This is a genomic window from Massilia sp. Root335 (assembly GCF_001425685.1).
In the GTDB taxonomy this organism is placed as follows: domain Bacteria; phylum Pseudomonadota; class Gammaproteobacteria; order Burkholderiales; family Burkholderiaceae_D; genus Telluria; species Telluria luteola.
The window spans coordinates 338-58,008 of record NZ_LMCY01000012.1; the positions used below are offsets into that span (position 1 = coordinate 338).

General features: G+C 66.3%; 46 protein-coding genes and 1 tRNA gene (1 of these 47 cut by a window edge). 17 read left to right on the forward strand and 30 right to left on the reverse strand.

Annotation, left to right across the window (positions count from 1 at the left end):
• Positions 1-237: 237 nt before the first annotated feature.
• Positions 238-1,035, reverse strand: coding sequence for a GntR family transcriptional regulator (locus ASC93_RS09005; RefSeq protein WP_056440271.1), 798 nt, complete (start codon positions 1,033-1,035; stop codon positions 238-240).
• A gap of 262 nt (positions 1,036-1,297) precedes the next feature.
• Between ASC93_RS09005 and ASC93_RS09010 the strand changes: the two genes are divergently transcribed.
• The 4 genes from ASC93_RS09010 to acnA all read left to right on the forward strand — a co-directional run bounded on the left by ASC93_RS09010 (position 1,298) and on the right by acnA (position 6,697).
• The gene (locus ASC93_RS09010; protein ID WP_056440273.1) at positions 1,298-2,233 is read left to right on the forward strand and encodes a malate dehydrogenase; all 936 of its coding nucleotides are present in this window, start codon (positions 1,298-1,300) and stop codon (positions 2,231-2,233) included.
• A gap of 139 nt (positions 2,234-2,372) precedes the next feature.
• The gene (locus ASC93_RS09015; protein ID WP_056440275.1) at positions 2,373-3,362 is read left to right on the forward strand and encodes a CoA ester lyase; all 990 of its coding nucleotides are present in this window, start codon (positions 2,373-2,375) and stop codon (positions 3,360-3,362) included.
• Positions 3,362-3,877 (forward strand): hypothetical protein, encoded by a 516-nt coding sequence (locus tag ASC93_RS09020; RefSeq protein WP_056440277.1) that lies wholly within the window; start codon positions 3,362-3,364, stop codon positions 3,875-3,877. Before ASC93_RS09015 ends, ASC93_RS09020 begins: the two co-directional genes overlap by 1 nt.
• Before the next feature lie 111 nt (positions 3,878-3,988).
• Positions 3,989-6,697 (forward strand): aconitate hydratase AcnA, encoded by a 2,709-nt coding sequence (gene acnA / locus ASC93_RS09025; RefSeq protein WP_056440279.1) that lies wholly within the window; start codon positions 3,989-3,991, stop codon positions 6,695-6,697.
• A gap of 150 nt (positions 6,698-6,847) precedes the next feature.
• Here the strand turns inward: acnA and ASC93_RS09030 are convergent, their stop codons facing one another.
• Positions 6,848-7,525 carry a Fe2+-dependent dioxygenase gene (locus ASC93_RS09030; RefSeq protein WP_056440282.1) on the reverse strand — a complete coding sequence of 226 codons (678 nt, stop codon included), beginning with the start codon at positions 7,523-7,525 and terminating at the stop codon, positions 6,848-6,850.
• 81 nt (positions 7,526-7,606) lie between these two features.
• Positions 7,607-9,907: a TonB-dependent siderophore receptor gene (locus ASC93_RS09035; protein ID WP_056440286.1), complete on the reverse strand. Its 2,301-nt coding sequence runs from the start codon at positions 9,905-9,907 to the stop codon at positions 7,607-7,609.
• A gap of 278 nt (positions 9,908-10,185) precedes the next feature.
• Between ASC93_RS09035 and ASC93_RS09040 the strand changes: the two genes are divergently transcribed.
• The 3 genes from ASC93_RS09040 (at position 10,186) to ASC93_RS09050 (ending at position 12,963) form a co-directional block, all read left to right on the forward strand.
• On the forward strand, positions 10,186-11,439 hold the full coding sequence (locus ASC93_RS09040) for a DUF2863 family protein (RefSeq protein WP_056440288.1): 1,254 nt from the start codon (positions 10,186-10,188) through the stop codon (positions 11,437-11,439).
• A gap of 205 nt (positions 11,440-11,644) precedes the next feature.
• Positions 11,645-12,517, forward strand: coding sequence for an alpha/beta fold hydrolase (locus ASC93_RS09045; protein ID WP_056440289.1), 873 nt, complete (start codon positions 11,645-11,647; stop codon positions 12,515-12,517).
• Complete coding sequence (locus ASC93_RS09050) at positions 12,514-12,963, forward strand: MarR family winged helix-turn-helix transcriptional regulator (RefSeq protein ID WP_056440291.1); 450 nt, start codon at positions 12,514-12,516, stop codon at positions 12,961-12,963. The genes ASC93_RS09045 and ASC93_RS09050 overlap by 4 nt, the downstream gene beginning before the upstream one ends.
• Positions 12,964-12,977: 14 nt before the next feature.
• Here ASC93_RS09050 and ASC93_RS09055 read toward each other — a convergent pair whose 3' ends face one another.
• The 6 genes from ASC93_RS09055 to ASC93_RS09080 form a co-directional block, all read right to left on the reverse strand.
• Positions 12,978-15,029, reverse strand: a complete 2,052-nt coding sequence (locus ASC93_RS09055; RefSeq protein WP_056440293.1) for a diguanylate cyclase — start codon at positions 15,027-15,029, stop codon at positions 12,978-12,980.
• A 109-nt stretch (positions 15,030-15,138) separates the two neighbouring features.
• Entirely contained in the window at positions 15,139-16,848 is a 1,710-nt protein-coding gene (locus tag ASC93_RS09060) for an FAD-dependent oxidoreductase (protein ID WP_056440295.1), read from the reverse strand.
• 95 nt (positions 16,849-16,943) lie between these two features.
• Positions 16,944-17,420, reverse strand: coding sequence for a CYTH domain-containing protein (locus ASC93_RS09065; protein WP_056440297.1), 477 nt, complete (start codon positions 17,418-17,420; stop codon positions 16,944-16,946).
• 11 nt (positions 17,421-17,431) lie between these two features.
• Positions 17,432-18,556: a M14-type cytosolic carboxypeptidase gene (locus ASC93_RS09070; protein ID WP_056440299.1), complete on the reverse strand. Its 1,125-nt coding sequence runs from the start codon at positions 18,554-18,556 to the stop codon at positions 17,432-17,434.
• An 89-nt stretch (positions 18,557-18,645) separates the two neighbouring features.
• Complete coding sequence (locus ASC93_RS09075; protein ID WP_229412657.1) at positions 18,646-19,047, reverse strand: hypothetical protein; 402 nt, start codon at positions 19,045-19,047, stop codon at positions 18,646-18,648.
• A 170-nt stretch (positions 19,048-19,217) separates the two neighbouring features.
• Positions 19,218-19,457: a KGG domain-containing protein gene (locus ASC93_RS09080; RefSeq protein ID WP_056440301.1), complete on the reverse strand. Its 240-nt coding sequence runs from the start codon at positions 19,455-19,457 to the stop codon at positions 19,218-19,220.
• Between the two features lie 293 nt (positions 19,458-19,750).
• Here ASC93_RS09080 and ASC93_RS09085 point away from each other — a divergent pair, with 293 nt between their 5' ends.
• The 3 genes from ASC93_RS09085 (at position 19,751) to ASC93_RS09095 (ending at position 22,500) form a co-directional block, all read left to right on the forward strand.
• Positions 19,751-20,596, forward strand: a complete 846-nt coding sequence (locus tag ASC93_RS09085) for a hypothetical protein (RefSeq protein ID WP_056440304.1) — start codon at positions 19,751-19,753, stop codon at positions 20,594-20,596.
• Between the two features lie 210 nt (positions 20,597-20,806).
• Entirely contained in the window at positions 20,807-21,370 is a 564-nt protein-coding gene (locus tag ASC93_RS09090) for an HAD-IIIA family hydrolase (protein WP_056440306.1), read from the forward strand.
• On the forward strand, positions 21,367-22,500 hold the full coding sequence (locus ASC93_RS09095; RefSeq protein ID WP_056440309.1) for a glycosyltransferase family 9 protein: 1,134 nt from the start codon (positions 21,367-21,369) through the stop codon (positions 22,498-22,500). Before ASC93_RS09090 ends, ASC93_RS09095 begins: the two co-directional genes overlap by 4 nt.
• A gap of 40 nt (positions 22,501-22,540) precedes the next feature.
• On the opposite strand, the gene ftsH is transcribed toward ASC93_RS09095, so the two are convergent.
• The 15 genes from ftsH to ASC93_RS09170 all read right to left on the reverse strand — a co-directional run bounded on the left by ftsH (position 22,541) and on the right by ASC93_RS09170 (position 41,665).
• A complete protein-coding gene (gene ftsH, locus ASC93_RS09100) occupies positions 22,541-24,451 on the reverse strand; it encodes an ATP-dependent zinc metalloprotease FtsH (protein WP_056440562.1) in 1,911 nt (636 codons plus the stop codon).
• 108 nt (positions 24,452-24,559) lie between these two features.
• Positions 24,560-25,114 (reverse strand): lysis system i-spanin subunit Rz, encoded by a 555-nt coding sequence (locus tag ASC93_RS09105; protein WP_056440311.1) that lies wholly within the window; start codon positions 25,112-25,114, stop codon positions 24,560-24,562.
• Positions 25,111-25,590, reverse strand: coding sequence for a lysozyme (locus ASC93_RS09110; protein WP_056440313.1), 480 nt, complete (start codon positions 25,588-25,590; stop codon positions 25,111-25,113). Before ASC93_RS09110 ends, ASC93_RS09105 begins: the two co-directional genes overlap by 4 nt.
• Entirely contained in the window at positions 25,587-25,814 is a 228-nt protein-coding gene (locus tag ASC93_RS09115) for a hypothetical protein (protein WP_056440314.1), read from the reverse strand. The genes ASC93_RS09110 and ASC93_RS09115 overlap by 4 nt, the downstream gene beginning before the upstream one ends.
• Positions 25,815-25,881: 67 nt before the next feature.
• Entirely contained in the window at positions 25,882-28,716 is a 2,835-nt protein-coding gene (locus tag ASC93_RS09120; protein WP_056440316.1) for a LamG-like jellyroll fold domain-containing protein, read from the reverse strand.
• Positions 28,716-29,549 carry a hypothetical protein gene (locus ASC93_RS09125; RefSeq protein ID WP_056440318.1) on the reverse strand — a complete coding sequence of 278 codons (834 nt, stop codon included), beginning with the start codon at positions 29,547-29,549 and terminating at the stop codon, positions 28,716-28,718. Before ASC93_RS09125 ends, ASC93_RS09120 begins: the two co-directional genes overlap by 1 nt.
• Entirely contained in the window at positions 29,549-32,026 is a 2,478-nt protein-coding gene (locus tag ASC93_RS09130) for a tail fiber domain-containing protein (protein ID WP_082547889.1), read from the reverse strand. The genes ASC93_RS09125 and ASC93_RS09130 overlap by 1 nt, the downstream gene beginning before the upstream one ends.
• A complete protein-coding gene (locus ASC93_RS09135; protein WP_056440323.1) occupies positions 32,023-33,492 on the reverse strand; it encodes a hypothetical protein in 1,470 nt (489 codons plus the stop codon). The genes ASC93_RS09130 and ASC93_RS09135 overlap by 4 nt, the downstream gene beginning before the upstream one ends.
• Complete coding sequence (locus tag ASC93_RS09140; RefSeq protein WP_162251831.1) at positions 33,489-37,796, reverse strand: DUF4214 domain-containing protein; 4,308 nt, start codon at positions 37,794-37,796, stop codon at positions 33,489-33,491. Before ASC93_RS09140 ends, ASC93_RS09135 begins: the two co-directional genes overlap by 4 nt.
• A 100-nt stretch (positions 37,797-37,896) precedes the next feature.
• Complete coding sequence (locus tag ASC93_RS30555; RefSeq protein ID WP_157201817.1) at positions 37,897-38,292, reverse strand: hypothetical protein; 396 nt, start codon at positions 38,290-38,292, stop codon at positions 37,897-37,899.
• Positions 38,220-38,663, reverse strand: a complete 444-nt coding sequence (locus ASC93_RS09150) for a hypothetical protein (protein WP_157201818.1) — start codon at positions 38,661-38,663, stop codon at positions 38,220-38,222. The genes ASC93_RS30555 and ASC93_RS09150 overlap by 73 nt, the downstream gene beginning before the upstream one ends.
• 94 nt (positions 38,664-38,757) lie before the next feature.
• A complete protein-coding gene (locus ASC93_RS09155; RefSeq protein WP_056440330.1) occupies positions 38,758-39,969 on the reverse strand; it encodes a phage tail tube protein in 1,212 nt (403 codons plus the stop codon).
• A 70-nt stretch (positions 39,970-40,039) separates the two neighbouring features.
• Complete coding sequence (locus tag ASC93_RS09160) at positions 40,040-40,438, reverse strand: hypothetical protein (protein ID WP_056440332.1); 399 nt, start codon at positions 40,436-40,438, stop codon at positions 40,040-40,042.
• A 230-nt stretch (positions 40,439-40,668) separates the two neighbouring features.
• Positions 40,669-41,211 carry a hypothetical protein gene (locus ASC93_RS09165; protein WP_056440334.1) on the reverse strand — a complete coding sequence of 181 codons (543 nt, stop codon included), beginning with the start codon at positions 41,209-41,211 and terminating at the stop codon, positions 40,669-40,671.
• A 70-nt stretch (positions 41,212-41,281) separates the two neighbouring features.
• Complete coding sequence (locus ASC93_RS09170; protein ID WP_056440335.1) at positions 41,282-41,665, reverse strand: hypothetical protein; 384 nt, start codon at positions 41,663-41,665, stop codon at positions 41,282-41,284.
• Positions 41,666-41,763: 98 nt separating this feature from the next.
• Here ASC93_RS09170 and ASC93_RS09175 point away from each other — a divergent pair, with 98 nt between their 5' ends.
• From ASC93_RS09175 to ASC93_RS09190, 4 genes are all read left to right on the forward strand, one after another.
• Positions 41,764-42,474: a S24 family peptidase gene (locus ASC93_RS09175; RefSeq protein WP_056440337.1), complete on the forward strand. Its 711-nt coding sequence runs from the start codon at positions 41,764-41,766 to the stop codon at positions 42,472-42,474.
• Entirely contained in the window at positions 42,471-42,761 is a 291-nt protein-coding gene (locus ASC93_RS09180) for a hypothetical protein (RefSeq protein WP_056440339.1), read from the forward strand. The genes ASC93_RS09175 and ASC93_RS09180 overlap by 4 nt, the downstream gene beginning before the upstream one ends.
• 205 nt (positions 42,762-42,966) lie before the next feature.
• Positions 42,967-44,226, forward strand: coding sequence for a glycoside hydrolase family 88 protein (locus tag ASC93_RS09185; protein ID WP_082547902.1), 1,260 nt, complete (start codon positions 42,967-42,969; stop codon positions 44,224-44,226).
• 17 nt (positions 44,227-44,243) lie between these two features.
• Positions 44,244-46,760, forward strand: coding sequence for a TonB-dependent receptor (locus tag ASC93_RS09190; protein ID WP_056440343.1), 2,517 nt, complete (start codon positions 44,244-44,246; stop codon positions 46,758-46,760).
• A gap of 70 nt (positions 46,761-46,830) precedes the next feature.
• Here ASC93_RS09190 and ASC93_RS09195 read toward each other — a convergent pair whose 3' ends face one another.
• Entirely contained in the window at positions 46,831-47,655 is an 825-nt protein-coding gene (locus ASC93_RS09195) for an NAD(P)-dependent oxidoreductase (protein ID WP_056440344.1), read from the reverse strand.
• 199 nt (positions 47,656-47,854) lie between these two features.
• Here ASC93_RS09195 and ASC93_RS09200 point away from each other — a divergent pair, with 199 nt between their 5' ends.
• Positions 47,855-48,850, forward strand: coding sequence for a LacI family DNA-binding transcriptional regulator (locus ASC93_RS09200; protein WP_056440345.1), 996 nt, complete (start codon positions 47,855-47,857; stop codon positions 48,848-48,850).
• A 73-nt stretch (positions 48,851-48,923) separates the two neighbouring features.
• Positions 48,924-50,771, forward strand: coding sequence for a hypothetical protein (locus ASC93_RS09205; RefSeq protein ID WP_056440346.1), 1,848 nt, complete (start codon positions 48,924-48,926; stop codon positions 50,769-50,771).
• Between the two features lie 9 nt (positions 50,772-50,780).
• On the opposite strand, the gene ppc is transcribed toward ASC93_RS09205, so the two are convergent.
• Together ppc and ASC93_RS09215 are read right to left on the reverse strand one after the other, a co-directional pair.
• On the reverse strand, positions 50,781-53,528 hold the full coding sequence (ppc, locus tag ASC93_RS09210; RefSeq protein ID WP_056440347.1) for a phosphoenolpyruvate carboxylase: 2,748 nt from the start codon (positions 53,526-53,528) through the stop codon (positions 50,781-50,783).
• A gap of 229 nt (positions 53,529-53,757) precedes the next feature.
• Positions 53,758-54,609, reverse strand: a complete 852-nt coding sequence (locus ASC93_RS09215) for a LysR family transcriptional regulator (protein ID WP_056440349.1) — start codon at positions 54,607-54,609, stop codon at positions 53,758-53,760.
• 94 nt (positions 54,610-54,703) lie between these two features.
• Here ASC93_RS09215 and ASC93_RS09220 point away from each other — a divergent pair, with 94 nt between their 5' ends.
• Entirely contained in the window at positions 54,704-55,177 is a 474-nt protein-coding gene (locus ASC93_RS09220) for a lipocalin-like domain-containing protein (RefSeq protein WP_056440351.1), read from the forward strand.
• An 8-nt stretch (positions 55,178-55,185) separates the two neighbouring features.
• On the opposite strand, the gene ASC93_RS09225 is transcribed toward ASC93_RS09220, so the two are convergent.
• The 3 genes from ASC93_RS09225 to ASC93_RS09235 all read right to left on the reverse strand — a co-directional run.
• Entirely contained in the window at positions 55,186-56,466 is a 1,281-nt protein-coding gene (locus ASC93_RS09225; RefSeq protein ID WP_162251833.1) for a GGDEF domain-containing protein, read from the reverse strand.
• Positions 56,467-56,611: 145 nt separating this feature from the next.
• Positions 56,612-56,688, reverse strand: a tRNA-Pro gene (locus tag ASC93_RS09230).
• Between the two features lie 72 nt (positions 56,689-56,760).
• Positions 56,761-57,671, reverse strand: partial view of an MFS transporter gene (locus ASC93_RS09235; RefSeq protein WP_056440357.1) — the final stretch only. Its footprint extends 985 nt past the window's final position; the window shows 911 of its 1,896 coding nt (coding positions 986-1,896); the start codon falls outside the window, past its right edge — the gene reads right to left on this strand; its stop codon occupies positions 56,761-56,763.

Consider the following 57,671-nt stretch of genomic DNA (forward strand, 5'->3'; position numbering starts at 1 on the left):
CTCTTTTTTGCGCGTTTTTCACGGCTTCGGACATTGGAACACCTCCCTTAAAACTGACTTATTTATATTGGAACCCGGACTACGCCGATTTTGCGACCTGCACGGATTCCGGCTTTTTCGCTGCCAGATCCAGGCTGAAACGCGCCGATCGGGCCTCTTCGACGCTTTCCCAAAATCAAAACATTGTAATCGCTGCCAGCGATTACTGCACCAGCATAGAGCCAGCGCAAAAACTATTCAGGACAATTCGTTTTGGTAATGATGCTTGGCGGTCAGATACAAACCGCGCCGCAGTTCCACCGCCTTGTCCCCATACGTGAACGACACCCGGTCCGCGCACAGCAACGGCGTTCCTTCCGCCACTTTCAGCGCCAGCGCCGTCGGTGCATCGGCCGCGACGGCCCGGATCTTTTCCGTCGCGCGGATCATGCGCGTGCCGAATTCGGATTCGAACAGGCCGTACATCGGCCCCTTGTATTCCGCCAGGCGCTCGCCCGTCAGTCCCTTGAACAAAACCCCGGGCAGCCACAATTCCTCGAGGATCGTGGGCGCGCCGCTGTCGCTCATCAGGCGCTTGATGTAGACCACGGCATCGCCCGATTTCAGGTCGAGCAGGCGCGCCACCTCGGCCGGCGCACGGATGCGCTTGACCTCGAGGTATTCGTGCTCGAAATGCTGGGGGACGCCTTCGTCGGGCATCAGCTTGAGGAAACGGAAGTGGGCGCGCGCCTCGTTGTGGGTCGCGACGAACGTGCCCTTGCCCTGGCGGCGCACGACGAGGTGCTCGGCGGCAAGCTCGTCGATGGCCTTGCGCACCGTGCCCTGGCTGACCTTGTAGCGGCCGGCCAGCTCGACTTCACTGGGGATCAGTTCGCCCGGTTTCCATTCGCCGGACTGCAGGCTCTGGGTGATGAGCGCCTTGATCTGCTGGTACAGTGGAGAAAATGTGGGGGACGGCGCCGCGCCGCCGACAGCGCTGCCGGCGCCCGTAGTCGTGGCGCCATTGCTGTTCGGATTGGACGAGGCTTGGTTCATAGACTGCGATTTTTTCATAAATCCCCTGGTCCGTCCAGTGAAGAAACCCTCGGATTATGTGTCTTATATAAGACATATGATATGAATTGACAGATGGAATGGCGCAGGACTACACTCGCGGTCGATCGAGCGTGGGCGCCCGCCTGCCAGCAATGCGCCGCACGCCCGCTTCTGGATGGCGCTTTTGGTATCATTGCGGTTTTCCCAAACAGGCGTATCCTTCTGCGTCGCCCCGTTTTCTTTCCCACTTTGGAGATTCATCATGGCTAAAACCCCTAAGCGCGTTGCCGTAACCGGCGCGGCCGGCCAGATCGGCTATTCCCTGCTGTTCCGCATCGCCAACGGCGACATGCTGGGCAAGGACCAGCCTGTCATTCTGCAGCTGCTCGAAATCGACAACGAAAAAGCACAGAAGGCGCTCAAGGGCGTCATGATGGAACTGGAAGACTGCGCATTCCCGCTGCTGGCCGGCATGACCGCCCACAGCGATCCGATGACCGCGTTCAAGGACGCGGACGTCGCCCTGCTGGTCGGCGCCCGTCCGCGCGGCCCGGGCATGGAGCGTAAAGACCTGCTGGAAGCCAACGCCCAGATCTTCACGGTGCAGGGCAAGGCGCTGGACGCCGTCGCGTCGCGTGACGTGAAAGTCCTGGTGGTCGGCAACCCGGCCAACACCAACGCCCACATCGCGATGAAATCGGCCCCGAACCTGCCGGCCAAGAACTTCACCGCCATGCTGCGCCTGGACCACAACCGCGCCCTGTCGCAAGTCGCTGCCAAGACCGGCACGGCCGTCGGCGACATCGAGAAGATGATCGTCTGGGGCAACCACTCGCCGACCATGTACGCCGACTACCGTTTCGCCACGGTCAACGGCAAATCGGTCAAGGACCTGATCAACGACCAGGAATGGAACGCCAACACGTTCCTGCCGACCGTCGGCAAGCGCGGCGCCGCCATCGACCACGTGCGTGACTGGGTGCTGGGCACCAATGGCAAGTGGACCACGATGGGCGTCCCGTCGGACGGTTCGTACGGCATCCCGGAAGGCATCGTCTTCGGCTTCCCGGTGACCACCGAAAACGGCGAATACAAGATCGTGCAAGGCCTGGAAATCGATCCGTTCTCGCAAGAGCGCATCAACCTGACGCTGAAAGAACTGAACGAAGAGCGCGCAGGCGTCGCTCACCTGCTGTAAATCATAGGGCGGGCACTTTTGCCCGCCCTATGCCGGCGTAACACACACGCTTGGTGGGCACGGGGTGCCCACCCTACGACGCTGGACGGTTCGTAGGGTGGGCTCCCCGAGCCCACGTAATGCATACCCAGGACTCGACATGCATCCTTCCGAGGTTTTATTCCAGGGCCAACGCCAGCCGCCGCTGCTCCCCGCCTGCGACCACTACGCCGGCAGCGAGAAGCTGATGCGCAAGTCGATGGCGCTGCAACAAGAGCTTGGGCCGATTTTCGACATCACCTTCGACTGCGAGGACGGCGCCAGCGCCGGCGCCGAGCGCGCCCACGCCGAACTGGTGGCTGCGCTCGTGAGCGGCGACGACAACCGGTTCAACCGCATCGGCGCGCGCCTGCACGACGTCACGAGCAGCCACTTCGAGCAGGACGTCGAGATCATCGTGGGCGCCGCCGCGCAAAAGCTCGCGTACGTCATGCTGCCCAAGCCGAACGGCCTCGACGACGTCCTGCGCGCGCAGGAATCCGTCAACCGCGCGGCCGCGAAAGCCGGGCGCGCCGCCCTGCCGCTGCACGTGCTGATCGAGACGCACGGCGCCCTGCACGACGCGTACGCCATCGCCGCCCTCCCCCAGGTCGAATCGCTGTCGTTCGGCATCATGGACTTCGTCTCGGCGCACTACGGCGCGGTGCCGGCCGCCGCGATGCGTACACCAGGTCAATTTACCCACCCACTCGTCGTGCGGGCGAAGCTGGAGATGGTTGCTGCATGTCATGCGCATGACAAAGTCCCTTCGCATAATGTGACGACCGAGATCAAGGACAGCGCGGTGGTCGCCAACGATGCCCAGCGCGCCGCCGCCGAGTTCGGATTCACCCGCATGTGGAGCATCCACCCCGACCAGATCAAGCCGATCGTCAAGGCGTTCACGCCGCGCCTGGCGGAAGTGAACGAAGCGACCACGATCCTGGCCGCGGCGATGGCGAAGGACTGGGGCCCGATTGCCCACGCCGGCCGCTTGCACGACCGCGCCAGCTACCGATATTATTGGACGGTGTTGCAGCGCGCGAAGCTGGCCGGCCTTGCGCTGCCGGATGCCGCCGCGGCACTCGTCAATCAACCGGAATCCATCTGATGTCCATCACTCTGAAACAAATCGCCGCCGCCTGTGCCTTTGCGCTCGCGGCCGCCGGTGTTTGCGCGCCGGCATCCGCCACCACCCACGACACGCATCCGAAGGCCACCAAGGTCCTGAAGGAAAAAGCCAGGTCTTCCAAGCACAAGAAGGCGAAAAAAGAAGCCCCGAAGCCGGCGGTCGCCGACAACGAGCCGGAACCGGACGTCACGGACACGACGATGGCCGAGTACTCGTGCGAACTGAACAACAAGGTCGCCATCTACCGCAACCCGATGGACGACAGCCACATCGCCCTGCGCTGGCAAAACCACCTGCGCCGCATGGACAAGGTGGGCACGACCACGGGCGCGCAGCGCTACGAAAACACGAACGTCGGGCTGGTCTGGATCGGCATCCCGTCGAAAGGCATCCTGCTCGACTCGAAGCAGAACCGCCAGCTGGCCAACGAATGCAAGGATGCCGAGCAGGCCAAGCCGGTGGTGGCCGCGGCGCCGGCCGAAAAGAAAAGCTGATGCCTGGGCGCGGAATGCAATCGGACGTCGTCCCCGCCTCCGCGGGGGCGACGGCGTAGCGAACCGGGTTTGTCGCAGCAACAACAAAATCCTCTACTGAAGGGAGCTTTTATGTCTCACAACACGCTGAACACGCTGAAGGAATTCCCCATCGCGGCGGGCCAGACCGGCCAGTTCCATTCCCTCCCGGCCCTCGCCGAATCCCTGGGCGTGAACCTGTCGCGCCTGCCGGTGTCGATCCGCATCGTCCTCGAATCCGTGCTGCGCAACTGCGACGGCAAGAAGGTCACCGAAGAGCACGTCCGCCAGCTGGCGAACTGGAGCCCGACCGCTGCCCGCACCGAAGAGATCCCGTTCGTCGTCGCCCGCGTCGTCCTGCAGGACTTCACCGGCGTGCCGCTGCTGGCCGACCTGGCCGCGATGCGCAACGTCGCCGCCAAGACCGGCGCCGATCCGAAGAAGATCGAGCCGCTGGTGCCGGTGGACCTGGTCGTCGACCACTCGGTCACCATCGACCACTTCCGCACCCCGGACGCGCTCGACCTGAACATGAAGATCGAGTTCCAGCGCAATAACGAGCGCTACCAGTTCATGAAGTGGGGCATGCAGGCATTCGACACGTTCGGCGTCGTGCCGCCGGGCTTCGGCATCGTGCACCAGGTGAACCTCGAGTACCTGGCCCGCGGCGTGATGAAGAACGACGGCGTGTACTACCCGGACACCCTGGTCGGCACCGACTCGCACACCACCATGATCAACGGTGTCGGCGTCGTCGGCTGGGGCGTGGGCGGCATCGAGGCGGAAGCCGGCATGCTGGGCCAGCCGGTCTACTTCCTGACCCCGGACGTCATCGGCGTCAACCTGACCGGCACGCTGCGCGAAGGCTGCACCGCGACCGACCTGGTGCTGACCATCACCGAGATGCTGCGCAAGGAGAAGGTCGTCGGCAAGTTCGTGGAATTCTTCGGCGAAGGCACCGCCTCGCTGTCGACCACCGACCGCGCCACCATCGGCAACATGGCACCGGAATACGGCGCGACGATGGGCTTCTTCCCGGTCGACGACAAGACCGTCGACTACTTCCGCGGCACCGGCCGCACCGAAGAAGAACTGGCCGCCTTCGAAAACTACTTCAAGGCCCAGCAACTGTTCGGCATCCCGCACGCCGGCGAGATCGACTACACCCGCGTCGTGTCGCTCGACCTGGCGACCGTCACCCCGTCGCTGGCCGGTCCGAAGCGTCCGCAGGACCGCATCGAACTGGGCAACGTGAAGGCCAACTTCGCCGACCTGTTCTCCAAGCCGACCAGCGAAAACGGCTTCAACAAATCGCCGGAAGACCTGTCGAAGGTCTACGAAACGACCAACGGCGTGCGCGTGAAGAACGGCGACGTGCTGATCGCCGCGATCACGTCGTGCACCAACACGTCGAACCCGAGCGTGATGCTGGCCGCGGGCCTGCTGGCCAAGAAGGCCGTCGAGAAGGGCTTGAGCGTCGCACCGCACATCAAGTCGTCGCTGGCGCCGGGATCGCGCGTCGTCACCAACTACCTGGAAGCGGCCGGCCTGCTGCCGTACCTGACGCAACTGGGCTTCGGCGTGACCGCCTACGGCTGCACGACCTGCATCGGCAACGCCGGCGACCTGACCCCGGAACTGAACGCCGCGATCACGTCGAACGACATCATCGCCGCCGCCGTCCTGTCGGGCAACCGCAACTTCGAGGCGCGCATCCACCCGAACATCCGCTCCAACTTCCTGGCCTCGCCGCCGCTGGTCGTCGCCTACGCGATCGCCGGCAACGTCACGCGCGACCTGATGACGGAACCGGTCGGCAAGGGTTCGGACGGCGTCGACGTCTACCTTGGCGACATCTGGCCGACCTCGCAGGAAATCCACGACCTGATGAAGCTCGCGATGAACTCGGACGTCTTCAAGGCCAACTACGCGGACGTCAAGGGCAACCCGGGCGCGCTGTGGGAAGCCGTGTCGTCGGTGTCGGGCCAGGTCTACGACTGGCCGGAGTCGACCTACATCGCCGAGCCGCCGTTCTTCGGCGACTTCGAGATGACCCCGAAGGCCGCCGCCGCCGGCGTCCAGGGCGCGCGCGCGCTGGGCGTGTTCGGCGACTCGATCACCACCGACCACATCTCGCCGGCCGGTTCGATCAAGGAAGACGGTCCGGCCGGTAAATGGCTGAAGGACCACGGCGTCATCAAGGCCGACTTCAACTCGTACGGCTCGCGCCGCGGCAACCACGAGATCATGATGCGCGGTACGTTCGCGAACGTCCGCATCAAGAACAGGATGATCCCGCCGAAGGCCGACGGTTCCGCGGTCGAAGGCGGCATCACGCTGCACCAGCCGAGCGGCGAACAGCTGTCGATCTACGACGCGGCCATGAAGTACATCGCGGAAGGCACCCCGACGATGATCTTCGCGGGCGAAGAATACGGCACCGGCTCCTCGCGCGACTGGGCCGCGAAAGGCACCCAGCTGCTGGGCGTGAAGGCCGTGATCGCCCGTTCGTTCGAGCGCATCCACCGTTCGAACCTGGTCGGCATGGGCGTGCTGCCGCTGCAGTTCCTGGGCGACGACAGCGTCGATTCGCTGGGCATCACCGGCACCGAGACGTATGACCTGAAGGGCCTGGAAGGCGAGATCCGTCCGCAGATGCAGGCGACCCTCGTCATCCACCGCGCCGACGGTTCGACGAAGGAAACGTCGGTCCTGCTGCGCATCGATACGCCGATCGAAGTGGATTACTACAAGCATGGCGGCATCCTGCCGTTCGTGCTGCGCCAGCTGCTGGCGGCGTAATCTGCGGAAGGCAAGGCAAAAGGGCCGGAACCTGTACGGGTTCCGGCCCTTTTTTTCGTTGACCGGTCGTTCATGGCGGGCACGGGGTGCCCACCCTACGGCCACGGGTTTTCGTAGGGTGGGCTCCCCGAGCCCACGAATGCATACCGACTACGTCTCCGCCCACATCCGCAACAGGTTGTGGTAATGCCCCGTGAGCGCCACCAGCTCCGGCCCGTCCCCATGCTGCGCGCGCAAGGCCTGGATATTGGTGTCGAGGTCGAACAGCATCGCCCGTTTGCCGTCGTCGCGCACCATGCTCTGCACCCACAGGAACGACGCCACGCGCTCGCCGCGCGTGACCGGCTGCACCTCGTGCACGCTCGACGACGGGTAGACGATCGCGTCGCCCACCGGCAGCTTCACGTCATGCGTGCCGTACGTATCGATCACGGTCAGCTCGCCGCCGTCGTATTCATCGGGATCGCTCAGGAACACGGTGCACGACACGTCCGCGCGCACCGCCGCCCCGCTGCGCTGCGCGCGGATGGCGCCGTCGACGTGCGGGCCGTAATGCTCGCCGCCCGCATAGCTGTTGAAGAACGGCGGCAGGATGCGCAGCGGCAGCACGCTCGAAAAGAACAGCGGGTGCGCCGTCAGCGCGCCGCTCACGATCTGCCCCAGTTCCACGGCCAGCGGCGACCCTTCCGCCAGCTGGCGGTTGCGCTTGACCTGCGCGCCCTGGCTGCCGACGCTGGCGCGGCCGTCGATCCAGTCGGTGGCGGCCAGGCGCGCGCGCATGGACTTCACCTGGTCCGGGCTCAGCACGCCGGGGATATGCAGCATCATCGTTCACTCCTCATGAAACAAGCCCTCGACGCCGGGTAGCGCGGAGGGCTTGCGGTTCGCTGGCGGTTCGCGGCGCCCGGATCAGAACCTGACGTTGGCCGACAGCGTCGCCGACCGCCCCGGCGCCACGCCGGCATAGTGCGGCGACGAGACCTTGTCGAAGTACAGCTTGTCCGTCAGGTTCTGCACGTTCAGCTGCAGGCTGACGTCCTGGTTCAGCGCATAGCTGGCCATCGCGTCGAAGCGGGTATAGCCGGGCGCCCACTTGTTGTTGTTCACGTTCGCGTAAATCATCGACATCGAGTTCAGGCCCAGGCCGAACGTGAGGTCCTTCGCGACGGCGTACGTCGTCCACAGCGAGGCCGAGTGCTTCGGCGTCGCCGGGAAGCGGTTGCCGTTGTAGGGCGACGCCACGTACACCGGCTTCGCCGTCGTGCCGGCGTTCAGGTAGCCATTGTCCGCGATTTGCGCGTCCAGGTACGTGTAGCCGCCGAACACGCTCCACTGCGAGGTGATCTTGCCCGAGAAGCCCAGCTCGACGCCCCTGACTTCCTTGCGGCCGACGTTCTGCACCGTGCCGTCCGGCGCCGTCACGCGGGCATTGTTCATCGTGCTCTTGAACACGGCCGCCGTCAGCGACAGGCGCCCGCCCGGCATCACATCCCACTTCGTCCCCAGCTCGATGTTCTTGCTGCGCTGGGGCTGCAGGTTCTGCACGGCCACCGTCAGCGCATCGAGGCCGTCGCCGCCGTCGTTGCCCGGCGGGGTCGCCGACGTCGCATACGCCAGGTAGATGCTGCCGTTGGCCGCCGGCTTGTACACGAGGCCCGTCTGCCAGCTCCAGAAATTGCTGTCGACGTCCGCCTGCACGGCCGCCGTCGTCGCCGTCGGCAGCGTGTTCAACACGCTCTGGAAGTCGTCGTAGCGGCCGCCCACGTTGACCTGCCACTGCTTGTTGAATTCGATGGTGTCGAACGCGTACGCCGACTTCGTCTTCGTGTTCACGTGCGTCAGCGCGCCCGAGACGGCGCGGGTATAGGCCCACGGATCGTACGGATTCGGATCGGCCAGGGTCGTGCAGTTGTACAGCGTTTCCGCGCCCGACGTCGGGCAGGTGAACGTGCCCGTCAGCGGATTGTTCGTGCCCGGCGTGAAGACGTAGGCGGCGCGGTCCGTCGTCTCGCGGTCGAATTCGATGCCAGCGTTGTACGTGTGCTTGACGCCGGCCGTGACCAGGTCGCCCGACAGGCTCGTCACGTTCGTCGCGGTGCGGGTTTCCGTCACGCGCGTGTTGGCGCGGCGCCAGACGGTGCCATACAGGACCGTGTTGCCCTTCGAGTCGTCGGGCTGGGTCCAGACGTAGTCGTTGTTCGACTTGCCGTAGCGCGTGACGTTGCGCAGGGTGATGCCGTTCGCCAGTTGGTGGCGCAGGTCGATGGTGGCGATGTCGCTCCTGGTGTCGCGGAAGTCGCGGTTGGCGAGGCCGTAGAACGTCGCGCGGTCGACGTTGAACGGTTCGCCGTTGCCGTTCTTCGCGACGTTGGCGCCGGTCGTGACCGGGTTGTTGAACGGGATGCCGGTGTCCGGGATCTCGTGCGACGTCATGTGGTAGACGCTGACGATGGCGCGCGTGGGGCCGGTCAGGCCGAACGTCACGGTCGGCGCGATGCCCCAGCGCTTGCCGCCGACGACGGCGCGGCCCGGCACGTCGGCTTCGTGCGCCATCACGTTCAGGCGGAAGGCGCTGTCGCTGCCGATGTTGCGGTTGATGTCGCCCGTGAGGCGGCGGTATTTGTCGCTGCCGATGCCGATGCCGGCGTGGTTGAAGTCATAGGCCTGCGCCGTCTTGGTGACGAGGTTGACGCCGCCGCCGGCCGAGGAACGGCCGCCGTAGGCCGAGTTCGGGCCCTTCACGACTTCGACCTGCTCCACGTCGAAGATCTCGCGCGACTGCGAACCGGAATCGCGGATGCCGTCGATGTACGTGTCCGTCTGCGCGTTGTAGCCGCGGATGAACAGATTGTCGCCGACCGGGTTGCCGCCCTCCGCCGCGCCGATGGTGATGCCGGGCACGGTGCGCAGCGCGTCCGTCAGCGACGTGGCGCCCGTCTGCGCGATGACGTCGGCCGGCACGACCGTGACGGATTTCGGCGTGTCGAGCAGCGGCGCCGTGAACTTGTCGTTGGCCGACGCCTGCTGCTGGTTGGCGCCCGTCACCTGGACGCTCGGGATCGTCGGATCGGGCGCGACGTCGGGACCGGCATGGGCGACCGCCGGCAGCGCCAGCGATGCCAGCACGGCCAACGCGGTGCCCGGCAGCGTGCGCGCATGCTTGCGGCTCGTGATGAAGGAAGTCGGGGTGTTATTTTTCTTGATCGTCATGATGTGGGGGCAGGTCCTGGAGGGCGTCTGGCTGCGCCGTCGCTGACATGAATATGAATGAGAACGATTCGCATTATCGTTCCGATTATTGCTTTTGACAAGCGCTGGTGAACAATCGACGCCTGGGCGACGCGCGGACACGACGGCGCCGATATTGCCGCAGTGTTACTGGGGTGTGGCCGAATCAACTACAATACCGGGGATAAGGGTTTATCATGACCCTCGGATCTCGATCCAAAGAATACGACCCACCCTTACCGAAGAGACTCCCCAAGCGTATGCGTCGCCCTTCCAAAGACTCACCCAAACTTTCGGCAGAAAGCCAGCGTCTCATCAGCCTCAGCAACGCCATCGTGCAGGCCGCCAGCCGCGTTGAAGAACGGGCCTGGGAACGCAACCTCGACGCCCAGCTGCAGAAGCTGCTCAAGACGAACCACCAGGACACCGTCGACGCCGCCCTCAACGTCCTGTTCAAGGGCGACCTCGCGGTCTACGACGTGCTGATGGACGGCGTCGAGGCGGTCAGCGAGTCCTCGACGATGACGGAGCAGGCCAACGACGGTGCCGAGACCACGTGGCAGGCCTTGCTCGTGGCCGCCCCGATACTGGCCTGGACCCGCTTCTCGATCGCGTCCGGGACGATCCCCGGCGACATCCTGAGCACGCTGACGGCGCACTTCGGTGCCCACCTGCTGGCCGACAACACCAAGGTGGCCATCGCGCCGACGCTGTACTCGATCGACCAGCTGCCGCGCACCCACGCCGAGACCTATGCCCTGACGCACAAGCTCGCCGCCGCCGCCCACAAGGGCTCGACGGTGAAGCCGGCCGCGCCCGGCCCGGACACGTCGCAATTCCTGGCCGACACACGCTACCTGCTCGTGGCCGTCATCGCCCCGCAAGGCGCCCCGCTGTTCCGCTGGCAGGAACCGCAGCACCACATCAATTTCGAAGCGGAGCGCGACAACGCCCTCGAGCAATGGCGCGCCCAGGCCGGCCCGAACATCGCCCGCCTGCTGCCGGGCTGCGGCGTCGAACTGCTGCTGCCGGAAGCGTATTACGTGGCCTGCCGCGAGGCGGATAAACTGATCCGCCCGGTGTCGATCCGCGCCGCCGTCCACTACCTGACGAACACGCTGGGCGTGGAACCGAACGACCTGCGCGCCGTCATCGCCGGCTTCGGCGACGAAGTCAATGACAGCCAGGTCGACGAATACCGCGTCGGCTTCACCTTGCGCCAGTCGTCGGACGTCGTGTACGGCATCGTCTGGCCCCTGTACGGCCAGGAAGACGAGGAAGGCACGCCGATGGAAGGCCCGGCCGGCGGCGGCGACCGCCCGCTGGCGCCGCTGGACGAGATCGTCAAGCACCTGAACGACGTCGGCATCACCCACGTCAAGCGCATCGGCGAACGCTATGTCGCCGAGTACTGCGACGACTGCGGCGCCCCGCTGTTCGCCGACCCGAGCGGCGAGCTCGTGCATGCCGAGATGCCGGAAGACACGCCGGCGGGGAACGAACACTTCCACTGACGCACAGCGTCTCCTTGGGGTCAGAGCACACTTCGCTTTCCAAAAAGATCGTGCCCAAAACCGGGCTCTGACCCCGAATTGTCGGTTATGGATGCCCGGCCGCGTGCCGGGCATTTTTCTTTTTCGGCTGATTCCTCTAATTCGACCCATTGACGCCGGCCACGCCCGCCGCTAAATTAGTTAACACGTTAACTAAATCGCCGCCATGGAACCCGTCACCATTCCCGTTTCCGGCACCGACGCGATCGGTGCGACCCTTTGGCACGCCGACGGCGCCCGTGCCGCCGTCCTGCTGCATCCCGCCACCGCCGTCACGCAGCGCTATTACGAAGCGTTCGCGCGCTACCTGCATGGCCTGGGCTTCCACGTGCTGACCTACGACTACCGCGGCACCGGCCGCTCGCGCCCGGCCGATCTGCGGCAGTGCGCCGTGACGATGGCCGAATGGATCGAGGACGACAACGCGGCCGTGACCCGCTGGGCCGCCGCGCGCTTCCCGGGCCTGCCGCTGCTGGCCGTCGGACACAGCGTCGGCGGCCATGCGATCGCGCTGTCGTCGGCCAGCGACCTGCTGTCCGCCGCCGTGCTGGTGGCCTCGCACGCCGGCGTCACGCGCACGATCCGCGGCGCCTTTGAACGGATGCGCGTGTGGACCGTGATGCGCGTGCTCGCACCCGTCCTGTGCACCGTGCTGGGTTATATGCCGGGACGCCGCATCGGCCTCGGCGAAGACCTGCCGCGCACGGTGATGCTGCAATGGAGCCGCTGGACTACGCTGCCCGGCTACTTCCTCGACGACCCGGCGATGGATGCGCGCCGGCGCATGGCGCGGGTGCGGCTGCCGCTGCTCGTGCTCGGCTTCGACGACGATCCGTGGGCCAATGCGCGCGCCATCGACATCCTCGTGAAGCCGCTCGTCAATGCGCGCCTGGAGCGGCGCCCGATCGCGCCGCGCGACGCCGGCCTGCCCGCCATCGGCCACATGGGGTTCTTCCGCAAGCAGTGCGCGGACCGCATCTGGCCGCAGGTGGGCGAGTGGCTGCTGGCGCACTGCGCGGTGAACGAGGACGCCCGATGACGGCGGCGAACAGCCCGCCGCGCTTCGCCTTCCTGCTGAACCGCGCGCAAAAGGTGCTGCAGCGCTGGATCGAGACGCGTCCCGAGGCGTGGGACGGCATCAGCTCGGCGCAGGTCGGGCTGCTGTTCTTCCTCGCGTCGCGCCAGGAACCCGCCACGGTCGGCGCCATCGCCAAAGGCCTGCAGGTGGCGCCGGCCGCCGTCACGAATCTGTCGAAGCGGATGCAGGCGGCCGGCCTGATCGCGCGGGTGGACGACGCCGCCGACGGCCGCGTCACGTGCGTGCGCCTGACCGCGCAAGGCCAGGACGCCAGCCGCCAGGCCCATGCCGTGCTGCAGGCGCTGAACGCGCGCCTGACGGCCGGGTTCACGCCGGACGAGCTGGCCGTCGTCGCGCGCTGGCTGGCGCAGGTCGCGGCGCTCGAACGCGACCTGCCCGGGGAGTGACCCGCGCACGGCGCTCAGCCGCGCGCGCGGACCGCCGTCGCGGCCCCGCCCCGCACCACCGACAAGTCGACCCAGCCCGCGCGCCACGCCTGCTCCAGGTCGCGCTCGATCGCATCCAGCGACGCGTGAACGGCGCCGGGGAAGCCGCGCACGCCGTAAGCGCGGTTGCGGCCATGCGACTTGGCCAGCAACATGGCCATGTCCGCGAGGTTGACGACCCGTTCCCACGTCAGCGCGGTGCCGCCGAGCGCCAGCGGAAACGGCGCGTAGCCCACCGACACGCTGACCGGGATGCTGCCGTTGCGGTATTCGACGGCCTGCGCGGAGATGCCGTGCAGGATGCGCAGCGCCACCTCGTCCAGTTCGTCGTGCGCGACCGCCGGCACGAACGCGAGGAATTCCTCGCCGCCCCAGCGCACGATCATGTCGGTGTCGCGCAATGCCGCGCGCAGGTCGTGCGCGACCGTCTTCAGTACGGCATCGCCGGCCGCATGACCCAGCGTGTCGTTGACGTCCTTGAAATGGTCCACGTCCAGCAGGAACAGCGCCCCCGCGGTCGCATCAAAGGCCGTGCGCCGCTCATTGCCCGCGCGGGACATGAATTCCTGGAAGTGGCGGCGGTTGTACAGCAGCGTGAGCGGATCGAGCGCGCCCTGCCGCTTCAACAGCAGGTTTTTTTCTTCCAGCTCGCTGTTGGCGCGCCGTACTTTCCGGTAGAGCAGTCCGACCACCACCGAGGCCAGCGCGTACGTCACGGCCAGCAGCCACCAGACACGCTGCTGCCAGCGACGATTGTCCAGCTCCGCCCTGGCGGCCCGGTTTTCCTGGCGCAGGGCGTCGATCCGGCGCTGCTTTTTCTCGGCGTCGTATTTCTGCTGCAGCTCCATCACCGCCTTCTGGCGTTCCCCGGCAAAGATCTCGCCCGACAGGCCGCGCTCGCGATCGTAGGCGTCGACGGCGCCCTTGTAGTCGCCGGCGTGTTCGAGCGCGCGTCCATACTCGCGCAGCACGGCCAGGAGTTCCGGCTTGTCGCCCTGTTTTTCGTAGGTGGCCAGGCCCGCCTCGAACTGCCGCTTGCCCTCGGCCAGCCGCCCCTGTCCGAGCAGCGCCTGGCCCAGGTTGACGCGGGCGGTGGCGACGTCGTTGTTGCTCCTGACGTCGACGGCAGCGTCCAGCGCCTGCGCGGCATAGGCCTCGGCCTCACGGAACCGGCCCTCCTTCAGGTAGCAATCCGACAGGTTGACGAGCGTCGTGGCGCCCATCTGGCGTGCGCCCATGCTGCGTTCCAGGCCGAGTTCCTCGAACAGGGCGTGGCGCGCCCGCTCGAAGGCGTTCTGCTCGACGGCCAGCGCGTACTCGTCGCCCAGCGCCGTCGCGACGTATCCCGGCGACGCCATCTTCCTGGCCACGGCCAGCGATTCCTGCTGCACCTCCCAGCCTTTGTCGAGCTCCCTCAAATTCAGGTACAGCTGCACCAGCGCGTGCAGCGCACTGGCCAACGGCGCGCTGTCGGTGCCGATCTGGCGCGCCATGCCGACGGCGGCGTGCAGTTTCGCCAGCGCAGCCGGATAATTGCCCTCCTCCTGGAACGACTGTCCGGCCGCGATGGTCGCCAGCACCTTCGTCGGGATGTCGCCGGTGGCCGAGGCGACGCGTTCCGCCTCGAACGCCGTGGCGTGGGACGCGGCCAGGTCTTCGCGCAAGTAGAGCGTGTTGGCGCGCCCGATCAGGCCTTTGGCCAACGCCAGGTTGTCATTGTTGCGCTTGCCGTAATTGATCAGCTGGTCCGCCAGTGCGAGCGCGTGCGTCAGGTCGCCGGTGCCGCGCTCGGCCGTGCTGTAAAAATACAGGAAGTCCGTCCGCAACTGCGCGGGCGCGGTGGCCATTTCCCACTCCATGTCGCGCAGCCGGCTCGACGCCTGGTCCGGCACGAAGCGGGCCATGGCGCCGGCCGCGCGCAAGCGTTGGGCCAGCGGCTGGTCGGCGCGGGCCGCGAACGGACACAGCAGGATCGCGACGGCGCAGTATGCGCGCACGCTGGTTTGTGACAGGACGGGAAATACCATTGCGCTCCTCGGGCTGCGGCGCACACAGTACGGCCGCGTGCCGAGGATTATGCCTGCAGTCATCTAGAAGGTTCAACCGAACGGTGTCCCCTTCCGCCTGCGCCGCCCGTCAGCGCCCGGCGAGCGACGCCAGGTAGCCGTGGATCTGCGCCACCGCCGCGGCGCCCTCGCCCGCCGCGGCCGCCACACGCTTGGTCGACCCGGCCCGCAGGTCGCCCACCGCAAAGATGCCGTCGACGCTCGTCTCGAGCGTGCGGGCGCCGCGTTCCGGACGCGTGTCGGCGCCGGTCAGCACGAAGCCCTTGTCGTCCAGTTCGACGCCGCATTCGTGCAGCCAGTCGCTGTTCGGATCGGCCCCGATGAACAGGAACATCCGCCGCACCGCGAACTCGCGCGTGTCGCCGCCGTCGCGGCCGCGGCAGCGCACGCCCGCCAGGCCGTTCTCGTCGCCGACCAGCCCGACGATTTCGCGCCGCGCGTGCAGGTGGATGTTCGGGGTCGCGGCGATGCGTTCGATCAGGTAGCTGGACATCGTCGCTTCCAGCCCCGGTCCGCGCACCAGCAAGTGCACTTCCGACGCGTGCGCCGCGAGGAACACGGCCGCCTGCCCCGCCGAATTGCCGCCGCCCACGAGCACGACGGGTTCGTTGCGGCACAGCCGGGCTTCCACGGGCGAGGCCCAGTAGTACACGCCGCGGCCTTCGTAATCGGCGATGTCGGGCAGGTCGGGCTTGCGGTAGCGCGCGCCCGCCGCCAGCACGACGGCGCGCGCCTGCAGGCAGGTGCCGTCGTCCAGTTCGACCTTGAGCGGGCGCTCGTGGCACAGCAGGCGCGTGGCGCGTGCGGGGATCGCGATCTCGGCGCCGAATTTCAGCGCCTGCACGTACGAACGGCCGGCCAGCGCGCGGCCGGAGATCCCCGTCGGGAAGCCGAGAAAATTCTCGATGCGCGCGCTCGCGCCTGCCTGGCCGCCATACGCGCGCTGGTCCAGCACCATCACGCGCAGGCCTTCCGATGCGGCATACACGGCCGTCGCCAGGCCGGACGGGCCGGCGCCGACGACGAGCACGTCGAACACGGCCCCGCGCTCGATGCGCGGCAAGGTGCCGAGGCAGCGGCCCACTTCGGCCAGGGTCGGGTTCTTCAGCACGAAGCCGTCCGGCAGCGCCACGAGCGGCCAGTCGGACGGCTGTTTCCAGTGCTCGCGCACGAGCTCGGCCGCTTCCGGATCGGTCTCGGGATCGCGCCGCGTGTACGGGTAGGCATTCCGCGACAGGAAATTCTCCAGCTCGAACAGGCCCGCATGCGCGGCCGGTCCGATCAGGATGGGCCCGCCCGGCTTATTGGTGATCAATTGCACGCGACGGAGGATGAAGGCGCGCATGAGGCGCTCGCCCAGTTCGGCCTCGGCCACGATCACGGCGCGCAGGCATTCCGCGTCGAGCACGAGGGTCTCCAGCTCGCCCACGGCGACGCCGTCGGCCAGCGGCGGCCGGCCGGACAATGTCGCCACTTCGCCGGCGAACTGGCCGGGGCCGTATTCGACCACCTCGACGCGCTTGCCGAGCGCATCGGTCCGGCTGCACGACAAGCGCCCCGCCAGCACGACGACCATGCCGGGCGAATCCACGCAGGCGCGGAACACGGTGGCCCCGTCCGGCCAGCTGCGGCAGGTGCCGAAGCGGCGCAGGCGGGCGATGTCGTCCGCGCTCAAGGTGGGAAAGATCTGGTGGCCGCGCGTGGCCAGGTCGACGCCGGCGCGCGCGTCGGGATCGGCGACGAGGCCTTCGGGAATCAGTTCGGGAACGTGTTCGGACATGGTCGGCCGCCTCGTGGTTGGGTATCGCATGCTAACCCAAGCCGCGGCGCCGCGCACCCCTCAAAAGACGGGGCCGTCGGCGCGGCGGCGGCGCATCACGGCTTGTCCGGCCACTGCGAATAGGGAGCGCGGATCAGGCTGGCGTTGTAGTAGCGCTTCTCGCCCGTGACTTCCGGCCCGATCCAGTCCGGCTTCTGGAACGCCTCGTCTTCCGCGTCGAGTTCGATCTCCGCCACGACGAGCCCGGCATTCAGGCCGAGGAATTCGTCGACTTCCCACGTGTGGCCGGCATAGTCGATGCGGTGGCGGATCTTTTCCACCTGCGGCTGCTCGCACAGGCCGTCCAGCAGCTCGATCGCGTCCGCGATGGGAATTTCGTACTCCCACTCGCCGCGGCTTGCCCCCGTGCTCTTGCCCTTGATGGTGATGACGGCGCGCTCGCCCTCGATGCGCACGCGCACGGTGCGCACGGCATCCGCCACCAGATAGCCCTGGCGCATGCGCGTCGGGATGCCCTGCCCGCGCCAGCCCTCGTTGGCCAGCAAGAACTTGCGTTCGATCTCGACGCCCATGGGTGCTCCGTTCAGTCGTCCAGCGATTGCAGGATCGGCTGCAGCATGGCCGCGCCGAGCGCGCTGCTGCGGGCGCCGTTCCAGCCGACGTACGGGTCGGGCAGGTTGGCGTTGTCCTTGAACGGCATTTCCAGCGTCAGCGACAGGCATTTGAACGTGTGGCCGATGTACTTCGAGGCCAGGGTCAGCAATTCCTCGTTGTACTTGCTCGCGGCATAGCCGTAGACGTTCTGGAAGTCGGGGCTGGCCGCCATGTAGCGTTCGATGAATGCGTTCTGGGCGGCTAGGCGCTCGGGCGTGAAATCGGTCAGCATCTCGCTGCCGGCCACGAAGTTGTACGGCAGCGCCTCGTCGCCGTGGATGTCGAAGAACATGTCGACGCCCGTCTCGTGGATCTTGTTCTTCACGCACAGCACTTCCGGGCTGCGTTCGGCCGACGGCGTCATCCACTCGCGGTTCAGGTTGGCGCCGGCGGCGTTCGTGCGCAGGTTGCCGCGGAACGATCCGTCCGGGTTCATGTTCGGCACGATGTAGAACACGGCGCGCTGCAGCAGCTTGCGCGAGACCGGATCGGAATTGTCGAGCAGCGCATCCATCATGCCTTCGACGAACCACTCGGCCATCGTCTCGCCCGGATGCTGGCGCGCGATCACCCAGATCTTCTTCTCGGCCTGCGGGTTGCCGATCACGACGAGGTTCATGTCGCGGCCGTCGACGGTCGTGCCGATGTCGTGCACGCGCGCGATCGGGTTCTCGGCCACTTCGCCGAGCAGGCGCAGGTGGCGCTCCCAGGTGTAGGGCTCGAAATAGGCGTAATAAATGCTGTCCAGCTCGGGCGTGTGGTTGACGGTCATGACCTGGCCGTCGAACGAGGTGGGAACGCGGAACCAGTTCTCGGTGTCGTAGCTGGCCGCCACCTGGTAGCCCTCGAAGCCCTTGGGATAGGTCGCCTGCCCCGCGTTCAGGAAGCGGATCGTGCACGCCTTGCCGCGCGCGCCCTGCAGGCGGAAGTGGAACCACTGGTGGATGTCGGCTGCGGAATCCTTGCGCAGCTCGAGGTCGATCTGGCGCGGGTCGGTGGCCTGGACGACGTCGATCGCACCGGAATCGAACAGCTGGCTGATCTTGATGGGCATGGGACTGGTTCCTCGAAAAGCGTTCAAAGAAGGCATGATAGCCGAGCCCACGCCCGCCGGCCATGGGCTGGCCGGGCAGGTGTCGGCGCTTACGCGTCGAGGTCGATCAGGTCCTTGCTGTATGCCAGCATGATCTGGCGCATCAGCTCGACGTTGCTGCGGTCGAGGACGACGGTGAGGTCGGGTTTGCGGTCGAGGTTGTAGGTCATGCTGATCTTGCCCGGCAAGACCTTGCACTGCACGGTGAACGCGCGCGGGATGTTCGGATGGTCCCAGTCCCACTGCGTGATCTGCGGCCCGGCCGGCGGCGGCTGCAGGGCCGGATCCTGGTTGACCGGCAGATGCTTGATGAGCCAGAACACGATCGACGCCGGCACGAAGATGGCGACGTCGCTCGCCCCGTGTGCGGAGAACTTGGTCAGCAGCAGATTGCCGACCCGGTCGCACGACATGGACATGCTCTTGACTTGACGGATGACCGCTGATTTCACGACGAATTCCTATGGGCAGGTGATTGAAAACTAAGTGATCGAAAGCCCGGCGATTCTACCGCATCCAATTTCGGAATTGTGTTAAAGAAATGCAAAACGGGAAGCCTGCGCTCCCCGTGTGGATTCGTGGGCAGAGGGGACGGCACCGCCGCCGTCCCGCCCGCACGGGATTACTGCTTGTTGCCCTTGGACGAGCTGCGCGACGAGCCGGACGCCGACTGGCGGTTGCCGTGGCTCATGCTGCCGGCGCGGCGTGCCTCTTCCGAGGTGAACTCGTGCGCGGTGCCTTTCTGGTGGGCGGCCTTGCCGCCCTCGCTGGCGATCTGGCGCTGACGCTCCGGATCCATCGATGCGAAACCGCGGTTCTTCGTACCGCCACTCTGTTTGTTGCCCTGATTGCTGGATGCCATGGTGTTCTCTCCTCGTTGCAGTTGAAACCGCCGCGTCCTGCGGCAGGCCTGCCGATGCCATCGGATGAGCGCTCGGTCGGAAAACATCTTAGGCATGCCGATTGGATGAGACTATAGGAGCAATTCAGATGACTTTGTAGGACAATGTGAGACAGAAAATGCACCATCGAAACTCTACTTCCGGTTGTAAATAACTCGTCGGTAATCGTCCTACATATACCCGCTGCGTCTTCCTATACTGATGTCGCCCCCGGACGCGCATCATCCTGGTTCCAGATCGAAAGGAGACGACCATGGACGCGAACCAACGCAGCGAAGCGAACAACCAGACGAACAACGGCGCCAACGAAAAATGGACGCCCGGGTCCGAGGGCGCCAGCGCCGACCGCGGCCAGCCGCTCGACCACACCTACGCGCACGGCGCCGGCATGCAGCAGGGCAACCAGCAGCGCGACGTCATGGGCAGCCAGCAGGGCGGCGCCGGCGGCCGCGAATACGGCGAGGATGCCGGCATCCCGGGCGGCTCGATGGAAAACCAGATCAACGGCGGCTCCGGCGCCGTGCAGGGCGTCACCGACAGCCACCAGCGCCAGATGGAACAGAAGTCCGGCGCCTATGGCCTGCTGGAACAGGCCGTCGGACACCGACCCAAAGACTCGGGCGTGAATCTGAACCAGCAACGGGCCACGCAGGGCGGCGGCATGCACGGCCCGCGCAGCGAGCTCCCGGCGCAGCCGCCGGGCGGCCCGGCGGGCAACCGCCAGTCCGGCGCATCGTCCTCGACCCAGGGCGGCGGCATGCCGGGGCCCGGCAGCGCCGGCGGCCATGAGGCCCAGCGCGGCAACACGCAGCTGGAGGTAACCGGTTCGCGCTCGCCGGTCAACCAGAATTCCGACTACGGCGGCGTGCACGAATCGAACGACGTGGCCGGCGGCCTGCCGCGCTCGCCGGGCAACACGGGTGCGGACAGCACCGACCGCCAGGGCTCGCAGACGGGGTCCACCGCGTCGGCGGGCGGCCCGCCGGTGCACAAGTCGAACGACGCCGCCGGCGGCTATCCGCGCAGCCCCGGCTTCGCCAACAAGCTGCACGGCGACGAGAACATGGACGACGACACGGGCTTCAAGAGCAAGCCCTGAGTCCCTGTTGCGCCGGCCCGTCGCGCGGGCCGGCGCTTCCCCTCCTCCGTTCTTGATCCAGATTCAAGCGCCGGACGAGTTCCGGAACCCAGCCATTTCCCTCGCGGTCGAACCTGACACATTGCCAGACTGCGAGCGAAGCATGCCGAACGAGAACGGAATTGCACGAGGGAGCCGCGCCGCCGCGCGCGCCGGGGAGGCGCCCCGGCCATGAAAGCCGTATTCCTCGACAAGGATGGCACGCTGGTGGACGACCTGCCGCACAACGTCGAGCCCGCGCACATCGTCCTGTGCCGCGGCGCCGGCCCGGCACTGCGCCTGATGGCGCGGCTCGGCTACCGCCTGTTCGTCGTCACCAACCAGCCCGGCATCGCGTTCGGGCGCTTGGCCGCGGCCGCGATGGACGGGGTCCGGGCCCGCCTGCGCGAACTGCTGCTGGACGAGGAGCTGGCGCTCGACGGCTTTTATTATTGCCCGCATCACCCGGAAGGGACGGTCGCGCCGTGGGCCGCCGAATGCCACTGCCGCAAGCCGCTGCCGGGCCTGCTGTTGAAGGCGGCGCACGAGCACGGCATCGACCTGCGCGCGTCGTGGATGGTGGGCGACATCCTGCACGACGTCGAGGCCGGCAACCGGGCCGGCTGCCGCACCATCCTCATCGACAACGGCAACGAAATGGAATGGCGGCTGGGCCCGCGCCGCGTACCGACGCGCATGGCGCCCGACCTCTACACGGCCGCCGTGCTGATCGCCAGCCACGGGGACGCAGCATGACGGCGCCCTGGCAACGGGCCCGGCGCATCCTCTGCGTGCGTCTCGACTCGCTCGGCGACGTGCTGATGTGCACCCCGGCCATGCGCGCGCTGCACCGCGCCGTGCCGGGACGCACGCTGACCCTGCTGGGTTCCCCATCCGGCGCGGCCGCGCAGCCGTACGTGCCGGAACTGGACGACGCCGTCGCCTGGATCGCCCCGTGGGCGCACGCCGACACCCGGCACGCCGATCCGCAATCGCACATGGCCGGCCTGGCGCTGGTCGGCGCCCTCGCCGCGCGCGCCTTCGACGCCGCCGTCATCTTCACGACCTACACGCAGAGCGCGCTGCCGGCGGCACTGCTGTGCCAGCTGGCCGGCATCCCGCTGCGGCTGGCCCATTGCCGCGAGAATCCCTACGGCCTGCTGACCGACTGGATTCCCGATCCCGAGCCGACGCCCCTCGTGCGGCACGAAGTCCAGCGCCAGCTGGCCCTCGTGCAGCGGGTCGGGTGCCGCAGCGCGGAACCCGGGTTGTCGTTCGTGCCCGCGCCGGCCGACGCCGCCGCGGCGCGGATGCGCCTGTCGGCGGCCGGCGTCGATCCGGACCGGCCGTGGATCCTGCTGCACCCGGGCGCCGGCGCCGCCTCGCGCCGCTATCCGGCCGCGCACTGGGCGCAGGTGCTGCGCCTGCTGGCGCACGATCCGCGACTGCCCCTCGTGCTCACGGGGAGCGCAGCGGAAGCGGAACTGGTCGACGGCATCCAGTTCGCCGCCGCCGTGCCGGCCGTCTCGCTCGCGGGACGGCTGTCGCTGGGCGAACTGGGCGCCGCGCTGCGCCTGGCCGCCGTCGCCGTGACCAACAACACCGGGCCGGCCCACATGGCCGCCGCCGTGGGCACGCCGGTGGTCGACCTGTACGCGCTGACCAATCCGCAGCACACGCCGTGGCACGTGCGCAACCGCGTCCTGTTCCACGACGTCCCCTGCCGCTTCTGCTTCAAGAGCACCTGTCCGCACGACCACCACGCGTGTCTTGCCGGCGTCGCCCCGCAGCGCGTCGCCGACGCCGTGCACGAACTGCTGGGGACGGCGCCGCCGACCGCGCCGGCATTGCCGGCAGCAAAGCCGGACACCACCGTGCCCAGCTGACCGGGATGCGACGATGCTGCCCCGTGAATCGCCATCCCGGCTACCTGCCCGCCACGCTGCGCACCGCGTGCGCCGCCGATGTGCCGGGCGCCGGTACGCCGGCCGCCGGTACGCCGGCCGCCGAGACGTCGACCGCATGGGCGCGCACGAGCGCCTGCAGCGCGTCGCGCTCGACGGTTTCGTGATCGAGCAGCTGCCGCGCCAGCGCGTCCAGCAATGCCCGCTGCTCGCGCAGCGTGGCGCGGACGCGCTGATGGGCCTCGTCGAGCAGCCGCGCGATCTCCGCATCGATCAGGCGCGCCGTGCGTTCGCTGTACGCCGCATGCTGCGTCGCCGGGGCATAGGGCGCGCCGGCCGGCTGCTCGAAGGTCGCCAGGCCGACGCGGTCGCTCATGCCGTATTGCGCGACCATGTGGCGCGCCAGGTCGGTCGCCATCTGCAGATCGTTCTGCGCCCCCGTGGACGCGTCGCCGAACACGAGCTCTTCCGCGACGCGCCCACCCAGGAACACATCCATCCGGTCCAGCAGTTCACTCTGCTTGAGCAGGTAGCGGTCCTCGGTCGGCAACTGCTGCGTGTAGCCGAGCGCGGCGATGCCACGGGGGATGATCGACACCTTGGCCACCCGGTCGGCGTGGGCACGGCATTCCGCCGTCACGGCGTGCCCCGCCTCGTGGAAGGCCACCGTTTCCTTTTCCATCGGATTGATCAGGCGCGAGCGTTTTTCCATGCCCGCGACGACGCGGTCGACGGCTTCGTCGAGGTCGCTGCGCTCGACCCGGTCCTTGCCGCGCCGCGCGGCCAGCAGGGCCGCTTCGTTGATCAGGTTGGCAAGGTCGGCGCCGGCCAGCCCCGGCGTCTTGGCGGCCACGGCCGCCAGGTCTGCGTCCGGCCCCAGCGTGACCTGGCGGGCGTGCACCTGCAGGATCTGCTGGCGGCCCTTGAGGTCCGGCCGGTCGAGCGCGACGTGGCGGTCGAAGCGGCCGGGCCGCAGCAGCGCCGGATCGAGGATCTCGGGACGGTTGGTGGCGCCGAGGATGATCACGCCCTTGTTGGTGTCGAAGCCGTCCATCTCGACGAGGAGCTGGTTGAGCGTCTGCTCCTGCTCGTTGTAGCCGCCGACGAGGCCCGCCACGCCGCGCGCACGGCCCAGCGCGTCGAGCTCGTCGATGAAGATGATGCACGGCGCCACCTTCTGCGCCTGGACGAACAGGTCGCGCACGCGGGCGGCGCCCACGCCGACGAACATCTCGACGAATTCCGAGCCGCTGATCGAAAAGAACGGCACCCCGGCCTCGCCGGCCACCGCCCTGGCGAGCAAGGTCTTGCCGGTGCCGGGCGGCCCGACGATCAGCACGCCTTTCGGGATACGCCCGCCGAGCCGCCGGTAGCGTTGCGGGTTCTTGAGGAATTCGACGATTTCCATCAGCTCGTCGCGCGCCTCGTCGATCCCGGCCACGTCGTTGAAACTGACGCCGGTCTTGCTCTGCATATAGACGCGAGCCCGGCTCTTGCCCACATCAAACAGCCCGGCCGCCACGCCGCCCCGCTTCGCCAGCCCGCCCCACATCCAGAACAACAGGAGCAGCGGCAACGCCCACGACACCAGCGTACTCATCCATTCGCTGCGCTGCTGGCCAACGTAGCGGACGTGCGCCGCGTCGAGGTCCTTGACGAGATCCGGATCGGTCACGCGCACGGCGTTGAACGGACACAGCCCGTCCGCATTGCACTTGATCGACTGTGCGCGGTCGTGCGGCAGGATGGCATCGAGGCCGCCGGACTTGAGGGTGCCGGACACGTTCGTCTCGGTCAGCGTGACGTCGCTGACCTTGCCGCCGTGCAGGAGCTGCTTGAATTCGCTGTAGGCCAGCGGCGGCGGCGTCGCGAAGTCCGTCACCGATTGAAACAGCATGAACAGGACGATGGCGAACAGCCAGTACCACAGCATGGGACGGAACGCATTGCTGCCGTTGCCTGCCGTGCCCGACTTGTCGTCCACTGTTTCCGGTTTATCGTCCACGTCGCCTCCCGCAAACCATGTTTGATCGCCGCACACCTACTCCGTTTCATTGTAGGCGCGAATCACGGCGTCATAGGCGGCAATGCAGGCGTTGAGGCGGACGATGGCGGCGTCGCCTTCGCCGGTGAGCCGAGCAAGACCTGCGGCAACCGCCGGGTCAAGTTCGGCTGGAACGGCGGTTCCCGTATCCAGGCCGGCAGCACCGGCGGCGTCAGGCGGTCGGGCTGGATCGGCCGCACGGGCGCGGACAAGGACTGGCAGCCGGCGACGGCCAGCAGCAAGATCGGACTGCAGCGCAGCCCCCTGGGTCTGGACATGAGTAAGTTCCTTTTGAAGTTTGCCGATGTCGGCGATGGCGGCGTCGAGCCGGTCCTGCGCGGCCTTGACGCGCGTGTTCGCCAGCCGCAGCGCGTCCTGCGCCTGGCGTGTGCGCTCGGCCTCGACGAGGTCGCGGCGCGTGCTCTCGCGGCTGACGCCGATCCCGATGAGATGGTCGCGATACCCGACCAGGGCGGCCGCGCCCAGCAGGCACAACGCCGCTGCCGCGACCCATGCCGGGATGCCCAGGCGGGCGAGGATCGCGGCGATCATCGCGCTTCCCCGCGGCACAGCGCGCGCTCGGCCTGGCGCCGCCGCGTCAGGCCAGCCACTTCGCGGCCATCGACCTTGTTCCACAACAGCAGCGCGTCGCAGGCGCCGGCCATGTCGCCGGCATTCGCCCGTCGCGCCATGCTGGAGCGGCAGAATGCGGCGACACCGATGTTGTAGGCGGCATCGACGAACGCCGTCTTCTGGCCGTCCGTCAAGGGAACGTGGACGCACGCCAGGACGCCGGCCGCGTGACGCTCGAGGTCGCGTGCCAGCTGGGCATCGCACTCGGCCGGCGTGTACGTCCGCCCCCACGTCGCGTGCCCGGTCGCGCCGTCGCAATAGGTCAGCACGCCGCCGAGATCGCGGTACGTGGTCAGGACGCGCCCCTCCTGCGTCGGCGTGAACGCGACCAGCGCGGCGGCGGCCGTCGCCCCCACGAGAGCGGCCAGGCCGGGGCCGGGAATACGGCGCGTCATGAGTAATCCTCCCACGGAGAATTGCCCATATGCGCCAGCGCGGCATCGCTCTCGCGCTGCTCGCGGCGGTCGCGCCGGTACACATAGATGGCGTTGATGACGAAGGTCAGCAAGGCCGTCACGATGCCGACCAGGACACCCAGTTCGGTCAGCGTGAGCGAGGCGCCGATCGACGTCATGCCGCCGGCGTAGCTCATCACCTCCAAAGTGCTCGGTTTGCTCATAGAGTACCTCTCGGATCGACGAAAAAAGGCCCGCCGAAGCGGGCTGCGGTTGATGCACTCGATCAGATCAGCCTGGATCGCTCCGGCTGGCCATGACCTGGACCCAGGCCGCGCCGGGCGAAACGGCGAACCTGACGGTGTCGCGATACCCGTCGAAACTCACGACGTAATCCTTCGTGGCGCCCACGCGTTTCACGACGCCGGCGACGAGCACGTCCCTGACGCTCCAGCCGGGTGGCAGCGTGAAGTCGGTCGTGCCGGCAGTGGAGTCGAAGTCGAACGGAACGACGTCGCGCGCGCCCAGGCCGCGCACGTCGTTGCGGCGCAGTTCGTCGCGCAGCACGAGCGCCGGCTGCTGGTAGCGCGCCCCGCCGATGCCGCCTGTGATGTGTGCGCCCGAGGCAGCCGACAAGGCGGTCACGGCACCGACCGGTGTCGCGGCGCTGTCCACACGTTGCAGGCCATGGAAGGACGAACGACCCCAGCTCGTGCCGACGTGCAGCGTGTCGATGGTGCGGTCGTATGCCAAGGCGGTGCAAGCCGTACTGGTGCCGTCGACAGTACACTGGGCACCAGGCTGGAATAACGGAAGTTCGTCGCGATAGATTTGGGCGATCTGGTCGTCCGACGGCAGCGCAGCGGCGATTCGCAGCATCGCGGCCTTTCCGCTGTAGGAATTGCCGAGAATGGTCCCTTGGCTGTTACCAACGCGCAGGACATTGCCGGTTGCCAGCGGCATGTAGGTGTCGACGCCACCACTGACCTGTGCACCGCCGTTCACGTAGCCATACCACGTTCCAGACTTGCGATAGACGCAGAAGAAATACCAGCTTCCATCAGTGGGAATGGCGCCAACGCCATAACGCTTGTTGCTGCCGCCGCGCCCTGTATAGAGTTCCAGCAGACCGGTTCCGGACGCGTTAGGCGTCAGGATCAGGCCATTACCGGATGTCGCATTTTCCAGAGCGAGAAGCATCTGGGCCGAATTACTGTGAGAGGCCCAGCCCATGATGCTGAAGTCGCTGGACCCGAAATCGATCGCGCTGTTGTATGACTGCTCCAGGTAGTTCGCCGTCGAGAAGCCGGAGTAACCGACCAGTTGGGCACCGGGGGCCACGGCAGCCTTCGTGATGCTGCCGTTGATGGCCAGTGCCACTCCCTTGACACTGCGATCAGGGTCGGCGAGCTTTGCGCTGATTGCGTCAAATGATACGGCGGAATTGGATGATGCCGCCATTATCGAAAGAACCGTGATTGCTGATGTCGCCGTAAATACGCAACTAAGGTTCGAATTGCTGCTAAATACGTTTGTTCCGGATATTTCAGCAGATCCCGGGCCGGACTCGCCGATATACACACCGACGGTCCCGCTGAGTCTTTTAACGGTTACCGTGTAGCGTTTCCCAATAACAGTTGGGATAGTTTGGAAAAAAATCAGGTTGGACGATGCTCCCGTGGTGGCGTTAACTTGCCCACTCACGACGTTGACAACAGCTGTTGCTTCCTTGGTCCAGCCAGTAATATCTGAATCAAAGTTCCCGTTGGTGACAAGCTCGGCGCCGATCAGTGTCTCGGACACCGTATCCGCAAGCCAGGCGCCACGCGAGTCGCCCACCTGCCAGCCGCTGGTGTAGGTGTTCGCGATGTACGCCACCATGCCTTTCGCAGGCGAACAAGGATTGTCCCGATACAAAGTAACGCCGTCGCCAGAACCTGACGCGCGAGAGGGAACCAGCGCGTTAAGCAAATATCCGAGTGTTGCGGGCGTCGCCGTTGGGTAATATTGCTTTGTCCGCCAGCTATTGAGCGACGTGCTGGTCGGCGGGATCGAACCTACCGAAACACTGCCCCATGTCGCATTGTTGCTCTGCCCGACCCACATTGTATCGTCTGAACCGAACCCGATCTTGTCGACAGAATCGTTCGATCCGTTCGTGATGTTGGCTACGGTGCCGTCCTGCCGAATAACGCTGACGCCGCCCTGCGTTGCGATCGCGACAGTCGCAGTCGGCATGCCGGTCGAAGGATCAATCGGCGCATCGGCCAGCACGGTCATCGCGACGTCGTTGACCTTGTGGTTGACCAGGGCCGGGCCGTTCAGGCCATACAGGAAGTCGGCCGAATTGTTACGTTGGGCGATCGTGCCCTTGAACTGGTTGCGTCCATTTGCACGGAAGACGTTGCAGCCTTCGCTGACGAAGTTGACGGCGACCAGGCCGGCAAACGTGTCGTTGGCATTCCCGACCAGCAGCAGGCCATCGCGCATCGCCGCGCTGGTCAGCGTGGCCGGGCCATACAACAAGGCAGCCCCCACGTCACCGCTAAACGCCATCCACATGGGTAGTTCCGGATGAGTGGCGTCGTAAATGACCAGGCGCTGCGCCTCCACCACGATGAGTCCCACCGCTGGAAATTCACGCGTGTTGCCGCGGGAGACCCGTTGTCCGGCCGTATCCGACTGGATCTGGTAGAACAGACCGTCTGTCGTGTTCTGGAAGTAGTCGAACGTCCGGCCACCGAAAGCAACAGCAGCCGGCACGCTTGCAAATTGACCGAGCCACTTGCCGGACTGAAGCGCCTCGTTCTCCCAGCTCGTATGCTTGCACCGCTTGCGCCATGCCCCGCCGTCGCTGTCGCCGCTGGTGTCGTACAGGAAGACATCGACGACAGTGTCCGAATGAAATTGCTTGCTCAGCGCCGCCAGCTGCTCGTTCGGCGCCGTCGACGCCAGCCAGGCTGCGAGCGCCGCGTCGCGTGCGCTGCCCGCCTGTGCCGCGCTGCTTGCGGCGGCCTGGGCCGCGGTCGTCGCCGCGGCGCTCTTGACCTGGACGTCGTCGTCCAGCGCATTCATGGCCTGGAATGCCTGGGTACCCGGCATCCCGTAATAAAAACGATTGCTCATCAAATCTCCTCGATATCAAGTGAAGTTGCGTATTGCTGGAACAGCGGCGTGGTCATCACCGCCGTGTTCGACAGCTTTCCGTACAGCTGGTGTGTCTGCTCAAGGCGCGCGTCGTCGCTGTCCGGATACAGGCTGAAGAAGAGCGGGCGGCACATCCCGTTGCCCCACACGATGCTCCACAGCGTGGCGCGGTCGACCGGGCTCAGGGATGCCAGGCTGACCGACTGCGTCTTGTGCCGCGTGCCGACGTCGGTGACGAGGTCGCCGGCGTCCGTGCGGACGTGCTTGCTGGTGTCCACGGCCTGCACGGGCGCGCCGAATTCGGCGTTGATGCTCGGCTCCCAGTAGACCCCGCACACGAGGCGCGCGGCCTCGATGCAGCCGGCCGGGTTCGTGTCGTCGGCGATGTCGAGTACGAGTTTTTCGACCATGCCTGGGGTCGGCACCCACGCGCGGGCATAGGTGCCGCCGCCGTTGGTATAGGCGTTGCTGCCGAGCGGAACGGAGCCCCAGTCCCACAGGCCCAGCACTGGCGCGGGACAGGCTTCGACGGCACCGGTGTCGAACAGCGGCACGGCGTCGCCGGCCCTGGCATAGCCGCGCACGCGTAAGGTCGCCCTTGGGGTCAGGTTACAGAACGGCAGCACGACGCCGCCGATGGCCTCGGCCACCGGCCACGTGGCCGTGATCGTGGCCGTCGTGCCGGTGCTGCGCCAGACGTCGGACTTGATGTCGGCAAGCAGGCGATCCGGCGTCATGGCACCGGCCGAGGACGACGCCGCGATCGACGCGCGGTCGGCGGCGTTGTCGTAGATGATGCGAAGATTTGGCATTAGTCCCCCTTCAGTTGTTTGATCGCCTGCTCCTGCAGTCCGAGTCGTGTGGACAGTTCCTGGACCGCGCGGATCAGCGGCGAGATCAATTCCTCGTAACGCAAAGCCTGTTGCGAATCCTCGTTGTCGATATCACTGAGCGTCCAAAGGGCCGCGTTGTCCACGCCATGCGCAAGCAAGGCTTCACGGACTTCCTGCGCGATCAGGCCGTAGTGGCGTCGCACGCCCGACTGCGGAACCACGTCGACCTGCGGCTTCAGCGGTGTGCCGTCCTCGTCCGCGCCTTCCATCTCGTAGGTGGTCACCGCGTTGTGGCCGACCTTCAGCCGATACGACACGGGGCGCAGTGCGTTGATGAAATCAAGGCCCAGCTCGGTTGGTATGATGTCGACCTTATTGCGCGAATCCGACGACGTGATTACGCCGGTCATCGAATACACGGTAGTCCAACGGTAGTTGTCCGTGCCGGACGCGCCGAGGCTATATGCGTTGTCGTTCGAGGGACTGGTGGTGAACAGATAGTTCGGGCCGCCGCCGCTCTGCACGATTCCGTTCGCACCGCTCGTTATGTTCACTGCATTGCTCTTGGCCCCCGCTTGAAGTAGCAGAGCCGGCGCAGTGCTCAGGCTGACGGTACCGATCGTCAAGGCTGCACGGTTCCCGTCATACAGATTGCCGACCGTTGCAACGCTCAGGAGGGTGTTGACAGAACTGACAAGGCCAGCACTGTTTACCTGGAACTCGCCGTTTGGTCCAAGGTGCACGGTGACGCCATTAATCGTGCCACCACTCAGAACGTCGGCTGATAGCGTGCCGCTCACCACCATGTTGCCGTTGATCCAGGCCGCAATCGTCTTCCAGGTTCCGTTGTCGTAGAAGCGCGTTTCGCTGAAGTAGCTGCCATTGGTAAGCGTCATGCGGTCGCGATTGTATGGACCCGATGTGTAACCGGACGAGTAAAACAGTGAGTTCGCCGTGTTCGTGTCCGCCGGCCAGTAGTTCGCCGTGACCACCACATCGACAGTGCCACGCTGGCCGTCGGTGCCAAAGCCGTCGTTGCCGTTCTTCGCCATCAGTTGTACGACAGCCCACTCGCTCGCGGCGATGACATCGGTTGCCGTATTGGCTGCTGCGGTCGCGGTCGTGACCCAGAGATAGCCGCCACTGGAATCGGCAGGCACGTTCTGCGTCCAGCCGCCGTCCATGCCCGACGCAACGCTGGTGGCAAACACATACGTCACGGTAGCGGTAGGCTTCGCCGGGGCCACGTTGGTGGTGGTCCTGCGATACAGGTACACAGTGGCCGTGTTCAGGCCATTGATACCGTTGTTGCCGCTCTGGGCAAGCAGCACCGGAGCCGCCCACTCGCTCGCGGCGATGTCGTCCGTGGCGGTCGTACTGCTCGCGGACGCTGCGGCGACGTACAGAGGATCCGTACCGACTGGCATCGTCTTGGACCAGCCATTGGCAAGCGTAGCGTTGGTGATGACGGCCGCGGCGAACGAATAGGTGACGGCGCCCGGGTTATCGGCCGGCGCCGCCGCCGCGCGCTTGTAGGCATACACGACGGCGTTGGATACGCCGACATCGCCGTTCTTTGCCATCAACTGGACGGCGGCCCATTCCGTCGCAGCAATCGTGTCGCTCGTCCCGCCCGCTGCCGCCGTCGCGGTCGTGACCCACAGATAGCCGCCGCCCGAGTCTGTCGGTACGCTTTGCGCCCAGCCGCCGTCCATGCCCGTCGCTGCGCTGGTGGCGAACGTGTACGTAACAGGGACGCTCGGCTTCAACGGCGCGACATTGGTGGCGGTCCTGCGGTACAGGAACACCGTTGCAGCGTTGATCCCGTTATTCCCGCTCTGGGCGAGCAGCACCGGCGCCGCCCACTCGTTCGCCGCAATCGTGTCGTTGTCGGCGGTTCCGCTTGCCGAGCAAACGCACACATACAGCGGGTCCGCGCCTGCCGGGATCGACTTTGTCCAGCCGTTCGCCAGCGCGTCCGTGCCCGGCGTCGTGATGCGGCCTTGCGAGAACGTGAAGGTGACGACGCCCGGATTGTCGGTCGGCACGGTCGTGGCGCGCTTATAGGCCTGGGCGATCCCAGTGGACGTGCCCGGCAAGCCCTGTGTGCCATCGTAGGTCTTGAAGATCGTCTGCCTGGCTTCGTACGTTACGCCATCGCGGGTCATACTCGCGGTGACGACAACGGAGTCGACGGGCATGTCCGACAACTTAAGCACGGCCTCGTTGCCGGAGATGGTCATTACCGTCGCCGGGTTCACGGCCCAGTCGACGTTCCCGGTCATGTTCAGGACGACCGCCGACAACGTAATGGCCGCCGGCGATCCGCCGCCGCCGGCAGGGATACGGAACGAGCTCGCGCTGGCGCCGAGCAATACAGCACGATCCGCCGCAGGGTAAAAGCGGGCGCCGGCACCCGCCAGCAGCACATCCCGATCATTCACGATCGCACTCATACCAGCACCCCCACCTTGACGCGCCCCGTACCCCAGTCCGGCGCCAGCGACATCACCATGCCGCCGACGCCCTCCCGCATCCCGTAACGCGGATGCTGCAGCGTCACCGCCTGCCCCAGCTCGAGCTGCAGCAGTTCCGGCATCCCTTCGAACTCGTAGACCATGCGCGGCATCTTCCACAGGCCGAGGCGGCGCCCGCCCTCGGCATCGGCATCGACGCGGCGCAGCAGCATCGTGTCCTGCTGCACCGGCTCGGCGTCGAGACGATAGGTGGCCAGCACGCCCGCATCGCTCCGCGTGCTGGTCAGCCACTCCGTCGCGAACAGCGTCTTGTGCTCTTCCGGGATACTGGTCACGAGGCCTTCCTGCACGGTCCAGTTCTTGTCGAAGCCGAGCTTCACGGCGCCCGCCACGTCGGTGCGCGCCGTCGGCGCCAGCGTGCCCTCGGCCATGTGCTGCGGTCCGATCGCGAAGGCCGGACCGGGCGCAGGGAGCGCCACCTGGATCAGGCGCAGCTGCCCCAGGCGCGACATCACCAGCTGGGCGCCGACGCTGCCCGCCAGGTCCTGGCACGCGGTCAGGATGTTGACCCGGTCCGGCGCGTACAGCCCCACCGGTTGCGGATGGGCGGCGTCGAATGCGGCCAGGTTCGCCGCGTCGAGATCGGCCGCGGTGAAGCGGTCGCCCGCCTTGCCGTAGCCGGTCGCGAGGCGCTGCACGAGCTGCGCCACCGTATTCGCGTAGACGCCCGGCTTGTCGCCCTGCACGGATGCCGTGATCGCGCCGACGGACGCCTGGTTCAGCGTGAACCTGCCGGCCGCGTTGTCGACGCTGACCGACACCGGCACGCCGTTGTCGCGCACTTCGAAGATGCTTTCCACCGGTCCCGCGTGCACCTGGTAGGTCAGCGTGCCGGGGTCGGCGAGCAGCGGCGTCACGTTGTGCACTTCGCCGAATGCCACCGGCAGCAAGGCGTCGGCGTTCTGCGTGGCGCCGCCCAGCTTCGCTTCCGTGATCGGCGTGTTCAGGCGCTGCAGCTTGTCGCGCAGGCGCAGCGCCAGCTTGTCGGCGCCGCGCGGCGCGATGTCCGCGACGATGCCGTTGAAGATCATGCGGAAGTCGGCGCGGGCCCAGCGTGCGTCGCCGATCCAGGCCTGGAGCGGGCGGTTGGTCCAGACGTACGAGGCCCAGTCGTCGCGCTCGCCGGCGACGTTGCCGATCTCGATGTCGCCGGCCGACAGCGCGCCGTCGCCCTCGAGCGACAGCTGCTCGGTGAACAGCACGCCGACCTGCGCGATCGGCCGGTAGTGGATATTCGCCGGGACGTCGTCCGGCGCCGTGTTGTATGGCTTCGTTGCCATGTAAAGCGTGGTCTCGACGCCGGCGACTTGCGCCACCGCCTCGATCAGCACCACGCGGCGCGCGGCCGGATGCTTCAGCCACGCCACGAATTGGTCATCGGTCATGTTGGCATTACCCTCGTTTCACGTGTTTGTGCGGCGACGAGCGCCGCCCTGGCGGTCGCCTCGACGATCTTGCCGGCCGAGTTGTCCGAGACGGCCGCATTGGCCGCCATCAGGTCCCCGGTCTGGCGCTCGGCATCGCCGCGCAGGCCGCGCACTTCGTCGCGCAGCGACTGGTTGTCGGTGCGCAGCGCCTTGATCTCGCCGACCAGCGCGTTCATGTTCGACGTGCCCAGCGCGCCGTAGTCGAGCGGCGCGGCCGGCGCCAGATAGGCCGCCGTGTCCCGCACCTGGACGTCGGCGCGGTTCCCGGACATCGTCCCGTGCCCCGCGCTCGCGTCCTGGTATTCGGCACTGCGGCCGATCGCCTGCGCGATGTCCGCGATCGAACTGCCGGCCGCCATCGCCTGCTCCCAGAACTTCAGGCCCGCCGCGTCGGGGGCACGATGCAGCATCGACTGGTAGAGCGCCGTGATCGCGCTGTCCTGCGACGCCGCCACCGTGCCCGTACCCGCCGGGCCCATGACGCTGGCCAGGTCCCTGATCGCCTGCCCGACCGACGTGACTTCCTTCTTGACGTCGACCAGGCCGGCGACCTGCCGGTTCAGCGCGTCCAGGCTCGCCTTGCCGACGTCGACCTGCTGCTCGGCCCATTTGATCGCGTCCTCCGTCGCGGCCTGCGCATAGGCGAAGTCGCGCTGGTACTGCGCACCCGACGCGTTGACCGCTTGCGACGCGCTCAGGAACGCGTTGTACGCATCCTGGTACTGGCCCTGGGCGTCGGCGTCGCCGGCCCGCGCCCCGCTCAGCGTCTTCTCGTACTGGGCTTTCGCCTCCAGGTACTTCTGCTGCGGCGTGAGCGTGGACAGGTTGCCCAGCAGCGCGCCGTCGTGCAGCTTGCGCAGGCTTGCCGCGAAGTTCGACATGCGGTCGGTCGTCGCCTTGATCGCGTCGGACTCGGTCTGGTAGGCCGTCGTCAGCGCGGCGCGTGCGGAGGCGATGCTGTCCGTGGCGGATTCGGTGGCGGGATGGATCTGGGCGAAGGCATTGGCCACACCGAACAAAGCTGCGGCCGCGGGCGCGCCGGCGGCACCGAGCTTCAGTTGCGCCTCGACCATCGCACGGAACTCGTCGCGGCTTGCCGGCATCGCCAGGCCGACCTTCTGCAAGACATCGGCAACCTGCTGGCTCATCAATGCAGATTTTTCACCGTCGCTGTAGAACGCGTCGTAATACGCGCCTGCGCTATTGGCAAGCGCATCGATACCTCCCGCTGCCGTCATCAATGCCGACACGGCTTCGTCGCTCATTGCACCGAATCCAACCAGGTGCTCTCCCATCACTTTCAGGGCGCTTTCCGTCTTGTTGATCATGTCGACGGTCTTGCCCATATCATCAAGTGACGGCGCATCACCGAGCGCGTCGAGCATCTTGCCCGCCCATCCGGGCAAGCCGATCTGGTCCAGGGCGTAGCGCACCGACTTGCTGATGTCGGCCAGGTATTGCTTTTGCCCTGCCTCCCCGTCCGCGAATTCTTTCGGGGCCCAGCGCGACGTTCTCGTATCCTGCCAATCGAGGATTTTTTGCCCTCCCTTGCTGACGCTCAGGCCACCCCAGGCGCCATCCTTGGAGGAGTCGTCAGCAAACGCAGTTGCCACCGCATAGCCGGCTTTTCCACCGAATGCCGTTGCTGTACTGTCGAGCATTGATGCGACGCTCGCAGCCACGCTGGAGACAAACTTTTCGGTATCGGTCGATATCGCCGTCTTTTCAAAGTGCAGCGATTCCGCCTGGATGATGCTGGTCGTACCGCCAGACGACGATGCCGCCCCGCCGGTATGCGGTGTGCCCGAATGGTCGATCGATTTCGCAAGCATATAGACTGCGGCAGCCCCAAGTGCGATAGGTCCGAGCGCGCCGGCTGCCATGCCGATGCCTTGCGCCCACGCGCCGTTGGCAATCATGGCGCCAGCCGCGCTCAAGCCGGCGCTCATGCCGGTGCCGGCAATGCTGTTCATGAAGCCGGTCGCAAGATAACTGCCAAAGCTGCTCGCGATACCGCTCGCCCCGACGAGCGAACTTATCCCGCTGCCGATTCCGCTGCTTGCCGCGCTTCCCGCCCCATCCGCTGCGGCGCCGCCGCCGAGGAGTGAAGTCATCCCCTGTGAAATCGGGGTCATCGCAGCATTGATCGCGCGCTGCACGACCAGCTCGTCGAAGATTTTCTTGAGCGCGGCGCCAAGCTCCTTCGCCATTGACTTGCCGCTCTCGAAACCGCGCATCATCGCATCGGTCAGCGATTTCTGGATCGACTCAGCAGTGTGTTTCCATTCCTCTTCCGCCTTCTTGGCGGCTTCTCCGGCCTGTTTCGTCGACTCGGCCGCCGCGTCCTTGCCCGCCAGTTTGTCCTGCGCTTCGTGTAACGATTTCAAGGCGTCGATCTTGCGCTGGATGGCATCACGCTCCAGGTCCGACAGCGTCGACGATTGCCTGGACGCTTCGAGCTCGGCGATTTGCATGTCGGTGATTGCGGCCGGCACCATCCCGTAGCTCTTGATTTTCGTGTTCAGTGCCTGCGTCTGCGCATCGATGGCGTCAATATCCCGCTTCGCCGCCGCCCCGGCGTCGGTGGTGGCCTTGTTTTCCGCCTCCTTGGCCTGCGCGCTCTCCTCCATGGCTTTTTTCGCCGCGGGTTGCTTGCCAATCAGCTCCTCGACCAACTTGACGTACTCGGCGTCGCTGAGATTCCTCGTCGTGCGCATCTTCTCGAGCAGGCTCAACTGTTGGATATAGTCGCCGTTCACACCCAGAAGTTCGGCGGTGCGCTTTGCTTCGTCGTCGCGCTCCACGTCGACGTTGCTCCTGGTTGAGGTCTTGGCGGCCGAGTTTCCCAAGTGATCCGAGGTGACCTTCTTCTTTGCCTTCTCGGCGGCTTGGCTTGCCGCTATTTCGCCCTGTGCAAGCTCATCGAAACTCTTATGAATCGCAGCCACTGCTTCCTGATGGGCTTTCTTGATATCCTGGGTACGTTCGGTGAACGACTTTTGCTCGGCGGCCGCCGCGCGCAATTTGGCCGCATAGGTATCGAGAGACGATGCGGTATCCGTCGCACCGAGCAGGGAAAATCCCTTGCCCGCACCCGCGAGAAAACCGGCCAGCGCCGTCCGCATTTCGGCGATGCGATTATTCCAGGCGGAGCTGATGTACTCCCATGCCATTTCGGCGCCGTACTTGAGATGCTCCCAGCCAGTCAGCATGACCTCGACGAACGCCAACCCCGCCAGGCGCGCTTCGACGAAGTTGTCGTACAGCCAGCTGCCGATCTCCCATCCGGCGAAGGCTGCCATCATCACGCTTCCCGCAAGCCGGACTTTCGTCAGCGAGCCTTCCGCCAGCCTTGCGGATACGCTCATGCCGCCGAAGCTGTTTGTCAGCAGATCGGTGGTGCTCGCGCCAATCGCCATCGCCAGGCGAACGAGCAGGACTTCCTGTTCGAGAGCGGCAAACGCCGTCGTGACGGCCGCGACGATCGCCGGTCCCGCGACGAATACCGCGAAATACGCGGCGCCGATTTCGGCTGCGATTTTCAAGCCGGATACGATGGCATCCGCCTGTTCGCTGAATGCTTTCAGTGCGCCCGTTACGGCCTCGATCCCGTCCCGTGCGACCTCGCCGAGCCCCGCTTGCGACAGGCTCAGCGTAAACGCATTCCAGGCATCCTTGAGATTGCCGATCGCGCCGTCGAGCGTCGCGCTCTGGATCGCCATGGCATCGCCGAACTTGGTCTGCCCCAGCGTTTGCAAATAGGCTTCGATTTCCTTGGCATTGTTGCCGATGGTGGCCGTCGCGCCCTGGAACGTCAACGACACGCGACCACCGTTCTTCTCGGCGCTGATACCGAGTTTCTCGAGCTCTTCGAAATTGCCTTTCGCGGCGTCGGCGACCGCGTCGACCACCTTGTCCAAACTCTCGCCGAGGCCCGTCGCCGTATTGCCATACGCCCGCAACGCCTTTTCGGATGGGTCCAGCCCGGCCGTCTTCAGCTTGACGAATGCCTTGGTGGTTTCCTCCACATTGAACGGCGTGACCGCGGCCAACGCCTGCAGGCCCTTGAATGCCAGAGCCGCATCGCCGACCGATCCTGTCACAACCTTGAGTTGTGTTCTCAGCGTGTCGAATGAGCGCTGGGCATCAAAGAGTTTGGAAAGCGCCTCGAACGCCTTGCCCAGTTTCTCGACCGCCTCCGTCATTTCGGTCAGCGGTTTTATCGACGCGAGAAAGCCCGTTTCCGAGTCGCTTGTAGTCATGCTTTCTCCTAACGAAAAAGCCACCCGCAAGGTGGCCTGAATAAAAAATGGATACCCCGCCTTGTCGCCACACGACGTCGGGCCACCGGGAACCGGCGGCTCACTCACCCTTGTGCATCGCCTCCAGCGCAATCGCATCGAACACCTCGATCACGTCCAGCTCCCACGCGCTGAACTCGACGCGATGCAGGGCCTGATACGCAAGGATGTCCTGCGGCGTGACCGGCCCCGGACCGTTGACCGTCATCGACCGGCCCATGCGCCGGAACGCGTCCCAGACGGGGCGTCCCAGGCGCGGCCAGGCCACGTGCAGGCGCGGGTCGACGTCGCCCGTGCTCTGCGCGACGCGCTGCAGGTGCGCGCGCAGCGGCGCGCCGTCACCCTGCCGCGCGGCGAGCTCGTACTCGGCGCGGCAGCACTCCGCTAGGCTTTCGCGGAGTCGGCGATAAAAAGCTCGGTCTTGTTGATGCCGGTGCGGACCTGCTGGCGGATCCACTGCTTCTTCGGATCGGTCAGCAGCGCGCGCACGTTGGCCGGCGTGCAGTCGAGGGGCTGGCCGGCGCGGGCGACGTTCCAGCCCAGGCAGGCGGCCACCAGGTATTCGGTTTCGTCCTCGTGGTCCTCGAGCGGGTCGGAGGCGGGCATCTTGCCGGTCGCCGCGAACTCGGCGCGCAGCTTGCGCGTGCGCGCCAGGTCGATGCGCTTGCGCGATTCGTGTTCCGGGCTGGCCAGCTCGATCCAGGTCGTGGTCGGCTCCTTGGTCTTCGGGTTCTGCAGCACCAGCTTGCCGCTCGGGACGTCGTCGAAGGCGTCGATGTCGAGGTTGGCGACGAGCTTGTTCAGCAACGGGGACGGTTGTGCGTTCATGGTTTCTCTTTCACGGAAAAATAAAAATAAGGATGGCCGGGCCGGCCGCCGCGCCCGCGCGGGCGACGGCGGCCGGTACCGGCCGGGGCGCGGATTACAGTGCGCTGTCCTGCACGGCGATGGTCGTGAGGTCGGTCGGCGCGTTCGCACCGCCGTTCACGTTCAGGAGGGCCTGGAACGGGATGGTCTGGATCAGGATCTTCTCGCCGTCGTCCTTGGCCGCGTCGCTCAGCTTGAGGCGGCCGATGCTGAAGGCGACGAAGTCCGCGCCGGCCGAGTTATCGGCCGTGAACACGGCATAGGCCGAGATCTCGGACTCGTTGTAGAAGGCGTCGCGCAGGACGGTCGAATCGAACTTGGCCGTCAGCTGGCCGGTCACGACGACGCGGCCCGACGCGACCTGGTCGGCCACGTTCGCGCCGATGCCCGGCTCGCCGGACTGGCCGCAGGCGATGTCGATGCTCATGCTCGTGATCGTGCCGCCGGACACGCCGCCCACCGACACCACACCGTTCACCGCCGCCATCGTGCCGGTCACCGTGACCGGCGTCGGGCTCGTGAAGTACTGCGCGGCACCCGCGGTCGCATCCTTGCCGGCGAATTCCAGCGAGATCGTCGACATGCCGGTGGCCGGCATCGACAGCGACACCTTCGACACCTTGCAGCCGCTGAACACTTCGCCGGCCGGGACGTCCGGGAACCAGTGCTCGATCGAGAACGACTTGTCGGTGTGGCCGGACTGCGGCACCATCGTCTTCTTGCCGATCGCGGTGACGGTCGCGCTGGCGATCGGCCCTTCGGCGACGAGCGCGCTGCCGTTCAGCGTGCGGCCGGTCAGCACGGTCGCGGTGACGCCGGTGACGAGGATGTTCTTGCCGAGGTTCGCGGCATTGAACGCCCCCGCGGTCAGGCGCACGACGTCGCCGATCTTCACGCCGTCGGCCAGGAACGAGCCGGCCGCACGGGTGAGGGTCCAGGCCCCGGCCGTGCCGCCGACGGTGATCGAGGCGCCGGCGATCGCCGCGCCGGCCGCGAAATCCTTCTTCAGCGCGGCGGCGATGAAGTCGGCGTAGGTCTTGGCCGACAGTTCGCCGGCGATCGTGCCGCCGACCTTGCGCAGGCCGTGACGGAAATCCGCGACCTGGAAATCGGTGCGGATCTCGTTGCTCTGGTACGTGTCCTTGGACAGGTTCAGCGACGAGGTCACGCGGCGCAGCGCCTGGGCGGCGGATTGCGCCGGCAGTACGCCATAGGTGGTCTCGGGCTTGTAAATGACCTGCTTGAATACTCCGCTTGCGGTTCCCATGTTTCTCCTTTAGGACATAAAAAAAGCCCGCAAGCGCATGCTGTGCGGGCTGGTTGACGAACTTGATGAATCAATCTGCTTCGTAGTACGTGACGCCGAAATCGAGCGACTGGCGGAACGCGCCGGCATCGTCGGTGACGTCCGGGCCGGTCTGCTCGCGTACCACGCTCACGACGTCCAGGCCGGCGATCCGGCCGCTCTGCAGATTGCAGGCGCGGCGCACCGACGCGAGCAGCGTCTTGGTCTGGTCGTAGCCGGTGCTGACGGCCGTCACCTGCACGCGCGCCGTAACGAGCGCAGCGTCGCCGCGTGTACCGGCGCCCGGCTCGGGCACGCAGTCCAGTTCTGCGACATACAGCGCGGGCAATGCCGCCGGCGTCGCCTGCGGTGCGCCGGACAGGATCTGGCTGTCCGGCACACCCAGGTCGGCCGCACCGGCCAGCAGCGCGCGGATGATGAGGGTGGACATGGCTTCCTTTCGTTCGAGGTAAAAAAAAGCCCGGAACGGGTCCGGGCTGTCGATGGATGGACAGCGTCGCAGCTGTCGTGGTCTGTCGCGTGTTTCGGCTATCGGTGGCGGGGGTGCCGCGCATTACGGGTGCCGAAAGAATGTAGGTAGAAGTATAAACAGAACTACTGTGTTTTTATACAGTATCAGCCTAAAACACGAAATATTTTCCAGGCCGGATACCGCGGCGCCTAGCGGCTGCGCAGGCGGCGGTTGGCCAGGCGTGCCTGGGTGGCCGCGATGTCATGCAGTTCGCTCACCATGTCCTTGACGCGCTCGCGCACGAAGCCGCCGGGGCAGGCGATCGGCGCCTCGCCCTTGCCGCCGCATTCCGCGCAGGCCCCGGCGTGCGCCTGGCCGGTACCGGCGCAGGCCTTGCAGGTGCTGTCGAGCCAGTAGGCGAGCGAATGTTCGGCGACGGTGCGATACAGCTTGTGCGCGGCCTGCGCATCCCACGCGGTGTTTTCCGGCACCCAGCGGCGCGCGCGGCCACGCCTGGTGACCTGCGCCGTCCACAGGCGCAGCAACTGCGCCAGATTGCCGGTATTGCCTTCGAATGCCTGCGCGCTCAGGCGATCCGCATACTTCACGCGGTACAGCAGCAAGCCGATGTCGCCCGTCGATTCGGCAGCCGCGAATGCCGCCGCCATCAATGGATCGGCATGGTGGTGCCGGCCGTCGTTCGTCAGATTCGGCGCGCCCAGCGCCCGGATATAGCGGTCTGCAAACCCCATCACTTCCTCCTTGATATCCCGGCCATGCCGGCCCTCCGCCAGCACGACGCCGGGACGTTGCGTCTTGTCGTTATCGTTTGTCCGCCGCCCCGAACAGGGCGGCCACCAGCGGATCGCGCCGGCCGACGCGCGGGTAGCTGCGCACCGTCGTCTGCACGGGGGCGAGCAGGTCGTCCCCGGTGTCCGCCTCCGCCGCTTGCGGCGACACCGCTTCGGGTGCCGGTCCGGCATGCCACAGGTACTGCCAGCGCGGCTGGCCCAGGTTGACCTTGGCGCGATGGACGCAGCCCCGTTCCAGCAGCCGCTCCAGGCGCAGGCGAGTCGCCGCCAGCGAATAGCCGGCGTCGTGCGCAAGCTGGTCGGCCTGGCGCGGTCCTGCCCCGAGCAGCGTCACGATCGCCGCTTCCAGCGGGTCCGTGGCGTGGCGCGTACGCCGGTCGTGCGTATCTCCCATAAAACCCTTCCAAAGGTTTAGCATTTGACGTAGAGTATAGAACTCTAAACTGATCAACGTCAAGAACACTAAACCCTAAAAAGTTTAGAATACTTAACATGAACCTCTTATCCGACCGCCTCGACTACATCTACAACACGACGCCGCAACTGGAAGGCGAGCGCGGCCAGACCGGTCTCGTGAAGGCCTCGGGCGCCTCGAAAAGCGTGGTGAACCAGTGGCTGACGGGGAAGATCAAGTCGATGGATATCCGCTATGCGCTGAACGTCGAGCGCGAGCTCGGCTTCTCGCACATCTGGCTGATGACCGGCGAGGGCGACCCGCGCCAGGCGCCCTTCCACCGCCTCAAGGGCGGCATGCCGATACGCTCGCTCGACAACGACGACGCGGAATTCGTCCAGATCCGCATGGTCAAGCTGCGGCTGTCGGCCGGGATCACGGGCTTCCAGACGGAGCCGGAACGCCGCGACGGCGGCACGCTCGGCATGCGCCGCACGTGGATCGAACGGCACAACTACCATCCCGACCACCTGATCGCCATCCTCGTCAAGGGCGAGAGCATGGAGCCGTCGCTGTACGCGGGCGACATCGTCATCATCAACACGCTCGATACCAAACTCGTGGACGGCGCGGTGTACGCCTTCAACTACGAGGGCGAAGCCGTCGTGAAGCGCCTGGCGCGCGACGCCGGCAAATGGTGGCTGACGTCGGACAATCCGGACCAGCGCAAATACCACCGCAAACGCTGCGAGGGCAATACCTGTCTGGTGCTCGGCCGCGTCGTGCGCAAGGAAAGCGACCGCATATGAAACTCGAGGTCGCCCTCGCCGAGCTGAAAGGCGTGCGCGTGGCGCTGGCCTTTCCGCCGCCGGCCTGGGTCGCGCCCGGCGTCGGCGACGTCCTGCTGGAGCGCCTGCGCCCGCACTTCCCCACGCTGCCCGTGATGCTCGTGTCCGTGCAGCGGCACGGCGTGCGGGCGCATGCCGCGTTCCAGGCGCAGGCGCTCGTCGACGGCGCCGACCTCGCGCACCTGCCACGCACGCTGATCGACCTCGACGTGCCGCCGGCGCCCGCGGACGCGCCGCCGCCGTTCTGACGGTTGCCAGAGCAGGCAAAACGTTTTCTCATTTACTCCTCTCGTGCGCGTATCTCGCGCAAGAATATTTCGCAGCGTAGCAGTATAAATACCCCATGTTCGCCCGTAAAAATATCTAGTTAAGCGTTTTCCTATTTTTGTTGACATCGCCACGTCTTCTGATTACGATTTGCTCAACAAAGAGAAAAGCGAGGAGACGGAATCCATGTTCGAGCGCGATATCCGGCCTGCGAGGCGGGCTGCGAAAACGATTATCTGCAGCCTCCTCCTGGTCGTCTGCGGCGCCTCCGCCGCGCACGCCGCTGCCGACGTCGAACCGATCGCCGCGGTCGTCGACCGGGATGTCCAGGTGGCCGCCGCGCAGTACCGCGTCCTGCTGGCCAAGGTCGCCGGCAAGCCCGGTTTTCCGCGCAGCGTGGCGCACGGCGACGTCAGGATGGTCGGACCGGGCGACTGGACCGCCGGCTTCTTTCCCGGCTCGCTGTGGTATCTGTTCGAGGCGACGGGCGACGCGACGTGGAAAACGGCCGCCATGCGCTACACGGCGCTGACGGCGCCCGCCAAGTTCGACAAGACCCAGCACGACCTCGGCTTCATGCTGGGCGCCGGCTACGGCAACGGCCTGCGCCTCGTCGACGATCCGGCGACCCGCACGGCCTACCGCGACGCCCTGCTGGCCGGCGCGACGACGCTGATGACGCGCTTCAACCCGAAGGTCGGCAGCATCCAGTCGTGGGACCTGTGGCCGAATACGACGTGGGCCTTCCCCGTCATCATCGACAACATGATGAACCTGGAGCTCCTGATGTGGGCCGCGCGCGCCGCCGACGAGCCGCGCTACCGCGAGGTCGCCATCGCCCATGCCGACACCGCGCTGAAGAATCACTTCCGTCCCGACGGCTCGAGCTTCCACCTCGTCGACTACGATCCGAAAACGGGCGCCGTGCGCGCGCGCATGACCGTGCAGGGCTACGCGAACGGCTCCGCGTGGGCGCGCGGCCAGGCATGGGGCCTGTACGGCTACACGATGATGTACCGCGAAACGCACAAGGACGACTATCTCCAGCAGGCGCACAGGATCGCCCGCTTCTACATGAACCATCCGCGCCTCCCCGCCGACAGGATCCCGTTCTGGGATTTCGACGATCCCGCCATTCCCGCCGCCCCGCGCGACAGTTCCGCCGCCGCCATCGCCGCGTCCGCGCTGCTGGAGCTGGCGTCCTTCTCCGACCGCGACACGGCCGCGCGCTACCGCGACTTCGCCGAACAAACCTTGCGCAGCCTGTCGTCGGGCGCCTATCTGGCGCAACCCGGCGACAACGGCGGCTTCCTCCTCAAGCATGCGACCGGCCACAAGCCGGCCGGCACGGAGATCGACGGTCCGCTGAACTATGCGGACTACTACTTTCTGGAAGCACTGCTGCGCATGAAGGCGGCGCGCACCGGGATCGGCAGTTTTCATTAGAAAAACAAGGAGACGTTGTGAGCAAGCAGAGAACATCGGGCGCGCGGATCGCGGTCAAGCCCGTGGCGGCCGTCGTCGCGGTCGCCGTCGCCCACTGGGCGGCGCCCGCACGGGCGCAAGAAGCCGAGGCAAATCCGAACCAGCTGCAGACCGTGCTGGTGACGGCCAACAAGCGCGTGGAGCGGCTGGACAACGTGCCGGAGTCGATCTCCGTGCTGTCCGAAGCCGAGATCCAGCGTAACAACGTGCGCGAGGTCGAGGACGTCATCAACCTGACCCCGTCGCTGACGCTGTCCTCGGGCACGACGGCCGCCAACAACGCCATCTTCATGCGCGGCATCGGCACCGTTTCGGTCGGCATCGGCGTGGAGTCCGACGTCTCCGTCATCATCGACGATATCCCGATCGCGAGCCAGTTCCAGGCGTTCCGCGACCTCGCCGACGTGTCCCGCGTGGAGGTTTTGAAAGGACCGCAATCGACCTTGTTCGGCAAATCGGCGGTGGCCGGTGCCATCAACATCGTGACGAAGCCGATCAGCGGCCCGATCGTCTACCGCGCCAACGCGTATTACACCAACGACCACGAGTGGCGCGTGGGAGCGTCCGTCGGCGGCAAGCTGCGCGACGATTTCGGCATGCGCATCGCCGTCAACAAGAGCGACATGCCGGGCAACTTCACGAACCTCACCAACGGCCAGAAGGTCAACGGCTCGGGCGGCAGAACGATCATGGCGAAGTTCCAGTGGACCCCGATCAGGGACCTGGAAATCGACTTCACCCCGCACTACAACACGCAGGAAAACAGCCGCGGCGTGACCGCCGTGAACGGCTTCTACCGCACCACCGGGTCGGCCGCGGCGGGCAATCTCGTGACGACGCCGGCCGACCTGGGCACCGCGTACATGAACGGTAATCCGCAACTGCCGGCGTCGATCACGCTGGCGGGCATCAACCCGTTCGACCGGAACAACCGCAACGTGCGGCGCGACTTCCCGACCGGGATCAACTCGTCCACGCTCGGCTCCGGCCTGAAGTTCTCGTACGCGCTGCCGAACGACGCCACTCTGATGTCGATTTCCTCGTACGAGCATTACAAGGCACACGATTACCGCGACCAGGACTTCGTCGACGTGCCGACCATCGCGAAGCCGGGCGAGACCAGGTTCTCGGTCGGGAACGCGCAATTCGGCACGTACGACATCCGCTCCAAGACGCAGGAAATCCGTTACGTGTCGCCGGACGCCGGCAAGCTGCGCTACGTGGCCGGCCTGTGGTGGGCACAGAACGGGATCGACCGCCACTTCATCCGCGGCTTCTGCGTGCAGCCGAGCGTGTGCACGGCGAGCTCGCCGTCGAGCCCGACCAACTACTACACCGACATCTACAACGTGAACCGCGCCGTGTTCGGCCAGGCCACGTGGGACCTGTATCCGACGTACACGCTGGTGGCGGGCATCCGCCGCAACGAGGAGACGTCGGGCTTCAACTACCTCCGCAACTTCTACACCGACCAGCTGGACCGCTCGACCTTCGTGCCGGGCCCCGCCGGCCGCGACCAGTTTTCCAGCAGCGGCAACCGCGACTGGGCGACGACGGGCAAGCTGTCGCTCCAGAAGCAGATCAACAGCGACTGGATGGTGTACGCGATGACGGCGACCGGCTACAAGGGCCTCGCGTACGACGTGACGAGCGGCCTGAAGGCGGCGGCCGCGTTCCCGGTGTCGCCGGAAACGAGTCGCAGCTACGAGCTCGGGACCAAGGCGAACCTGTTCCACAACCGCATGTCGCTCGCGGCCACGCTCTACCGGACGGACTTCAAGAACTACCAGCAGAACACGTCGTTCGTGCTGCCGAACGATCCGACCATCTACACCCAGCTGAACTCGATCCCGAAGATCCGCACGCGCGGCCTCGAACTCGATTCGCACTTCCTGCTGACGACGAACTGGTCGATGAACGTGTCGTACGCGTACACCCGTCCGGAGATCGTCGACTGGAAGAACGGCCCCTGCTACCAGGACAACACGAACCCCGCCATCGGCACGACGGGGCTGGGCGAAGGCGGTTCGCTGGGCGGCTGGAACCGCGCCTGCTTCCCCATCCGCACCGGCTCGACGACGGGCGTGCAGAATCTCTCGGGCGGCATCTTCCCGGGTACGCCGAAGAACAAGGTCAACATCGGCACCAACTACGATTACCACTTCGCCGACCGTCCGTACTGGGCGTTCGTGAACGCCAACGTGCGTTACCAGAGCGCGTACCAGACCAACATCAACAACGACCCGCGCTCGGTCAACAACGCGTACCCGATCTCGGACCTCGGTTTCGGTGTGCGCCAGAACAACGATATGTGGCGCCTGTCCTTCCGCATCAACAACCTGTTCGACCGCTTCTACATCGGCAACGCCAACGCCAGCGGCCCGTCGTACCGCACCGGTCCGACGTCGTCCTCGCCGCCCATCACGGTCAACAGCTGGGTACCGCCGCGCGACGTGTTCCGCTTCTACAGCGTGCGCCTGGACCTGAAGTTCTGAGTTTCCTCCGCGGGCCGCGGCCCGCGTTTCCTCGATGCCGCCGGGGCGACCCGGCGGCTTTTTTTTCGGTTCAGTCTTCGTAGATCGGCCCCGCCGTCAAGAACGGCCCGCCCTGGTACACGCTGGCGATGTCGCCCGCGTCGGCCCATGCGCCGCCGGCCGGGAAACGGTCCGCGAACGAGCGCGAGCTGTGGCGCGGCTCGAAGCCCAGGTGGGCGGCAGCGCCGTTGTCCCACCAGCGCACCGGGTTGTCCGAGACGCCGTACGTGATCGTGTGGCCCACGCGCGGCGTGAACAGGGCGCAGCGCACCAGTTCGACGAGGTCGTCGTGCGCGAGGAACGTCACCATCATGCGCGCGTTACGCGGCTCGTCGAACGAGGAACCGATGCGCAGGCAGACCGTCTCGATGCCGAAGCGGTCGAAGTAATAGCGCGACAAGGCCTCGCCGAAGCATTTCGACACGCCGTAGATCCCGTCCGGCCGCAGCGGCGCGGCCGTGTCGACGACCTGCGTGGTCGGATAGTAGCCGACGACGTGGCTGGAGCTCGCGTAGATCACGCGCCTGATGCCGCGCTTGTGCACGGCCTCGTACAGATGGTGCAGGCCGAGGATATTGGCGTGCATGATCGCCTCGAACTTGTCCTCGACCGAGACGCCGCCGAAGTGCAGCACGGCGTCGACGCCTTCCGTCAGCGCCATCACGGCAGCGCGGTCGCCCAGGTCGCAGCGGACGACTTCCTCGCCCGGGCCCGCGGGCGCGATGTCGCGGATGTCGCTGAGCCGGACCACGTCGGCCCACGGCTTGATGCGCTCGCGCAGCAGGGTGCCGAGGCCGCCGCCGGCGCCGGTCAGGAGAAGACGGTGGAAAGGCTTGGACTCGGGCGCTTGGATCATGAACGGGCTCGCATTTGTGTTAAACGTTTAACCGAGTATATCCAAAACGCTTTCCTTGTCAATTTTTTGGCGCCCTTTTTCGCCCGGACGCCCCGGTGGAACAGGGGGAAACGATTCCATCGCCGTTTCCTTGCCCTGGCTCGGGTCCGGCTGCCGGGACGCATGCTAAGATGTGCCGCCGAGTAACGATTACCCTCCCATGAAAAAGACCGCTTCGACCATCCGCGACGTCGCCGCAGCCGCCCAGGTGTCCACCGCCACGGTATCGAAATTCATCAACGGCGCGCAGCGCTTTTCGCCCAAGGTCGAGGCAGCGATCGAGGCCGCGATCGCGACCCTGGGCTACCGGTCGAACCCGCTGGCCAAGTCGATGATCACGGGGCGCACCAACACCATCGGCCTCTCGGTGCTGGACATCACCAACCCGCACTTTTCCAGCATCCTCAAGGGCGCGAACCGCGTGGCGCACGACCAGGGGTTTTCCGTGCTGCTCGTCGACACCGAGGAAACGCCCAGCCGCGAGCGGCGCACGCTGGAAGAACTGAGCCGGCGCGTGGACGGCATGATCGTGTTCTCGCGCCTGCGCGAAAAAGAGATGGCGTGGATGGCCGAGATCGACAAGCCGCTCGTGTTCTTCGGCAGCCTGGCCGAATTGCCGCTGCCGACGGTCGCCAGCGACGACCACGCCGGGGCCTACATGCTGACCCAGCACCTGCGCATGCTGGGCCACCGCCGCATCGCCTACCTGGGCTTTTCCAAGTCGCGCCGCGACGAGGAGCGCCTGGGCGGCATCCGCGAATCGCTGAACGCGGCCGGCCTCGAACTGGCGATCTTCGATGCCGAGGCCCCGTCGCTGGCCGAGGGCGAGCGCCTGTGCTCCGCCATCGTCCTGGGCAGCCAGCGCCCGGATGCGCTGATCTGCTACAACGACCTGATGGCGCTGGGCTTCATGAAGGAAGCGTCCAACCTGGGCATGTCCATTCCGCAGGACATCTCCGTCGTCGGCTTCGACAATATCCCCTACGGCAAATACACGACGCCGGCCCTGACCACCGTCGACCTGCAGAGCGAACGCATGGGCGCGACGGCCATGGAAAAGCTGCTGGCCGTGATCCGCGGCGAGCACGTCGAGAAGCTGACCAAGGTCGCCCCCCAGCTGATCCTGCGCGCGTCGACCGTCGCCCGCAGGCCCTGATACGCCCCCGTTTACTTTCCGGAAGAGTTGGCCTATCCTTTTAGGAAAACGTTTAACTACACCGGAGACACGCATGCGCCCTGCCCTGCTCGCCCTGATGTTGGCCCCTCTGCTGGCCGGCCTGACTTTCCTGCCCGCCGCGCCGGCGCGCGCCACGCCGCCGCTGCACCGGACGGTCGAACAGGCCTACCCGCAACTGGATTACTTTTTCCAGAAGCTCGTGCGGGAACGGGACGGCATCACCATCGATGGGCGCGCCCCGTTCCAGAGCCACGACAAATTCCTGCCGGGGAAAATCGCGACGGGCCTCGCGGACGTGCTGCTGCACACACCGAAGGACGACCCGCGCCTGCCCGGCATGCTGCGCGATTACGCCGCCATCGCCGATCTGACGGTCGGCATGGAAAACGATACCTGGGGCATCTACTACTACATGGGCGCCTTGTACAAGCTGAAGCAGGCCGGCCTGCTGGCGCGCGCCGTGCGGCCCGCCACGCTCGACCTGCTGCGCCGGAAGCTCGACTGGCGGACGTTCGTGCGCCAACCCGCGTTCGAGCTGATCAACCTGCCGACCAATTACTACGGGGTCGCCTTCAGCATCGCGCGCCTGCGCCTGCTGATGGGTTGGGAGGATGCGCACGCCAGCGAGGTGCTGCTCGATAAAATGCTCAAGCATTACGCCGATTATTCCGGCACCTACGGCTTCTCCGACGAGACGGATGGCCAGGGCCGATTCGACCGCTACAGCATCCTGCTGGCGGCCGAGATCTGCGAGCGCTTCATCGAGACCGGCTTGACCGTGACGCCGGAACTCAAGGCCTTGCTGCGCAAGTCGGCCGACGTCGCGCTGAACGCGGCCAATGCCGACGGCACGGGCTTCACGATGGGCCGCAGCCTCGGGCCGTACGGCGAGACGGCGATGCTGGAGATCCTGTCGACAGCCGCCTACCTCGGCGTCCTGAGTCCGGAGGAAAAGGAGTACGCGTATGCCTACTCGGCGCGCATCGGCGAACGCTATATGGATTTCTGGTACGACCCCGCACTGCATTCCGTCGACATGTGGGGCAAGGGCCGCCGCACGGACACGTACCGCGGCAAGCACCGCATCCTCGGCGAGAACTTCTCGCTGCTGCACCAGTTGATCAGCACGGACGACATGTGGAACCGGGCCGGCATGAAGGACGCCGCGCCGCGCGCCGACCTGGCGGCCTGGCTCGTGCGCGCTCGCCCCGCGTTCAGCCTCACGCGCTTCGCCGGCGGCGAGTACGACCGCGCACTCGCCATCTGGCGCGACGGGCCGCACGTGTTCAGCCTGTCGATGATCAACGGCGGCCCGAGCCAGCATGCGAACAGCCCGTATTATCCGCTGCCGTTTTCGTACGGGATCGTCTCGGGCATCGCCGACAGCGGCGCCGCGCATCCGCAGCTGCTGCCGAAATTCCGCCTGGCCGACGGCAGCGAATTGATCGCGACTGCGTTCATGAAGGACATCCAGGCGCACGACGTCGACGGCGGCTACCGCGTCACGTATCGCCAGGATGCGCTCACGAAGCTGGGCAAGAACGTCCCCGTCAAGGACACGCGCATCGCCGTCGAGACGGAATACGTCTTGCGCCACGGCGTCGTCACGCGCACCGACACCTACACGCCGGCGGCGCCGCTGGACGTGGCCGGCGTGAGCCTCGACTTCGCGTCGTTTTCGCGCGGCGCCAGCGTGGACGGCACCGACATCGCTTTCCACGACGGCGCTGTCCGCGGGTTCGCCGTGCAAGGCCTGGCGAACTGCCGCGCCGACGACGTCGCGGGCAGCGAGGCATATCGCGCGCCGTACGGGCCAATGGCCACGCTGGCCAGCTGCGGCACGGGCGCGTCCACCTTCGACAAGCCACTCAGGATCAGCTGGACGATCCGTTACGAGTGACCGCGTCGATCAGCCGCTGTTCCTCAGGCCGGCCGAAATGCCGTTGATCGACATGTGCAAGCCGCTGCGCGTCGCGTCGTCGTCCGTCCCGGCCCGGTAGCGGCGCAGCAGTTCGACCTGCAGGTGGTTCAGCGGATCGATATACGGCAGGCGATTGCGCAACGAGCGCTGCATCTGCGGATTCCCGTCCAGCAGTTCGTCCTGCTCCATGATCCGGCTGAGGATGTCCACCGTGCGCGCATGCTCGGCGCTGATGCAGCCGAAGATCCGGTCGCGCAGCGCGCTATCGCCCACCAGCTCTGCGTATCGGCTGGCGATCGCGATGTCGCTCTTGGCCAGCACCATGTCCATGTTCGACAGCAGGGTCGTGAAGAACGGCCACTCCTTGTACATCTTGCGCAGCAGCGCGAGGCGCTCGGCCGGCGCGTCGGCGATGAAGCGTTCCACCGCGCTGCCGAAGCCGTACCAGCCCGGCAGCATCAGGCGGCACTGGGCCCAGCTGAACACCCAGGGAATCGCGCGCAGGTCTTCGATCGAGCGCGACTTCTTGCGCGAGGCCGGACGGCTGCCGATGTTCAGGGCGGCGATTTCCGAAATGACGGTCGACTCCCAGAAGTACGTCTCGAAGCCGTCCGTTTCATACACGAGCGACCGGTAGGCGGACAGCGCTTCGGTGGACAGGCGGTCCATCGCCGCGACCTGCGCCGCGTCCGGCTGCGGCTGGGCATGCGACAGCAGCGTCGCTTCCATCGTCGCGGCGACCAGCACCTCCAGGTTGCGCCGGCCGACGTCGGCGTTGGCGTACTTCGCGGTGATGACTTCGCCCTGCTCCGTCAGGCGGATGCGTCCCTGCACGGCGCCCGGCGGCTGCGCCAGGATCGCTTCGTAGCTCGGACCGCCGCCGCGTCCCACCGAACCGCCGCGGCCGTGGAACAGCTGCAGCTTGATGCCGTGCGCGCGGAAGACGGCGATCAGTTCCAGCTCCGCCTTGTGCAGTTCCCAGCCGGAGGTGACGTAGCCGCCGTCCTTGTTGCTGTCCGAGTAGCCCAGCATGACTTCCTGCAGGCGGTCGCGCGACTGCAGCAGGCGCATGTACAGCGGCAGGCCGAACGCCTCGGCCATGATCGCGGGGCCGGCACGCAGGTCGTCGATGGTTTCGAACAGCGGAATGATGTTGACGTCGAGCGTGCCGAGCGTCGGATGCAGCAGCCCGGCTTCCTTCAGCAGCACGGCCACTTCCAGCAGGTCGGAGACGGAGGCCGCCTTCGAGATGATGTAGTTCGTGACGGCGTCGCGGCCGTACGTCAGGTGCGCGCGTTTCGTCTCGCGCAGGATCGCCAGTTCGGACGCGGTGTCTTCCGAATACGCTTCGAACGGCGAGACGAGCAGCCGCGGCGACTGCAGTTCCTCCAGCAGGACTTTGCAGCGCGCGCCTTCGTCCAGCGCGAGGTAATCGACGCCGGGACGCGCCTGCGCCAGCAGTTCGGCGATCACGCGTTCGTGCACGTCGGAGTTCTGGCGCAGGTCGACGGGCGCGAGGTGGAAACCGAATACCTTCACGGCGCGGCGCAGCAGGCGCAGGCGGCCGCGCGCCAGTTGACGGGCGCCGTTGGCGACGAGCGATTCGTGGATCGCGTCCAGGTCGGCCAGCAGCTCGGCCGCGCTGGCGTACGCCGATGCGTCCGGGGCCGCCGCGCCGGCGGCGAGCCAGTCGCGCGTCGCCACGAGGCGGGCATGCATGCCGTGCAGCGCCTGGCGGTACGGCTCGTCCTGGTGGTGCGGCGAGTTGTCCGGCGCACGTTCGGCGATGCGGCGCAGCGCCTCGGTGCTGCCGCACAGCGACTGCGCCTGCGACAGCTGCGACGCCAGCGTGTGCAGCTCGGGCAGGTAGAAGTCGAGCGCACGGGTCGACTGCGCCTTGAGCGTGGCGCGCAGGATGTCCGCTGTGACGAACGGGTTGCCGTCACGGTCGCCGCCGATCCAGCTGCCCACTTTCATGAACGACGGCAGTTCGGTGCCGGCCCAGGCGCCATCCTTCTGCGCCAGCGTGTCCTCGAGGGCGCAGTACAGGCGCGGCAGGCTCCGGAACATCGTGTAGTCGAAGAAGGACAGGCCGTTTTCCACTTCGTCCAGCACCGACAGCTTGGCGGGACGGAGCAGGCGCGTCTGCCACAGGGTCAGGATGGCGCGCGCCAGCGCTTCGTCGTTGTCCTGTTCCTCGTCGGGCGTGAGCTGCGTGCGGTCACGCTCGCCGATCAGGCGCGCGATCGCCATCTGGCAGTTGAGGACACTCTTGCGCTGGACTTCGGTCGGGTGCGCCGTGAACACGGGGCTGATGTGCGCATTGTCGAAGAACGCAGGCAGGTCGTCCATGCGGCCGGCGTCGAACACGCCGTCGACGGCATGCGCGATGCTGCCCTTCTTGGGCGCCGATCCGGCGGACAGGTGCGCGCGGCTGCGGCGGATGTGGTGCTGGTCTTCGGCGATGTTGGACAGCAGCGAGAAATAGGTGAACGCGCGGATCAGCTGGGTGCGCTCGTCGGACGAGATGCCGGCGAGGATCGCCGCCAGTTCCTCGTGCGCGCTGCCGTCCTGGTCGCGCCGGAAACCGATGGCGCTTTTACGGATCGACTCGATGCGGTCGAATACCCCGTCGCCCTCCTGGGCTCGGATCGTTTCCCCCAGCATGCGGCCGAGCTGGCGGATGTCCCGCCCCAGCAACTCTTCCTTGAAGTTCCGTGCCTCTTCAACGCTCATTCCAAGCTCTCCAGATCGATGCGCCGTGGGACGACGCAAAATGTAAATAATTTACAAATGAAGCACCCCCTGAACTATCCCGTTGTCGATATACCTTGTATATACGGGCCAGTTCGGGCTGCGCGGTGCCGCATGAGATGCAATGTTATGAAATTTTACTACAAACATTGGGCAGTTCGGTGTTCAAGGTTGAAAAAATGCTACACATGGGGAAACGACGCCGCCTTGCCTACTCGTTTTCGAACATCGCAATGATCTCGTCCGCCACCGCGCGCACGTGCGGGGAGCGGCGCACGTCGGCGTGCATGACCAGCCAGAGTTTGCGGCGTACGGGGCAAGGCGGCGCCAAGGCGCTCAGCCCTGGCGCACCCGCCGTCGCGTAGCGCGGAAAGACGCCGACGCCACAGCCGGCGACAGCCGCCTGCAGCTGCGTCAGCAAATCGTTCGAGCGCAGGCAGTAGCGGCGGCTGCCGCGCAGCTTGTCCAACCATTCCTGTTGCGGTGCATCCTTCTGGAGTTCGTCGTAGCCGAGAAATTCCCAGTGCGCGGGCAACCGGTTCGCGACATAGTCCTCATGCGCATGGAGGGCGTAGTCGACGTGCGCCAACAACTTGGTGACGAGGCCCGGCGCCGTCGGGCGCGCGAAACGCAGCGCGATATCGGCCTGGCGCCGCATCAGGTCCGTCGTGCGCGCCTCGGCGCGCAAGTCGATTTCGACGCCGGGCAGGCGCGCCAGCGGCGAGCGCAGGCGCGGCGCCAGCAGGAAGGCCGCCAATGCCGGCGGCGCCGAGACGCGCACGACACCGGCCACCTCGCTCGCGCCGCGCGCCACGTTGAGCAAGGCATGCATGTCGTCTTCCAGCTTGCGCGCATGCGGCACCAGCGCGGTGCCGGCCGCCGTCAGCGACCAGCCCTTGGGAAACCGGTCGAACAGGCGGGCGCCGAGCGCGGTTTCGAGCGCGTCGATGCGGCGGGCAACCGTGGTGTGCTCCACGCCCGTCGCGCGCGCCGCGCCCGACAGCGTACCCGCCTCGCACAGCGCGAGGAAAAAGCGGAGGTCGTCCCAGTCCGGTGTCTTCATTGTGCAATTATGCACGGAACGGGTGCGGATTTCGGGAATTCCGTTCAGGCGCTCGCGCCGCTACGCTGATGTTTTCACCTGAAAGGAGAAGGACATGAACAAGCATATCGCCGGCATGGTGCTCGCAGGCGTCGTCCCCGCCGCACACGCCGCCCTGCCCGACCTTGCGGGAAGCTGGAGCCTGGTCGCGGCCGACGTCCAGCGTCCCGACGGCAGCATCGAACGTGACTATGGCGCCGCGCCCAGGGGCCGCCTCTTCATCGACGCGCACGGGCGCTACGCGCTGCAGATCTTCAAGGCGGAGCGCCCGCGCTTCGCGTCCGCGGACAAGGCCGCGGGCACGGGCGACGAATTCCGCGCCGCCGTGCTCGGGTCCAGCACGCACTACGGCACCATCGCGCTGGAGGACGGCATGCTGGTGTTCCGCATCGAGGCCGCGTCGTTCCCCAACTGGGAAGGCACGACGCAGCGCCGCAGTTTCGAGCTGCACGGCGACGAACTGCGCTACCGCGTGCCGGCGCGGCCGGATGGCGGGATTCCGGTTTCGGTGTGGCGGCGCATGCGTTGACCGTGCCGTCAGCCGACCTCCACGCGGTTGCGGCCATTCGATTTTGCGACGTACAACGCGCCGTCCGCCCGCTTGATCGCCTCCCCGAAGTCTTCGTCCGGCTTGAGCGACGTCACGCCGAAGGATGACGTGACGTGCAACCCATGCGGCCACTCCCGCATCGAGAGCGCCGCGCGCAGCTTTTGCACCATCGTCACGGCATGCTCGACGTCGGTCTCCGGACACAGGAGCAGGAACTCCTCCCCGCCCCAGCGCACCAGCCTGTCGCTGGCGCGGACCTCGCCGCGGATGACCGTGACGAAGCGCTTCAGCACCTCGTCGCCGGTGTCGTGACCGTGCTGGTCGTTGATGCGCTTGAAGTGGTCGATATCCATGAACACGACAGCCATCTCCTCGTCGACGCGACCGGCCGCGTGCAGGCGCCGCATCAGCACCTCCCTCAGGCCCTGGCGGTTCAATGCGCCGGTCAGCGGATCGGTGTGGGCCTGGTTGGCCAGGTCGCGCGCTTCCAGTTGCAGCGCCTTGTTGATGGCGGCCAGCAGTTCGAGGCGCGCATTGGTGGCGGACAGACTGGAGCGGACGTGGGCCAGGCTCAGCGACAGTCCCAGCAGGCCGCATCCGATCCACGCGCCCACCAGATAGGTCAGCAGCCGCGTATTCGATATCCATTTCCCGCGAAACTCGATCGACCGCAACTCGATCGTGATCGACTGACCGGGCGGCACCGATCCGGTCGATATCTCCACCGCCGTGACGTTATCGAGCCGCGAATAAGTCTTGTCCAGCGGGACGTTGTGCGCCGCGATCCACCAGTCCGCGGTGCGCAGGACGTTGACCGGGATCGTGAAGGTCGTCTGTGCCGGAACATCGAATTCGACCGAGTCGTACCTCTGCGAATTCCAGTCGCCGATGGTGGAGAATTCCGGTTCAAAATTCGTCAGGTGAAGTCCGATTTTCCTCCGGGACGCCCCCGAATAACGCATGTTGAACGTCACCGAATCGAACTGGCTGAAGTCCATCCCTTTGCCGTCCTGCCCCAGGTGGAATTGCATCTTGCAGAATGGCCAGGCGAAGACCGCCCCCAGGTCGCAGCGCATGATGAACGCGTCCCCGGTCCGCACGAGCGACGAGACGGAATTGCCGTGCTCGTGGCGGTCGTCGGTGACGGTGACGCCGTACGGATGCCGGGGCGAAATCTCGAAGACCCGTGTCATGCCGAGATGCTGCCAGACCAATAAGGTGGGCGTCAGAACCAACAATAATCCAACCAGGGACTGGACTATCGTCATTGCGCGCGCGGGTCGACGATTCATTGATGATCGCTGATATATTTATTGCCGATCAATATACTGAAATCGCCGGGCGCGTGCGATAAGTTTCCGTGCCGCAAAACGAAAAAGGCCAGCTGGAAAGCTGGCCCATCTCTGAATTCATTGGTCGGGGCGAGAGGATTCGAACCTCCGACCACGTGCACCCCATGCACGTACGCTACCAGGCTGCGCTACGCCCCGACTTGGTCCGGAATTATAACAGAGGCACGCTGGATGACTAGTCTTTTTGTCACCAGGCACCATGGCAGAAACTTACTTCCAATCGCCCCGCAACGCCAGCACCTCCTCGTACAGCCCCTCCGGCGTCACCTCCTGCGGCGGCACCGGCTGCCCGACGGCCAGCGCCAGCCGCGAGCGCAGCCCGCGCGCGAACGAGCGTTCGAACACGTTCGACGAATCGCGCGAGAACACGCTGCCCCACAGGCCGCGCAGCGCCATCGGGATCACCGGCACCTTGCTGCGCGCGACGATCTTGGCGATGCCGCCGCGGAATTCGTTCATGTCGCCCGTGCGCGTCAGCTTACCTTCCGGGAAGATGCACACCAGTTCCCCTTCGTGCAGCGCCTGCGCGACGTCGACGAACGCCTTTTCCATCAGCCACGGGTCGTCGTGGGCCGGCGCGATCGGGATCGCCTTACCCGTGCGGAAGATGAAGCCCAGCAGCGGCGTCTTGAAGATGCGGTGGTCCATCACGAAGCGGATCGGGCGCGGGCTGGCGGCCATGATGACGATGGCGTCGACATAGCTCACGTGGTTGCAGACGAGGACCGCGGCGCCCTCTTCCGGGATGCGTTCGACGTCCACCGTCGACACGCGGTGGATCGTGTGGATCAGCAGCCAGGCCAGGAAGCGCATCAGGAATTCCGGCACGAGCGAGAAGATGTAGACGGCGACGACCGCGTTCAGCAGCGCCGTGGTCAGGAACATCTCGGGGATGCTGAACCCGCGCTTGATGAGGAACACGGCCACGCCGGCCGATGCCACCATGAACAGGGCATTCAGGATGTTCATGCCGGCGATGGTGCGCGACACGTGGGCCGGGTCGCAGCGCGTCTGGATCAGCGCGAACAGCGGCACGATGAAGAAGCCGCCGAACACGCCCAGCAGCAGGATGTCGGCCAGGATGCGGATCGTGCCGTGCTGCGCCAGCACGCCGAGCGCAT

Bases quoted from the DNA above. Each gene is read 5' to 3' on its own strand.
- ASC93_RS09135 (WP_056440323.1), bottom strand. From the start codon at position 33,492: ATGACCGATGACCAATTCGTGGCGTGGCTGAAGCATCCGGCCGCGCGC.
- ASC93_RS09105 (WP_056440311.1), bottom strand. From the start codon at position 25,114: ATGATCGCCGCGATCCTCGCCCGCCTGGGCATCCCGGCATGGGTCGCG.
- ASC93_RS09085 (WP_056440304.1), top strand. From the start codon at position 19,751: ATGGACGCGAACCAACGCAGCGAAGCGAACAACCAGACGAACAACGGC.
- ASC93_RS09205 (WP_056440346.1), top strand. From the start codon at position 48,924: ATGCGCCCTGCCCTGCTCGCCCTGATGTTGGCCCCTCTGCTGGCCGGC.
- ASC93_RS09180 (WP_056440339.1), top strand. From the start codon at position 42,471: ATGAAACTCGAGGTCGCCCTCGCCGAGCTGAAAGGCGTGCGCGTGGCG.
- ftsH (WP_056440562.1), bottom strand. From the start codon at position 24,451: ATGCTGTGGTACTGGCTGTTCGCCATCGTCCTGTTCATGCTGTTTCAA.
- acnA (WP_056440279.1), top strand. From the start codon at position 3,989: ATGTCTCACAACACGCTGAACACGCTGAAGGAATTCCCCATCGCGGCG.
- ASC93_RS09140 (WP_162251831.1), bottom strand. From the start codon at position 37,796: ATGACTACAAGCGACTCGGAAACGGGCTTTCTCGCGTCGATAAAACCG.
- ASC93_RS09155 (WP_056440330.1), bottom strand. From the start codon at position 39,969: ATGGGAACCGCAAGCGGAGTATTCAAGCAGGTCATTTACAAGCCCGAG.
- ASC93_RS09220 (WP_056440351.1), top strand. From the start codon at position 54,704: ATGAACAAGCATATCGCCGGCATGGTGCTCGCAGGCGTCGTCCCCGCC.
- ASC93_RS09010 (WP_056440273.1), top strand. From the start codon at position 1,298: ATGGCTAAAACCCCTAAGCGCGTTGCCGTAACCGGCGCGGCCGGCCAG.
- ASC93_RS09045 (WP_056440289.1), top strand. From the start codon at position 11,645: ATGGAACCCGTCACCATTCCCGTTTCCGGCACCGACGCGATCGGTGCG.
- ASC93_RS09110 (WP_056440313.1), bottom strand. From the start codon at position 25,590: ATGACGCGCCGTATTCCCGGCCCCGGCCTGGCCGCTCTCGTGGGGGCG.
- ppc (WP_056440347.1), bottom strand. From the start codon at position 53,528: ATGAGCGTTGAAGAGGCACGGAACTTCAAGGAAGAGTTGCTGGGGCGG.
- ASC93_RS09060 (WP_056440295.1), bottom strand. From the start codon at position 16,848: ATGTCCGAACACGTTCCCGAACTGATTCCCGAAGGCCTCGTCGCCGAT.
- ASC93_RS09160 (WP_056440332.1), bottom strand. From the start codon at position 40,438: ATGTCCACCCTCATCATCCGCGCGCTGCTGGCCGGTGCGGCCGACCTG.
- ASC93_RS09200 (WP_056440345.1), top strand. From the start codon at position 47,855: ATGAAAAAGACCGCTTCGACCATCCGCGACGTCGCCGCAGCCGCCCAG.
- ASC93_RS09080 (WP_056440301.1), bottom strand. From the start codon at position 19,457: ATGGCATCCAGCAATCAGGGCAACAAACAGAGTGGCGGTACGAAGAAC.
- ASC93_RS09215 (WP_056440349.1), bottom strand. From the start codon at position 54,609: ATGAAGACACCGGACTGGGACGACCTCCGCTTTTTCCTCGCGCTGTGC.
- ASC93_RS09195 (WP_056440344.1), bottom strand. From the start codon at position 47,655: ATGATCCAAGCGCCCGAGTCCAAGCCTTTCCACCGTCTTCTCCTGACC.
- ASC93_RS09130 (WP_082547889.1), bottom strand. From the start codon at position 32,026: ATGAGTGCGATCGTGAATGATCGGGATGTGCTGCTGGCGGGTGCCGGC.
- ASC93_RS09115 (WP_056440314.1), bottom strand. From the start codon at position 25,814: ATGAGCAAACCGAGCACTTTGGAGGTGATGAGCTACGCCGGCGGCATG.
- ASC93_RS09055 (WP_056440293.1), bottom strand. From the start codon at position 15,029: ATGGTATTTCCCGTCCTGTCACAAACCAGCGTGCGCGCATACTGCGCC.
- ASC93_RS09225 (WP_162251833.1), bottom strand. From the start codon at position 56,466: ATGACGATAGTCCAGTCCCTGGTTGGATTATTGTTGGTTCTGACGCCC.
- ASC93_RS09020 (WP_056440277.1), top strand. From the start codon at position 3,362: ATGTCCATCACTCTGAAACAAATCGCCGCCGCCTGTGCCTTTGCGCTC.
- ASC93_RS09005 (WP_056440271.1), bottom strand. From the start codon at position 1,035: ATGAACCAAGCCTCGTCCAATCCGAACAGCAATGGCGCCACGACTACG.
- ASC93_RS09175 (WP_056440337.1), top strand. From the start codon at position 41,764: ATGAACCTCTTATCCGACCGCCTCGACTACATCTACAACACGACGCCG.
- ASC93_RS09165 (WP_056440334.1), bottom strand. From the start codon at position 41,211: ATGGGGTTTGCAGACCGCTATATCCGGGCGCTGGGCGCGCCGAATCTG.
- ASC93_RS09120 (WP_056440316.1), bottom strand. From the start codon at position 28,716: ATGAGCAATCGTTTTTATTACGGGATGCCGGGTACCCAGGCATTCCAG.
- ASC93_RS09070 (WP_056440299.1), bottom strand. From the start codon at position 18,556: ATGCCCATCAAGATCAGCCAGCTGTTCGATTCCGGTGCGATCGACGTC.
- ASC93_RS09170 (WP_056440335.1), bottom strand. From the start codon at position 41,665: ATGGGAGATACGCACGACCGGCGTACGCGCCACGCCACGGACCCGCTG.
- ASC93_RS09050 (WP_056440291.1), top strand. From the start codon at position 12,514: ATGACGGCGGCGAACAGCCCGCCGCGCTTCGCCTTCCTGCTGAACCGC.
- ASC93_RS09090 (WP_056440306.1), top strand. From the start codon at position 20,807: ATGAAAGCCGTATTCCTCGACAAGGATGGCACGCTGGTGGACGACCTG.
- ASC93_RS09065 (WP_056440297.1), bottom strand. From the start codon at position 17,420: ATGGGCGTCGAGATCGAACGCAAGTTCTTGCTGGCCAACGAGGGCTGG.
- ASC93_RS09150 (WP_157201818.1), bottom strand. From the start codon at position 38,663: ATGAACGCACAACCGTCCCCGTTGCTGAACAAGCTCGTCGCCAACCTC.
- ASC93_RS09040 (WP_056440288.1), top strand. From the start codon at position 10,186: ATGCGTCGCCCTTCCAAAGACTCACCCAAACTTTCGGCAGAAAGCCAG.
- ASC93_RS09095 (WP_056440309.1), top strand. From the start codon at position 21,367: ATGACGGCGCCCTGGCAACGGGCCCGGCGCATCCTCTGCGTGCGTCTC.
- ASC93_RS09030 (WP_056440282.1), bottom strand. From the start codon at position 7,525: ATGATGCTGCATATCCCCGGCGTGCTGAGCCCGGACCAGGTGAAGTCC.
- ASC93_RS09125 (WP_056440318.1), bottom strand. From the start codon at position 29,549: ATGCCAAATCTTCGCATCATCTACGACAACGCCGCCGACCGCGCGTCG.
- ASC93_RS09185 (WP_082547902.1), top strand. From the start codon at position 42,967: ATGTTCGAGCGCGATATCCGGCCTGCGAGGCGGGCTGCGAAAACGATT.
- ASC93_RS09015 (WP_056440275.1), top strand. From the start codon at position 2,373: ATGCATCCTTCCGAGGTTTTATTCCAGGGCCAACGCCAGCCGCCGCTG.
- ASC93_RS09035 (WP_056440286.1), bottom strand. From the start codon at position 9,907: ATGACGATCAAGAAAAATAACACCCCGACTTCCTTCATCACGAGCCGC.